Source organism: Cellulosimicrobium sp. ES-005, from assembly GCF_040448685.1.
Classification (GTDB): Bacteria; Actinomycetota; Actinomycetes; order Actinomycetales; family Cellulomonadaceae; genus Cellulosimicrobium; species Cellulosimicrobium cellulans_G.
In genome coordinates this window covers 4,740,232-4,797,902 of record NZ_CP159290.1, presented here as the reverse complement: position 1 = coordinate 4,797,902, position 57,671 = coordinate 4,740,232, and the positions used below count along the sequence as shown (strand labels likewise).

Below are 57,671 nucleotides of genomic sequence, written 5' to 3'. Positions count from 1 at the left end.
GCAGCCCGCCCGGCGAGGTCGTGTCCCACGGGACGTGGCTGTGCCCGAAGACCAGGAGGTCCGCGCCCGGGAACGCGGCGTCGGCGCGCCGCTCGCGCCCCTGCTTCGTCCCCGTCTCGTGCACGACGACGAGCCGCAGCCCGTCGATCGTCGCGCGCGCCACCTCGGGCAGACGCGCGTGCAGCGCGGGGCCGTCGTTGTTGCCGGCGACCCCGACCAGCCGGGACGCCCGCGCCTCCAGCGCGTCCAGCAGGTCGGCGCTCACCCAGTCGCCCGCGTGCACCACGACGTCGGCGTCGTCGACCGCGCGCCACACCTGGTCCGGGAGCGCCCGCGCCCGGACGGGGACGTGGGTGTCGCTCAGCAGGAGCAGGCGGGTCGGCACGGGTCTCACGATAGGTCGCGCGGACGGTCCGCGCCGGGCCACGATGGGGCATGCCGATCCCTCGCTGGGTGACCCGCAGCAACAAGCGCTTCCTCAACCCCGTGATGCTGCGCGTCGCGACCGGCGTCGGGCCGATGGCGGTCGCGCGCCACGTGGGCCGACGCAGCGGCCGCGTCTACCGCACGCCCGTCTTCGCGTTCGCGTACCGCGACGCGCCGGGAGAGCCGGTCCGCGTCGTCCTCGCGCTCACGTACGGGCCGGACGTCGACTGGGTGCGCAACGTCGACGCCGCGGGCGGGTTCGTGCTGGAGCGGCGGGGCGAGGAGTTCCGCGTCGAGGACCTGCGCCGCGTCACGGGCGAGGACGGGCTGCGGCTCCTGCCCGGCTGGACGAGCGCCGTCCTGCGCCGCACAGGGGTGGACGAGTTCCGGACCGGGAGACTGCTGCGGGCGTCGACCGCGACGTCCGCCTAGCACCGCGCCCGTGCCGCGTCCCGCGGTCGACGCTCGTGCACCACGAGACGGCGGACGCCCGGCCGGACGTCCGGCCGGGCGTCCGCGAGCGCCAGCGGATCAGCACGCGCCGAGGTCGGCCCACGGGCCCCAGGTCGCGGCGCCGGGCTTCTCCCCGAGCGTCCACCACTTGGCCTTCCACGTGTGCCCCTCGAAGGACGCCGTCGTCCCGGCCACGTACACCTGCGACGCGCTCCACGGCGCCGCCGTGCAGGTCGGGTCGGTCGGGTCGGTGGGGTCCGTCGGGTCGGTGGGGTCCGTCGGGTCTGTCGGGTCCGTCGCGCCGGAGGTGAACGGCGCGAACTTCTTCGAGAACTCGAACTTCTGCTGCGCCAGCCCGGAGCAGTCGTCCTGCGTCGTCTGCGCGCCGGCACAGCCGCCGGTGTCGCGGTGCAGTGCCCAGAACGACAGGTAGGCGACGCCCTTCTGCCGCGCGAAGGCGAGCACCGAGTCCGCGTTCGCGAGGGAGAACGTCTCCCCCACGCCCCAGTCGGAGACGCCGATCATCTCCGTGATGCCGACCATGTTCCAGAGCTGCGCGTCCGTCTTCGACGGGTAGATCGTCTTGAGGAAGCTCACCAGGCCGGTCGTCGCGGTGACGGTGTCCTGCGCCATGTTCGCGCGGTCGCCCTCCCAGTAGTCGAACGTCATGACGTTGACGACCGAGACCTCGACGCCGTTCGTCACGGCGTTGCGCAGCAGGTTCTTGCCCGACGCGGCCAGGCCCTGCGTCGTGGTCGGCAGCGTGTACTGCACCTCGAACGTCCGGCCGTTGGCCTTGGCCCAGTCCTGGACGATCTTCAGCGCCTTGTTGCGACGGTCCACCCCGGCGCTGCTGTTGATCGAGTCCGCCTCGATGTCGAAGTCGATGCGCTCGACGTCGTAGGTCGTGATCAGCTTCTGGATCTGCGCCGCGATCGCGTTGACGTCCGTGCACGAGTCCGCCAGCTCCGTGAGCTGCCCGTCCTCGGTCGCGTCGTCCGCGGTCCAGCCGCCGAGGGACGGGATCACGTTGCCGCCGCGCGCCTGGATCGCGTCCACCTGGGCGCCGAAGCTCGACGGCGCGATCGGCAGCGACGTGTCGCCGTTCCAGTAGAGCGTGCACGACCCCTGCCGCTCGGTCTGGGCGAACGCCAGCGTGATGTGGTCGGCGCCGGCCTGCTGGGACACCGCGCTGATGTCGTCGCCCAGCCACATCTCGTAGTACGGCGAGAACACGTGGTCGGGGATCGGCGTCGCGGCGGACGCCGGCTGCGCGGCGAGGCCGACGGCCGCGCCGACGGCGAGCGCCGTCGTGGTCGCGAGCGTGAGCAGCTTCCTTCGGAACATGGGAACCTCCGGTCCAGGCCGGCGTCGTCCGTGGCGCCGGGTGCGGGAGACGTCGGCGCAGCGGGCGACCGACGGATCGACGCTACGGCGTCCGCGACCCGCGCCCATCGGTGCGATTGCGTATCTTTCGCGATCTACGCGTCCGTAGCACCCCGTATACGGATGCCCCGGGCGACGACCCTGCGCGGCTCCGCGGGACCCGCGACCGGACGGAGGCGCCGCCGTCCTGCCATGATGGACGGCATGACCGACCAGCTCTGGATCACCGGCGACCCCGACGCGGACGCGCTCCTCAGCGACGACGCCTTCGCCCTCCTCGTCGGCATGCTCCTCGACCAGCAGTACCCCATGGAGCACGCGTTCGCGGGACCGCGCAAGATCCGCGACCGCCTCGGCTCCATCGACCCGCGCGCCGTCGCGGAGGCGGACCCCGACGCGTTCGTCACGCTCGCGACGACGCCCCCGGCCATCCACCGGTACGGGCGCTCCATGGCGGCCCGGGTGCAGGACCTGGCGCGCGTCGTCGTCGACGAGTACGACGGCGACGCGACCCGGATCTGGACCGCGCCCGGCGCCGGCGACGACGGCACGGCGGCGCCGACCGGCGCGGAGGTCCTCGCCCGGCTGCGCGCGCTGCCCGGGTACGGCGACCAGAAGGCCCGGATCTTCCTCGCGCTGCTCGGCAAGCAGCGCGGCGTGCAGCCGGCGGGATGGCGGGAGGCGGCGGGCCACTACGGCGACGAGGGGTCGCGCCGGTCCATCGCCGACGTCACGAGCGCGGAGTCGCTCGCGGAGGTCCGCACGTTCAAGAAGGCGCAGAAGGCCGCGGCGAAGGCCGCGAAGGCCTGACCCGGCGGGCACGTTCGCGGGCCCCACCACCGGCAGCACCGCGACGGACGCCCGCGTGCGCGGCGACGCCCGGCCGCTATCGTCGGCGCGTGACCACGACGACGTCGCGCGCCCCGGCGCTGCCACCCTCCACCCGCACGCTGCTGGCTCTCGCGGCGGGCGTCGTCGTGCTCGCCGGCGTCCACACGGCGCGGGAGGTGCTCGCGCCGCTGCTCCTCGCGGCCGTGATCGTCATCATCTGCCACCCCGTGCGGTTCCCGCTCGAGCGCCGGGGCTGGCCGCGGTGGGCCGCGACGACGGCGGTCGTCGTGGTCGCCTACCTCATCCTCGCCGTGCTCGTCGCGATGCTGGTGTTCGCGGGCTTCCGGTTCGCCGACCTGGTGCGCGAGTACCTGCCGGCGCTCGTGCGCTCGGTCGAGGACGTCGTCGACCAGCTCTCCGCCGTCGGGATCGACACGGACGTCGCGGAGGCGGCGACGTCGTGGCTGGAGCCCGCCCGGGTCCTCAGCCTCGCCGGGAACGTGTCGGGCATGGCGCTCGGCATCGCGACGGCCTTCTTCTTCGTGCTCGCCTACGCGATCTTCATGGCGGCGGACGCAGCGCGGTACTCGACCGCGACCACGGTGTTCGGCACCGAGCGCGCCGCGACGATCGACCGCGCGGCCCGGTTCAGCGGCGGCGTGCGGCGCTACTTCGTCGTCAACGCGTCGTTCGGCGCGGTCGTCGCGATCGTCGACGGCGTCGCGCTCTGGCTGCTCTCCGTCCCCGCGCCGACGGTGTGGGCGATCCTCGCGTTCGTCACGAACTTCATCCCCAACATCGGCTTCGTGCTCGGCCTCGTGCCGCCCGCGATCATGGCGTTCGTCGTCGGGGGGTGGCAGCTCGCGCTCGCCGTCGTCGCGGTCTACTGCGTCGTGAACGTCGTGCTCCAGGTGCTCGTTCAGCCCAAGTTCGTGGCGGACGCCGTGAACCTCAGCCTGACCCTCAGCTTCGTCTCCGTCGTGTTCTGGACGTTCGTCATCGGTCCGCTCGGCGCGATCCTCGCGATCCCGCTCACGCTCCTCGTGCGCGCGCTCGTCCTGGAGCCCGACCCCGGCTCGGGCTGGCTGCGCTGGCTCTCCGGCGACGACGTGTCCCGCGCCCGTGGGACGGACCCGGCGCCCGGCGCGGCGGAAATCGACGGTCCGACCGCGGCGGAGCGTGTCGAGGCGCCCTCGCCCCGGGACGCGGAGACCGAGCGTGACCCTCAGGTCCAGCCTGAGGGTTCGGCGGCGGACGACGCGCCTGCCCCGGAGACGGCGTAGCCGCGCACCCTGTTGCGACCCCGTCCACGGTCCCTAGGCTGGCAGACGGCGGGTGTCCGCCCGTCACCGGCACGGGGAGGAACCATGGCGCACGGAGACATCACGCACATCGACATCCCGGTGAGCGACAGCGGCCGGGCCACGCAGTTCTACGGCGAGCTCTTCGGCTGGCAGATCGCGGAGGTCCCGGGCTTCGAGGGCTACCCCATGTGGCAGGCGCCGAACAAGATCAGCGGCGGCGGTCTCGCCCCGCGGTCCGAGGGGTTCACCACCCCGCGCAGCTACGTCGAGGTCGACTCGATCGAGGACACGCTCGCGAAGGTGCGCGAGCTCGGGGGCCGTGTGGTCCTGGAGAAGTCCGAGATCAGCCCGACGTCGTGGTGGGCGGCGTTCGAGGACGCCGACGGGAACCAGATCGGCCTCTACGAGGGCACGACGGACGCGGGCTGACCACGCCGGGCGTCCCCACCCGGGCGGTCGTCGCGGTCAGAGCGACAGCACGCGACCGTCCGGGTCGCCCGGCCGTCGGGGCCGGAGCGTGGGCGGGGGCGGCCACGGGAGGTCGTAGCGCTCCACGGGGACGTCGATCGCGCCGAAGTCGTCGGTCTGCACGACCACGCCGTCCGGCGTGACCTCCACGAGCCGGACGCGCAGGGGCGGCGCGTCCTCCCGCTCGAGCATCCACACGTCGGCCAGCCACGCGAGGCTGAGCCCGTCCAGCGCCTCCTCCGCCTCGAGCCAGCCCACCGGGCCGGTCAGCTCGCGCCCGAGGAGCGACACCGCGACCCAGGCATCGCCCTCGGGACGGATCCAGCCCACGTGCTCGCGGTCGTCGGGGCGGCGGTGCGGGATCCACTCGGCGGGCAGCATCCCGGCAGGCTAGCCCGCCGGCCGTCCGCGAGCCAGCACATTGCCGCCCTCCGGGTGCCGCCGCTCAGCGGGCGGGGAGGGGCTCGTTCCCCGACCCCTCGCGGAAGCCCTCGCCGAACCCGTCGCGATAGCCGCGGTCGTAGGCCTCGGCGCTCCCCTCCCGGAAGAGGTCGTCGGCGGAGGGCCGGACGAGCGCGCGCGCACCCGGGCCGTCGTCGTCGCCCACGTACCGGCCCAGCCCTCGCACGACGGCGACCGGACGGCCCGCCGTCTTGCCGCGCACCAGCTCGCTCGCGGAGGCCACCTCGTCGGCGACGGCCGTGACCGTCACGGAGAGGGGACGGCCGTGCGCGTCCGTCCCGCCGCGCAGGTCCTCGGCCACGACGATCCCCGCCGCACCGATCGCGACGTCGACCAGCCCGTCGCGCCACGCACGACCCGCGGTGTCGGTGACGACGACGCCCAGACGGTCGAGCCCGAACCGGTCGCGCAGCGCGGCCCGCAGCGCCCGGGCCGAGGCGTCCGGGTCGAGCGGGAGCAGGAGCACCGTCCCGTCGGGGGTGTTGGAGGCGTCGACCCCGGCCGCGGCCATGACCAGGCCCAGGTGGTTCTCGACGATGCGCAGCGGAGGCTGGCCCGGGCGCTCGCGCGTCGCGACCACGCGCACCGTCTCGTCGGTGATCGCCTGCTCGCGGTCGGCGGCGGCGACCACGCGGCCCTCTGCCTTGGACACGACCTTGCTCGTCACCACGACGACGTCGCCCTCGGCGAGCGCGTCGCCCGGCGGCGCCCCGGCGAGCAGGTCGCCGACGAGCGCGGCGAGGTCGTCGCCCGGGCGCACCTCGCCCAGGCCCGAGGGCGCCCACACGGACAGGCGCGCGTCGTCGCCCTCGCGCGCGCCGCCGTCGGGCACGACCGCGCCCGTTCCGCCGGAGGTCATCGCGCCAGCTTCGGAAGGACCTCGCGACCGAAGACCTCGATCCACTCCCGCTGGTTGCGGCCCACGTTGTGGAGGTAGATCCGGTCGAAGCCGAGGTCGACGAACTTCTGGATGTACGCGCGGTGCTCGTCGGGGTCGGCCGAGATGACCATGCGGCCCTCGAAGTCCTCGGGGCGCACGAGCTTGGCCATCTGCTCGAAGTCGTGCGGCGAGCGGATGTCGGCCTTGGGGAACTTCATGCCGCCGTTGGGCCACTCGGTCATCGCGTTCGCGAGCGCCTCCTCGTCGGTCGCCGCCCAGGACAGGTGGAGCTGCAGCACCTTGGGCATCGCCTGCGGGTCCCGGCCGGACTCACGGACGCCGTCGTCGAACTTGCCGAACAGCATGGAGATCTTCTCCAGCGGCGCACCGACCGTGATGAGGCCGTCCGCGTGCCGCCCGGCGCGCTTCGCCGTCACCGGGCCCGCCGTGGCCACGAGGATCTCCGGCGGGACCTCGGGCATGGTCCACAGCCGCGTGGACTCCATCTTGTAGAACTGCCCGGAGTGCTTGACGTCCTTGTTGTCGAGCCCGGACTGGAACAGCTTCTTGATGACGTCGATCGCCTCGAACATGCGGTTGATGCGCTCGGGCGCCTCCGGCCAGTAGCCCGCGACCACGTGCTCGTTGAGCGCCTCGCCCGAGCCCAGGCCGAGCCAGTGCCGCCCGGGGTACATCGCGGCGAGCGTCGCCGACGCCTGGGCCACCATCGCGGGGTGCCAGCGGAACGTCGGCGCCGTGACGCCCGGGCCGAGGTCGCCCCTCGTGCGCTCGCCGAGCGCGGTGAGCACGTTCCAGACGAACGACGACTCGCCCTGCGCGGGGACCCACGGCTGGAAGTGGTCGGCCGCCATGGTGCCGGAGAAGCCGTGCTCCTCCGCGTAGGCCGAGAGCGCGACGGCCTCGGTCGGGTGGAACTGCTCCAGCATCGCGGCATAGCCGATCGTCAGACCCATGAGCCGACCCTAACCCCCCTCGAGCCCGCCCGGGCCGCCGGTCGCGCCGGGCGCGGCCGCCGCCTCACGACGACGTCCGCGCCCGGCGCTCCCACGGCCCTCCGGAGCGCCCGGGTCAGACGTACAGCGGGGTCAGCGCCTCGTACTCCTCGACGGAGCCGTTGCGCAGGCACACCTCGATGATCTGCCGTCCCAGCGGGTCGAGGCCGTCGGTGAGGAACTGCCGGAGCTCGCTCGCGAAGAAGTCGGTGATGATCCGCGCCCCGGTGTCGTAGGCCTCGATCCCCACCTGGGACTGCAGCTCGGGCCGCAGGAACGTCGGCCGCACGAGCTGGCCGTCGATCTTCATCTCGGTGAGCGTGTACCCGAACAGCGGGCAGCGGGCCGGGGTGAGCTCCTCGGGGCGCAGGCGCCCGCCCCCGCGACGGGCGAGGTACTCGCGGGTCAGCCACTCCGCGGCGAAGTCGACCTTGTACGCGCCGATGTGCTGGTTGGGCGTCAGGACGTACCGGGTCCGGTCCGTCTCCACGAGCTGGCGCAGCAGGAGGTTCGCGGCCGCGACCTTGGTCCCGGTCGCGAACGGCCAGTACGACCCGACGCCCTCCGCGACCATGCCGCCGTGGGCCAGCGCCTCCGTCGCCGAGCGCGACTCGCCGATCGACGGGTTCTTGTCCCCGCGCGGCGCGACGAGCCGCCAGATCCACGCGAGGGAGGCGGGGACGACGTGGGTCATGCCCATGATCCCGTAGGTCGGGTGGTCCCGGGTGCAGGCCGGCATGCGGGCGCCGAACGTGCGGACGTCGACCTCGGCCGGCCCGGCGACGCCGGTGAGCAGGTGGCGGGGCACGACGACGCGCGGGTTGGGGCAGCGCCGGCCGTCCGAGTCGAGCGTGTGCTCCCAGGGCAGCACCGTGGCGTCGGGGACGCCGTCGATGTTGAAGAACACGAGCGGGACGTCCGGGTGGATGCACGCACGCTCCAGGTGGGCGTCCTGGCCGTAGCCGGTGAGGTTGTCGACCCGCACGAACCACCCCTCCTCCGCGTCCGTGACGACGAGGCGACCGTCGCCGGTCTGGAGCCCGGCGTGGCACAGGGTCATGTCGTCGGTGACGGGGTCGAGCGCGCTCGTCTCCCCGAGCGTGATGACGTACGGCTCGTCGGTCACGACGTTCGTGCCCAGCAGGATCCGGCCGTCCTCCTGACGCCGGATCTCCTGGCACATCTCGGACTTGCCGCCGCCCGACGCGCCCTCGTGCATGACGACGGTCTCGTTCTCGTACGGCGTGGTGACGCGGACCGACGACGCGTGCGCGGTGACCCAGCCCTCGCGCTCGCCCACGTCGAGCAGCACCGAGAACACGCCCTTCTTCGCGCTCGGACCGGGGTACAGGTTGTAGGCGAACACCTCGTGCAGCGTCTCGGAGCGGTCGTGCACGACGACCTGGCGCCCGCCGAACCGCGTGTGGCGGAACGGCGGGGCGACGTAGAGGATCGAGCGCGGCTCGAACGGCCCGAGCTCGTCGAACGTGGTCCAGCCCTGCAGGTCGACGAGCGCGAGGGCGAAGAACGCCGCGTTGGCCGGGCAGACGGCGAGGGACGGGTAGCCGTGGGTGCGTCCCCCCGCGCGGAACGGCACGACCACCAGCTCCTGGGTCGCGAGCCACGCGAGCGTCTCGTCCTTGACCGGGGCGAACTCCGCACCGAAGACGTCGCGGTAGCGCGGCTTGTCGGTGGGCAGGTCGTCGGCGATGCGCATGCAGTCCGGGTCGCGACGGCGCATGTAGTCCTCGGGGTAGTTCACCGCGACGCCGTTCCGGCAGCGCACCACCTCGGCCTCGGGGACGAGGGTGCCGTCGGCGTCGTACTCCACGACGAACCGCGGACCGCCGTCAGGGCCGAGCGCGAGGCGGTAGAGCTCCTCGCGCGAGGACGGCACGACGAGGTCCGGGCACGCCGCGAGCGCCCCCTCGAGCGCGGGTGGGAGGACGACGCCCGGTGGCAGGGCGCCGGTCGTGCGCGCGCGGTCGGTGGTCGTGAGGGTCATGGTTGCTCCCGGTGGTCGGCGCGAGGGACGAGATCGAGGTGCGCCCACGAGCACCCGTGTCTTTGCGTGCAGGTTACGAGCCGATGACCAATCACCCCCAGGGACCTTGGACCCGTTGTGACGTGCCCCGCCGATCCGGCCGCGGCCCCCCGCGCCGCGCGGACCCCCGATAGCCTCTCGCCGGTGAGCACCTCTCCCCCGCCCCGCGCGACCCTCGACACGCGAGCCCTCGTGGAGCCCGTGGACCGCGCGGCGGTGCGCGCGCACCACCGGGAGGTCCGGCGCCGGGCGCGCGCGGCGCGAGCGCTCACGCGATCCTCGGTGACGTCCCGGGTGCTCGCCAGGGTGCTCGGAACCGCCTTCCTCGCTCTCCTCCTCGCCCTCGCGGTGTTCGTCGTCGGCGCCGTCCTCGCCCTCGTCGTGGTCGGGCTCGTCGCCGCCGGAGTCGCCGCCGGGATCGCCGTCGGGCTCGTGGCGGTCGGCCTCGTCGCCGTCGGGCTCCTCGTCGCCCGGGGCGTGCGGCGCTCGTCCGCCCGGGACCACGAGCGGGCCTACCGCCTGAGCCGGTTCGCCGCGGCGAACGGGTTCGACCTCGAGGCGCGGGTCGACGATCCGGAGCTGCCCAGCGGGGCGTTCCGGCTGGGCATCCTCCGCGTCGCCTGGAACGTCGTCCGCACCCGCGGTCACCACCCCGTCGAGGTCGCGACCTACACCTACAGCGCCGGCTACCGCAACGGCGAGCCGTTCGAGTTCACCTATGCCATGGTCGGCCTCGACCGCGCCCTCCCCCACGTCGTCGTGGAGACGGCACCCGCCCGGGGCCTGCGGGGCGCCCGGGCTCCGCGGGGCGTCGAGCGCGTGTGGGAGCTGCCGGTCGACGGCCCGTTCGGCGACCGCCACCGCGCCTACGGGCCCGTGCGGTCCCCGACGGGCACCGCGCGCGCCGTCTTCACCTCGGAGGTCGTCGAGACGCTCGTCCGCGGACCCCTGCCGCTCGCGGCGGAGGTGTCCGGCGACCGGCTCTTCCTGTACAGCGAACGCCCGCTCGACCTCCTCGACCCGGCGGTCTGGGAACGCCTCCTGGGGACGGCCACGGACCTGGCCGCACGCCTGTCCGGCGCGGACGGGACCGGCGCCCCGGGCGCCGCCTCCCGCACCCGGTGACGACGGCGGCCGGGACGCGAGACGCCGTCGGGAGCGGCCCCGAGATCTGGGAGAATGGGCGACCATGAGCGACTTCCCGACGAACGCGCCGACGGGCGCGGCCGATGCCACGGCAGCAACGACCTCCTCCGCCGGCCACGTAGCCGGCGACGTCGTCCGCGCGGTGGTCGCGGGAGTACCCGACCGGGTGAGCCTCGACGGGCTCGAGGAGACCTACGACGCCCGCTGGGCCGAGCAGGGGACGTACGCGTTCGACCGCTCCAGGACCCGCGAGCAGGTCTTCTCCATCGACACCCCGCCGCCGACGGTCTCCGGCTCCCTGCACGTGGGCCACGTCTTCTCCTACACCCACACCGACGTCGTCGCGCGCTTCCAGCGCATGCGCGGCCTCGAGGTGTTCTACCCGATGGGCTGGGACGACAACGGCCTGCCCACCGAGCGCCGCGTGCAGAACTACTACGGCGTGCGCTGCGACCCGACGCTCCCCTACGTCGAGGGCTTCGAGCCCCCGCACGAGGGCGGCGAGGGCAAGTCGGTCAAGGCCGCCGACCAGGTGCCGGTGAGCCGCCGCAACTTCATCGAGCTGTGCGAGCGACTGACCGCCGAGGACGAGAAGCAGTTCGAGGCGCTGTGGCGCCGGCTCGGGCTCTCGGTCGACTGGGCGCAGCACTACCAGACGATCGACGCGCGGTCCCGCACCGCGGCGCAGCGCGCGTTCCTGCGCAACCTCGCACGCGGCGAGGCGTACCAGGCGGAGGCCCCCGGGCTGTGGGACGTGACGTTCCAGACGGCGGTCGCGCAGGCCGAGCTCGAGGCGCGCGACTACCCCGGGCACTTCCACAAGGTCGCGTTCCACCGCGTCGCGCCCGGCACGCCCGACGACGGCGCTCCGGTCCACATCGAGACGACGCGCCCCGAGCTCCTCGCGGCGTGCGTGGCGCTCGTCGCGCACCCGGACGACGAGCGGTACCAGCACCTGTTCGGCACGACGGTGCGCTCGCCGCTGTTCGACGTCGAGCTGCCCGTCCTCGCCCACCCCGCCGCCGAGCGCGACAAGGGCGCGGGCATCGCGATGTGCTGCACGTTCGGCGACCTCACCGACGTGCAGTGGTGGCGCGAGCTGCAGCTCCCGACGCGGTCGATCATCACGCGCGACGGCCGCATCACGCGCGAGACGCCGGACTGGATCACGTCGCACGCCGGCCAGGGCGTGTTCGCCGAGCTCGCGGGCAAGACGACGTTCTCGGCGCGCCAGGTCGTCGTCGACGCGCTGCGCGACGCGGGCGACCTCGACGGCGAGCCCGTGCCGACCCAGCGCAAGGCGAACTTCTTCGAGAAGGGCGACAAGCCCCTCGAGATCGTCACGTCGCGCCAGTGGTACATCCGCAACGGCGGCCGCGACTGGACGACGGCCGACGGCACGACGCGCGACCTGCGCCAGGAGCTGCTGACCCGCGGCAAGGAGCTGGCGTTCCACCCCGACTTCATGCGCGTGCGCTACGAGAACTGGGTCGGCGGCCTCAACGGCGACTGGCTCATCTCGCGCCAGCGCTTCTTCGGCGTCGCGATCCCGCTGTGGTACCCGGTGCTGGAGTCGGGCGAGGTCGACCACGACCACCCCATCGTCCCGTCCGAGGACGTCCTGCCCGTCGACCCGTCGTCCGACGTGCCCGCCGGGTACACGGAGGACCAGCGTGGCGTGCCGGGCGGGTTCGTCGGCGAGAACGACATCATGGACACCTGGGCGACGTCGTCGCTCACGCCGCAGATCGCCGGTGGCTGGGAGGTCGACCCCGACCTGTTCGAGCGCGTGTTCCCCATGGACCTGCGCCCGCAGGGCCAGGACATCATCCGGACCTGGCTCTTCTCGACCGTCGTGCGCTCGCACCTCGAGTTCGGCTCGCTGCCGTGGAAGAACGCCGCGATCTCGGGCTGGATCCTCGACCCCGACCGCAAGAAGATGTCGAAGTCCAAGGGCAACGTCGTCACGCCCATGGGCCTGCTGGAGGAGCACGGCTCCGACGCGGTGCGGTACTGGGCCGCCTCGGCCCGCCTGGGCACCGACGCGGCGTTCGAGGTCGGGCAGATGAAGATCGGTCGCCGCCTCGCCATCAAGATCCTCAACGCGTCGAAGTTCGCGCTGTCGTTCGGCGTGGACGCCGAGACCGGGACGGGCGAGATCGTCCTCGACCCCGCGCTCGTCACCGAGACGCTCGACCGCGCGATGCTCGCCGGCCTCGCGTCCGTCGTCGAGAAGGCGACCGAGGCGTTCGAGGCGTACGACCACACGCGCGCCCTCGAGACCACGGAGACGTTCTTCTGGACGTTCTGCGACGACTACCTCGAGCTCGTCAAGGACCGCGCGTACGGCGCCGGCGCCGCGGCGTCCGACGTCTCGGCCGAGACCCGGTCCGCGCGCGTCGCGCTCGCGATCGCGCTCGACACGCTCCTGCGTCTCTTCGCGCCGTTCGTGCCGTTCGCGACCGAGGAGGTCTGGTCGTGGTGGCGCGCGTCGGAGGGATCGATCCACCGCGCGCCGTGGCCGACGTCCGACGTCGCGCGCTCGGCGGCCGGCGACGCAGACCCGGCCGTGCTCACGGCCGCGGGCCACGCGCTCGCCGCGCTGCGCAAGGTCAAGTCCGAGGCGAAGGTCTCGATGCGCACGCCGATCCTCGCGGCGCAGGTCGCCGTCCCGGCCGCGTCGCTCGCCGGCGTCGAGGCGTCGGTCGTCGACGTCCGCAACGGCGGGCGCGTCACCGGCAGGCTCGACCTCGTCGCGGCCACGGCGGGCCAGGGCGACCCGGCCGTCCAGGGCGGGATCGTCGTCGTCTCCTCCGAGCTCGGCGAGCCCGAGGCCCGCAAGAAGTCCTGACTCCCCCACCTGTCGTGGGCATGGAACGGGCCCGGTTCTGCGGTCAGAACCGGGCCCGTTCCATGCCTTCAGCGGCCGGCGGGTCAGATGATCTCGCCGCGCAGCCTGGCGTCGTCGCCGGACATCGTCGCCGCGACCTCGCGCGGCGTGCCCTCGTCGGCCCACCGCAGGGTCGCGCCGACGCCCTCGATGAGCTCGACGCTGCCCTCGGGCGCGAACGTCAGGCCGGCGTCCTGGCCCACCGCGGCACGGACGAGCGCGACCGTCGCGGGGAGCTTCTCGAGGCCCTCGGTGACGCCCAGGTCCTGGATCTCCTCCTTGGACGCGGCGATGTGCATCGGGCTCGGCCCGATCCAGAGCGAACGGCCGTCGAGCGCCGCGTCCTGGCCGTACTCGTCGGCCAGGACGAGCTCCTTGACCTGCCCGCGCGCGAGGACCGCCACGACGTCCTCGACGGACGTCACGGCACCCGACTCGCGCCCCTGCTCCTGACGGAACTCCGCGAGGACCTTCTCGCGCCGTCGTTCGCGGAAGCTGTCGAGCGCGTCGGCGACGTTCGCCTCGAACGCGGCCTCGTTGATGCCCGGGCCTCGACCGCCGCCCGGGACCTCGACGACGAGCTCGGCCGTCGCACGGCCGAGCGCCCCGCGCACGAGAGGGACGGCGCGCACGTCCCCGGTGAGGAGCACGAGCTCGGGGCGGTACTCCGCCGCCTGGCGCTCCAGCTCGGCGGCCACCGCCTCGGCGTTGCGCTCCCACGAGTCCTCCGCGCGCGACTCGATGCGCTTGTGGGACAGGCCGCCGGTCCGGACCTTGTTGATGACGTCGTGGCCGCCCTCGACCGACTCCGGCTCCGCGTACGGCAGGTGTCCCCCCGCGACGGACCACGTGAGGTCCGCGCCCTGGCGGTCGACGACGACCCGCACGTAGTCGACCGACTCGTCCGCGGCGCGCGCCGCCTGGAGCAGCGCGGGGACGGGGCCCCACGACCCCTTCGTGAGCGCCGGCGGGTCCTTGACGACGCGGTCGACCAGCACGCCCGTGTCGTCCGCGATCAGCACGCGCCCGTGGGTGCCCCCGACCCGCGTCGGCCGCAGCACCACCTCCTCGAGGTCGTCGAGGACGGCGTCGGGCGCGCCCTCCTGGCGCAGCGTGCGCCGCACGCCCTTCCAGCGGTTCTCGACCTCGCGGTCCCCGGCCTCGTTGGCCCGCGTCGCGTCGATGTACACCGTCGCGAAGGGGCCCGGGTGGCCGAGGAGGGGCTTGAGCCAATCGATCTTCATGCGAACACCTCTAGCGTCCGTCGGCGTGGCGGGCAGGCCGCCCGGCGCGCAGGTCGTGCCGACGCCGGGGCCCACCCTGGGACCCCTCCAGGGTCGGTCAGATCGACCCGCGTCGCCACCGCGCGTCGGGCAGGACCCGGCGGACGCCGACGGTCAGGACGCCGTCAGGAGTAGGTGTCGAGGACGGGCGTGCCCTCGCCCGACGCGGCGTGCTCCGCGGCGATCCGCTCGTGGTGGCGGATGACCTCGCGGACGATGAACTCGCGGAACTGCTCCGCGAACTGGGGGTCGAGGCCCGCGGCGTCGGCGATCCCGGTGAGGCGCGCGATCTGCTGCCGGTCCCGGTCGGGGTCGGCCGGCGGCAACCCTCCCTGCGCCTTGAGCTCCCCGACCCGGCGCGTGAACTTGAACCGCTCCGCGAGCAGGTGCATGAGCGCGGCGTCGATGTTGTCGATGCTGTCGCGCAGCATGAGGATCTCGGCGGGGACGGCAGCGGGGCCGGGCGGGTTCGTCACCCACTGATCCTAGGCGCGCCCGGCGACCCGAGGAACGCGATACTCGGAGTACGGAGTAAAGTGTCACGCCGTCCCTACCTGCCGTCCCACTCAGCGGAGAGTCCCATGACGGAACACGCGTCGCCGAGCCTCGTCGAGGTCTCCCCCACGGCGACCATCAGCACCCTCCTCACCGACCGTGTCGCCCGTGGACCCCACGCGACGCTCGTCGAGCGCCGGACCACCGCGGACGGCCCGTGGGAGCCCGTCACCGCGCAGGAGTTCGAGGCGGACGTCGTCGCCGTCGCGCGCGGCCTCGTGGCCCGCGGCATCGAGCCGGGAGACCACGTCGCGATCATGTCGCGCACGCGCTACGAGTGGACCCTCCTCGACTTCGCGGCGTGGGCCGTGGGCGCCGTCCCCGTGCCCGTCTACGAGACGTCGTCGGCCGAGCAGGTGCACTGGATCCTGTCGGACGCCGCCGTGCGGCTCGCCGTCGTGGAGACCGCCTCCCACGCCGCCGAGGTCGCGTCCGTGCGGGACCGCCTGCCCGCCCTGGAGGACGTGCTCGTCGTCGAGGACGGCGCCGTGGACGCCCTGCGCGCCGCAGGCGCTGACGTCCCCGCCGAGGAGGTCGACCGCCGTCGTGCCGCCCAGCGGGTCGACGACCTCGCGACGGTCATCTACACCTCCGGCTCGACCGGGCGCCCCAAGGGCGTCGAGCTCACGCACCGGAACTTCGTCCACCTCGCGCTGAACGGCCGTGCCGGCCTCGCCGAGATCCTCGACTCCGACGGCGCGCGCACCCTCCTGTTCCTGCCGCTCGCCCACGTCTTCGCGCGCTTCATCCAGGTCGTCGTCGTCGCGTCGAACGCCGTGCTCGCGCACTCGTGGGACACCAAGAACCTCGTCGCCGACCTCGGGACGTTCCGCCCCACGTTCCTGCTCGCCGTGCCGCGCGTCTTCGAGAAGGTCTACAACACGGCCGAGCAGAAGACCGGGACGGGCGCCAAGCGCAAGGTCTTCCACTGGGCCGCGAAGGTCGCGATCACGTGGTCGCGCGCGCTCGACACCGCGGGCGGACCGTCGTTCGGGCTGCGCGCGCAGCACGCCGTCGCCGACCGGCTCGTCTACTCGACGCTCCGGGCCGCGATGGGCGGGCAGCTCACGTACTCGATCTCCGGCGGCGCGCCCCTCGGCGAGCGGCTCGGGCACTTCTACCGCGGCGTCGGGCTGCGCATCCTCGAGGGCTACGGCCTCACCGAGACGACGGCCCCCACCGCCGTGAACCTGCCCGGCCTCACCAAGATCGGCACCGTCGGGCCCGCGTTTCCCGGCACCTCGCTGCGGATCGACGACGACGGCGAGCTGCTCGTCAAGGGCGACCACGTCTTCCGCGGCTACCGCAACCAGCCCGAGCTCACCGCCGAGGCGCTCCAGGACGGCTGGTTCCGCACCGGCGACCTCGGCGCGTTCGACGACGACGGCTACCTGCGGATCACCGGCCGCAAGAAGGAGATCATCGTCACCGCCGGCGGCAAGAACGTCGCCCCGGCGGTGCTGGAGGACCGCCTGCGCGCCCACCCGCTCGTGAGCCAGGTCGTCGTCGTGGGCGACCAGCGCCCCTTCATCGGCGCCCTCGTCACGCTCGACGCCGAGATGCTCCCGGGCTGGCTCGCGACCCACGGCCTGCCGCCCATGGACGTCGACGCCGCCGCCACGAACCCCGACGTCCTCGCCGCGCTCGACCGCGCCGTCGCGCACGCGAACGAGGCCGTCTCCCGCGCCGAGTCGATCCGGAAGATCACCGTGCTGACCTCGGACTTCACCGAGCAGAACGGCTACCTCACCCCGTCCCTCAAGGTGAAGCGCGGCCTCGTCATCAAGGACTTCGCCGACACGATCGACACCCTCTACGGCGCCAAGGTGGGCGCCGACGCCTGACCGAGCCCCCGGCCCCGGTCCCCCCGAGGTAGAGCCGTGGTTGCGCGAGGTAGAGCCGTGGTCTTTGTGCCCGACGGCGCGTGGTCGGCCTGGGTGGTCGGGGTGGGTGGTGGTGCCGCGTCTACCATCCGCCGCTCGTTCCTCGCGGCTCCCGCCAGGCCCGACCACGACGCGGCACCACCACCCACCCCGCCCGACGTCGTCTCACCCTGGTCGTTGCTCACCTTGGGCGACCCCCCGCGGAGTGGGCCTCGGCCCGCGCCGCGCGGCCGGCCAGGCCGCGCGACCGGCCGGATCGCCGCACCGCCGCGCCGGGACAGTCGCCGGTCGCGGGACCGTCACGTCGGGCAGGTGGTTCGGGCGCGTCTGGCGCGCGGGACCCGTCCTTGTCGCCTGCTCGAGCCACCAGGACGGCCTGGTCGGGCACATGCCGAGCCGGCACGGGCGCACCCGCCCCGCCCCGGCGGGGCACCCGATGGTCGCGAGCGGCGACCGACGTCCCGGGCGAGACGATCGCCGAGCGGTGGGGGTGGGCTCGGATGCGAAGGGGCGTCAAAGCGGCGCTCCTCGAACCCACGGCCGAGGAACCGGGGTGACGGCGCCGCAGCCCCGAGCACCGAGGCCACCCGCGCCGCGGACCCGACCACGCGGGCCTGAGACGCGACCAAGCGTCGACCTCGGCCGAGCAGGGTTCTCTCTCCGCGGGTTGCCGGTCAGGCGGACTTCTCCCGCGGGGTGCGGCTGCGCGCGGTGGAGGTGCGCGGCACGATCGTGGGGTTCACGTTGTCCAGCACGACCTCCCGCGTGATCACGACCCGCTCCACGTCATCACGCGACGGCACGTCGAACATCACCTGCTGCAACACCTCCTCCATGATCGCCCGCAACCCCCGCGCCCCCGTCCCCCGCAACAACGCCTGCTCCGCGACCGCCTCCACCGCACCCTCGGTGAACTCCAGCTCCACCCCGTCGATCGCGAACATCCGCTGATACTGCTTCACCAACGCATTGCGCGGCTGCGTCAGAATCCGCACCAACGCCTCGGAGTCCAACGCCGACACCGACGCGATCACCGGAAGACGCCCGATGAACTCCGGGATCAACCCGAACCGATGCAGATCCTCCGGGCGCACCTGCGCGAACAGATCCTCCCCCGCACCCGTCTCGATCGACGCACCAAACCCCACCCCCCGCTTGCGCGCCCGCGCCGCCACGATGTCGTCCAACCCCGCAAACGCCCCCGCCACGATGAACAACACGTTCGACGTGTCCACCTGGATGAACTCCTGATGCGGATGCTTACGACCACCCTGCGGCGGCACCGACGCGCTCGTACCCTCGATGATCTTCAACAACGCCTGCTGCACACCCTCACCCGACACATCACGCGTGATCGACGGGTTCTCCGCCTTGCGAGCCACCTTGTCGATCTCATCGATATAGATGATCCCCGTCTCAGCCTTCTTCACGTCGAAGTCCGCCGCCTGCACCAGCTTCAACAGAATGTTCTCCACGTCCTCACCGACATACCCCGCCTCGGTGAGCGCCGTCGCATCCGCGATCGCGAACGGCACGTTCAACATCCGCGCCAACGTCTGCGCCAGATACGTCTTACCCGTCCCCGTCGGACCGATCAACAGAATGTTCGACTTCGCCAGCTCCACGTAGTCCGGGTCCTCCGGGCTCGACGGCTTGGACTGCTCGCCCGCCTGGACGCGCTTGTAGTGGTTGTAGACGGCGACGGCCAGGGCCCGCTTCGCGGCGTCCTGGCCGATGACGTACTGCTCGAGGAACTCGAAGATCTCCTTGGGCTTGGGCAGCTCCGTGAGGCCGAGCTCCGTCGCCTCGGCGAGCTCCTCCTCGATGATCTCGTTGCACAGGTCGATGCACTCGTCGCAGATGTACACACCGGGGCCCGCGATGAGCTTCTTGACCTGCTTCTGCGACTTGCCGCAGAACGAGCACTTCAGCAGGTCGGCGCCGTCTGAGATACGAGCCACTACGCGTCTCCTTGTCCGGGTGCCCGGGGCCTCCCGCCGTCGGGATCGACGGCGCGGGGCCCGAGCACGGCCGAGCGAGTCCTGCTCCCCATTCCACACCACGGGGCCCCCGTTGTCAGGTGGGCTCCCCGGACGGGGTGCAACGTGTCGCGCCGCCGCCCCGGGCGGGGGACGGCGGCGCGGCGTGAGGGTCGAGCGGTCCGGGCGGTCAGGTCAGGGCTTGTTGACCGCGACGGCCTTGCGGCTCTCGAGGACCTGGTCCACGAGGCCGTACTCCTTCGCCTGCTCGGCGGTGAGGATCTTGTCGCGCTCGATGTCCTGACGGACCTGCTCGACCGACTTGCCCGAGTGCAGGGCCAGCGTGTCCTCGAGCCACTCGCGCATGCGGATGAGCTCGTTCGCGTGGATCTCGATGTCGGACGCCTGCGCGTAGCCGCCGCCCTCCATCGCGGGCTGGTGGATGAGCACGCGCGCGTTCGGCAGCGCGAGGCGCTTGCCCGGCTGGCCGGCGGCGAGCAGGACCGCTGCGGCCGACGCCGCCTGGCCCAGGCAGACCGTCTGGATCTGCGGCTTGATGTACTGCATCGTGTCGTAGAGCGCGGTCATCGCGGTGAACGACCCGCCCGGCGAGTTGATGTAGAGGATGATGTCGCGGTCGGGGTCCTGGCTCTCGAGCACGAGGAGCTGGGCCATGACGTCGTCGGCGGACGCGTCATCGACCTGGACGCCCAGGAAGATGATGCGGTCCTCGAACAGCTTGGTGTAGGGGTCCTGCCGCTTGAAGCCGTACGCGGTGCGCTCCTCGAACTGCGGGAGGACGTACCGCGCCGACGGCGCGCCGCCCGGCAGGGCGATGCCGCCGGGGCGCGCGCCCGCGCCGGCGAGGCGCTGCGCGGTGGACAGGTACTGGGACTCGGCGCTGAAGCTCACGGGTTCTCCTCGGTGAAGTCTGGTGTCCGGTGCGGGGTCAGGAACCCGTGGTGCCGCCGCCGCCGGTCACGGACGACGCGTTGGTGACGACGTGGTCGATGAAGCCGTACTCCAGCGCCTCCTCGGCCGTGAACCAGCTGTCGCGGTCGTTGTCCTTGAGGATCTGCTCGAGCGGCTTGCCCGTCTGCTCGGCCGTCAGCTCGGAGAGCACCTGCTTCATGTGCATGATGAGCTGCGCGTTGATGCGCACGTCGGTCGCGGTGCCGCCGATGCCGCCCGAGGGCTGGTGCATCATGACGCGCGCGTGCGGCGTCGCGTACCGCTTGCCCTTGGTGCCGGACGAGAGCAGGAACTGGCCCATCGAGGCCGCCATGCCCATCGCGATCGTCGCGACGTCGGGCTGGATGTACTGCATGGTGTCGTAGATCGCCATGCCGGCCGTGATCGACCCGCCGGGCGAGTTGATGTAGAGCCAGATGTCCTTCTCCGGGTCCTCCGCGGCGAGCAGCATCATCTGGGCGCAGATGGCGTTCGCGTTCTCGTCGCGCACCTCCGAGCCGAGCCAGATGATGCGCTCCTTGAGGAGCCGGTTGTAGATGGAGTCGTTGAGTCCGAAGCCCGGACCCTCGGCGCGGTTGACCGGGGCCGTCGCGTCGGACGGCAGGTACAGCTCGTTCACTTCCATCTCCTTCGTCGCTCCCGCGGGTCGCCCCCGCCTGCGCTGCCCTGGCCGGCGCCGGGAGCGTGTCCCGGTCCGGCCGTGCTGCAGTGACCCTAACGCGGTCGGTGCCCGGCGTTCGTCCCGACAGCGCGCGTTTTCGCTGACGGCGCACCAGGTGGCCGACGCGCGCCGGCACGGCACGGGCACGACGACGGCCCGCCCCTCGCGCGGAGGGTGCGGGCCGTCGTGGGACCTGCTCCGGCCGACCGGCCGGCGACGTGTCAGGCCTTCGTCGCGTCCTTCTCGTCGTCCGCGACCGGCGCCTCGGCGGCGGCGTCGGCGGAGTCGTCGACGAGCGCCTCCTCGACGGGCTCGGCGGCGACGTCCTCGACCGACTCGTCCGCGGCGGCGTCCTCGTCGTCCGAGCCGATGAACTCGGTGAGGTCGACGACGGCGCCGGCCGAGTCCTTGACCTCGATCTGGCGCAGCGCGACGGCGAGCGACTTGGAGCGCGCGACCTCGCCGACCATCGCGGGGATCTGCCCGCCCTGGTCGAGCGACTGGATGAACTGGTTCGGGTCCATCCCGTACTGGCGCGACGCGCTCACGAGGTACTCGAGGAGCTCGTTCTGCGCGACCTTGATCTCGAGCTGCTCGGCGAGGGTGTCGAGCAGGATCTGGTTGCGGATGGCGTCGGTCGCCTCGACGGTGACCTCGGCGCGGTGCGTCTCGTCCTCCAGCCGGCCCTCGGACTCGAGGTGGCGGTGCACCTCGGCCTCGACGACGCCCGACGGCACGGGGATCTCGACGGCGTCGTTGAGCGCCTTGAGGAGCTCGTCACGGGCGGCGACGGCCTGGTTCGAGGTCTTGATGCTCGCGACCTGCTCGCGCAGGTCCGCGGTGAGCTCCTCGAGCGTGTCGAACTCGGACGCGAGCTGGGCGAAGTCGTCGTCCGCCTCGGGCAGGTCGCGCTGCTTGACCGAGGTGGCCGTGACGGTGACCGACGCCTCCTTGCCCTCGTGCTCGCCACCGGCCAGGGGCGCGGTGAACGTGGTCGTCTCGTCGGCCGAGAGGCCGGTGAGCGCCTCGTCCAGACCCTCGAGCATGTTGCCCGAGCCGATCTGGTAGCTGACGCCGGAGACGGAGTCGACCTCCTCGCCGTCGATCTCGGCCTTGAGGTCGAGCACGACGAAGTCGCCCTCGGCCGCGGGGCGGTCGACGCCGACGAGGGTGCCGAAGCGCTCGCGGAGCGCGTCGAGGCGCTCGGTGACGTCCTCGTCCGTGACCTCGGCGGGCTCCACCGTGATGGCGAGCGAGTCGAGGGCGGGCAGCGTGATCTCGGGGCGCACCTCGACCTCGGCGGTGAAGACCAGCTGGCCCTCGCCGGCCTTCGCCGGGATCTCGGTGACCTCGACCTCGGGCTGGCCGAGCGGGCGCAGGCTCTCCTCGCTGGCGGCCTGGCGGTAGAAGCCCGAGAGGCCGTCGTTGACGGCGTGCTCGATGACGGCGCCCCAGCCGACGCGCTGGTCGATCACGCGCGGCGGGACCTTGCCCTTGCGGAAGCCGGGGATGTTCACCTGCTCCGCGATGTGCTTGTAGGCGTGCTCGATGCTCGGCTTGAGCTCGTCGTACTCCACCTCGACGGTCAGCTTGACCTTGGTGGGGTCCAGGGTCTCGACGGCGCTCTTCACTTCGATGGTCTCCAACTGATCGGGGCGGGCCGGCGTGCGGCCGGGGACGGCTCCGCACGCGGACGTACGGGCAACCGTCCTATCGTACGCGAGCGGTCAAGCGTCGTGGTCAGGCCGATGAGCGAGCGCCCGGGCGACGCTGGACCACCAGCAGGACCGCGAGCCCGACGACGGCGGTCGCGACGACGGTCTGCCACCGCAGCCCGACGACGCCGAGCACGTCGAGCAGCACGGCCATGACCATCTGGCCGCCGACGACCGTCAGCGTGAGGACGAACGTGCCGAGGTGGCGCACCGCGTACGCGGCCGCCACGGTGACGAGCGTCCCCAACGGGCCGCCGAGGTAGAGCCACCACCGCCCGGGGAGCGCGACGCCGTCGAGCCCGCCGAGGACGGCGGCCAGCGCGCAGACGACGGAGATGCCCACGAGCCCGCCCGTGACCGAGGTGAGCGTCGCGACGACCGGGTCGCCGGTGAGCTGCGCGACCCGGCCGTTCCCGGCCTGCTGCCCGCACAGGACCGCGCCGCCGACGAAGAGCGCGACCCCAGCGAGGACGGCGCCCCACCCCGCGTCGGTCGTCGCGCCGCCGAGCACCGCGACACCCAGACCCACGAGCGCCGCGACGCCGGCGGCGGCCCGGCGCGGCGTGAGCCGCAGCGGCGCGGGGAGGCCGACGCCGCGCGCGTCGAGCGCGAGACCGGCGACCGTCTGGCCCGCGACCGAGCACACCGACGCGACGGCGACGCCGACGAGCGGGACCCCGGCGGCCATGGCGACGACGATCGGGACGCTGCACAGCCCGACCGCGAACCACCACCAGGACGCGGAGGCGCGCAGGACGTCGAGCGTGGACCGGGCGCGCCGGCGGACGAGCACGACGAGCACGGTCGCGAGGAGGGTCCCGACGTAGGAGAGCCAGGCGGCGACGACGGGGCCGGTCCCCGCCGCGGCGAGGTCGCCGTTGAGGCGCCCCTGGAGCGACAGCACGGCGCCGCTGCCCGCGGCGACCAGCGCCGCGAGGGTGACGCGGGTCGCGGGTCCGGCCGCGGGCGTGGACAAGGTCACGGGCACCTCTCGAGGACGAGGCCGTCGACGCGGCCCGGACGTCGTCGACGCCCCACGACGCCCCCGGAGGGGCGCCGCGCGAAGGTCGGGGTGACAGGATTTGAACCTGCGACCTTCCGCTCCCAAAGCGGACGCGCTACCAACCTGCGCCACACCCCGTCGCCCGCTGCGGCGGCGGGCCAGGGCAAGTGTACTGGCGGGAGCGGGTCGTCCTCGTCGGCGCGCGACCGCTTCCGCAGGTGGGCGGCACGTCCGCGCCACCGACGTTTGCTAAGGTTGCGGCCGCAGGTCGGCGCCGCGCCGGCCCTCGCTCCTCCTGCCGAGGAGCCCGGGCCGCGGTTCCACGGCCCGCGCGGGCGTAGCTCAATGGTAGAGCCCCAGTCTTCCAAACTGGCTACGCGGGTTCGATTCCCGTCGCCCGCTCCGGACTGCTCGGGCTCCGTCCCGACCGTCGCTCCCGCACGTCACGACGGGCGTCCCGCCAGGCCGGCGGGGCGCCCGTCGTCGTCTCGCCCGCACACGACCGTCCACGGGCCGGACGACCGTCTCGTGGACGGCGTTGCAGGGTCCCGACGCGGACCGATAGCCTCGGGGCACACGCGCTGCCCGCACGCCCGGACCGTCGGGCACCCGCGGCGCGACCGACCAGGAGGAGCGAGGAATGACCGCGACGATCGCGCGTCCCGCACCGCTGCACCGCGCCGTGTCGCGCGTCTCCTGTTGTCGCTGTCTCGGCTGTCGCTGACGACCCGCCGCCGACCCCGCGCAGCTCCGCGCCGCATCAGGCCGCCCCGTCCGCACGAGCCCACCCCCGCCGTCGCGCCCGTGCGCCCGCAGCGTCCCCGCGAGACGCTGGGCATCCTGGTCACGGACCGCGTCGGCCCACGTCCCCTGATCGGTACCCCCACCCCGGCTCACCCCGAGCCGTCGACAGAAGAGGAAGACATGGCACGCATCTACGACGACGCCACGAAGCTCATCGGCAACACGCCCCTCGTGCGCCTGAACCGGCTCACCGAGGGCCTCGAGGCCACGGTCGTCGCGAAGCTCGAGTTCTACAACCCGGCGAACTCGGTCAAGGACCGCATCGGCGTCTCGATCATCGATGCCGCCGAGGCGTCGGGCGAGCTCCAGCCGGGTGGGACGATCGTCGAGGGCACGTCGGGCAACACCGGCATCGCGCTGGCGTGGGTCGGCGCGGCCCGCGGCTACAACGTCGTGCTCGCCATGCCGGAGACCATGTCGAAGGAGCGCCGCGCGCTCCTGCGCGCCTACGGCGCCGAGCTCGTCCTCACCCCGGGCTCGGAGGGCATGAAGGGGGCCGTCGCGGCCGCCGAGCGGATCGCCGCGGAGCGCCCGGGCGCCATCCTGGCGCGCCAGTTCGCCAACCCGGCGAACGTGGACGTCCACCGCCGCACGACCGCCGAGGAGATCTGGGCCGACACGGACGGCGAGGTCGACATCGTCGTGTCCGGCATCGGCACCGGCGGCACGATCTCCGGCGTCGGGCAGGTGCTCAAGGAGCGCAAGCCCGAGGTGAGGATCGTCGCGGTCGAGCCGGCCGAGTCCCCCATCCTCAACGGCGGCCAGCCCGGGCCGCACAAGATCCAGGGTCTCGGTGCGAACTTCGTGCCCGACATCCTGGACCGCGAGGTCTACGACGAGGTCATCGACATCGACGCCGAGACCGCGGTCGCGACCGCGCGCGCCGCGGCCAAGGAGGAGGGCCTCCTCGTGGGCATCTCGTCGGGTGCGGCCATCGAGGCCGCGATCCAGCTCGCCAAGCGCCCCGAGAACAAGGGCAAGCTCATCGTCACTGTCGTGCCGGACTTCGGCGAGCGCTACCTCTCGACGATCCTGTACTCCGACCTGCTGGACTGACGTGACCGACCCTCGACCCCACCACCGCGCGGTCGGCTACCGGCTGCGCCGGTTCGCGCGCGTGCTCGGCGAGGACCTCGAGGCGGCCCGACGGCGGGACCCCGCCGCCCGCAGCCGCCTCGAGGTCGCGCTGGCGTACCCGGGCGTGCACGCCGTGTGGGCCTACCGGCTCGCGCACCGCATGTGGCGCGAGCCCCTGCTGCGCCTGCCGGCGCGTCTCGTGTCGCAGGTGGCGCGCGCGCTGACCGGTGTGGAGATCCATCCCGGCGCGCGCATCGGCCGACGCCTGTTCATCGACCACGGCATGGGGGTCGTCGTGGGCGAGACGGCCGTCGTCGGCGACGACGTCGTGCTCTTCCACACGTCGACGCTCGGCGGGCGGTCGATGAAGCGCGGCAAGCGGCACCCGACGCTCGGGGACCGCGTCGTCGTCGGGGCGGGGGCGAAGATCCTCGGGCCGGTGTGGGTCGGCGACGACGTGCAGGTGGGGGCCAACGCCGTCGTCGTCAAGGACGTGCCGGCCGGCGCGGTCGCGGTCGGGGTCCCGGCGACGGTCCGGATGCCCGCGGGCGCGCCCGCGGCGCGGGACGCCGTCGAGGACCCGTCGCTCCTCATCGAGTACGTCATCTGAGCGCACGGGCACGGGGCCGCCGTCGGGCACGACGGCGGCCCTCTCGTCGGACCATATTGTTCTAGTTTCGCTAGAACAACTAGACTGGGCTCGTGATGTTCCGCATCGACCCGCAGGCCGACGAGCCGCTGTTCGCGCAGCTCGTCGCCCAGGTGCGCCTCGGCGTCGTCCAGGGGCGGCTCGCCCCGGGCGAGCGGCTCCCCGCGGCCCGCGAGCTCGCGGAGGCGCTGGACGTCAACGTGCACACCGTGCTGCGCGCCTACCAGGAGCTGCGCGACGAGGGCCTCGTCGACCTCCGCCGCGGGCGCGGCGCCGTCGTCAACGCGCCGCCCGCCGTCGACCTCGCGTCGCTGCGGTCGGCGGTGGACCGCGTCGCGGCCGAGGCCCGCGCGCTCGCCCTGCCGCCCGAGACCGTCCTGACCCTCGTGAAGGAGGCCCTCCGATGACCCGAGCCGCCCCGCGCCGCTCCCCCGGACGACCGACCGAGGACGGTCGCCCGCGCCCGGACGACCACCGTGCCCTCGCGCTCCTCGTCGGCGCCGCGGGGGCGGTCGTCACCGTGGTCGCGGCGATCGTCGCGTTGAGCTGGTCGGCGGACCTCCCGGACCCCGTGGCGATCCACTGGGGCACGAGCGGCGCCGACGGCTTCGCGTCGCTCGGTGCGGCCGTCGCGGGGAGCGCGGCCCTGGGACTCGTCGCCTCCGCGGGGTTCGCCGCGATGACGGCGTTCCTCGGGCGGTCGGCCGCGAACCGGCGGGTCGCCGCGGGAGTCACCGTCGGGCTGCCGGTCATGCTCGCGGCCCTCAGCCTCGGGTCGCTCTGGATCCAGCGCGGCCTCGCCGACGCGCGCGACGTCGGCGGCCTGGGCCCCGTCACGGCGATCGCGCTGGGCGTCGGGCTCCTCGTGGGCGTCGCGGTCGGGGCGCTGGTGCCGGGCGACCGCCCGGCCCCGACCGACGCCGGGGTCCCCGCCGACGCGCCCCGGGTCGCGCTCCGACCGGGCGAGCGGGCCGCGTGGGTCGGGCGCGTGAGCGGTGGGCCGACGGTGCTCGTCGCGATGGGCGCGATCGTCCTCACCACGGTCCTGGCGCTCGTCCTGCGCGAGTGGGCGCTCCTCCTCGTGCCGGTCGTCCTGGGGCTGCTGCTCGCCGCGATGATGTCGTGGGTCGTGCGCGTGGACGAGGGCGGGCTGTCGGTCCGGTCGACCCTGGGGTTCCCTCGCACGCGCGTCCCCGCGGACGAGGTCGTGCGGGCCGACGTCGTCGACGTCTCTCCGCTGCGCGACTTCGGCGGCTGGGGCTGGCGCGCCGGCCGGGGCGGCGCGGTCGGCGTCGTCGTCCGGGCCGGCGAGTCGCTGCGCGTCGAGCGCACGGGAGGCCGCGCGCTCGTCGTCACGGTCGACGACGCCGGGACCGCGGCGGCACTCCTCAACACCCTCGCCGACCGAGCGCGCCGCTGACCCTCGGCCCCGACGTGCCGCGCTGTCGTGCCGCGGCCCGGCCGACCGGTGCGGCCGCGACCGGGGCGCACCCGCGCCCGGCGGCGGATCGGCTACTCTGGAGCCGGGCGGTACCCGAGACTCCGCGTACCGGATACCCCTGCCCGGCACGCGACCGGGTACCGCCCGCGTCCCGTCCCCGCGCTCGACGCCCCGGCACGCCGCCGGTGCCCGGTACGCGGGCGCACCCGTACGACGACCCTCGACGAGGAGGAGCCCGCATGCGTCTCGGCATCCACACCGGCTACTGGTCGGCCGGTCCCCCGGACGGCATCCAGGACGCGATCGTCGCGGCGGACCGCCTGGGGGTCGACTCGGTGTGGACGGCGGAGGCCTACGGCTCCGACGCCTTCACGCCGCTCGCGTGGTGGGGCTCGCGCACCTCCCGGATCCGGCTGGGGACCGCCGTCGCGCAGCTCTCCGCCCGCACCCCGACGGCCACCGCGATGGCCGCCCTGACGATGGACCACCTCTCCGGTGGCCGGTTCGTCCTCGGGCTCGGCGTCTCGGGCCCGCAGGTCGTGGAGGGCTGGTACGGGCAGCCGTACGCCCGCCCGCTCGCCCGCACGCGCGAGTACGTGCAGGTCGTGCGCGACGTGCTGCGCCGCGAGGCACCCGTGACGTCGTCCGGACCGCACTACCCGCTCCCCCTGCCCGAGGGCGCGGGCACGGGACTCGGCAAGCCCTTGCGCTCGACCGTGCACCCGCTGCGCGCGGACCTCCCGATCCACCTCGCCGCGGAGGGCCCCAAGAACGTCGCGCTCGCGGCCGAGATCGCCGACGGGTGGCTCCCGCTCTTCTACTCGCCCCGCATGGACGCGACGTTCCGCGAGCTCCTCGCCGACGGCTTCGCGCGCCGCGCCCCCGAGCGCTCCCCCGAGGCCGCGTTCGAGGTGAGCGCGACGGTGCCCGTCGTCGTGCGCGAGCACGTCGAGCAGGCCGCGGACCAGGTGCGCCCGTTCCTCGCGCTCTACGTGGGCGGCATGGGCGCCAAGGGCGCGAACTTCCACCGCGACGCGCTCGACCGCCTCGGGTACGCCGAGGCGTGCGACGAGATCCAGGCGCACTACCTCGCCGGGCGCAAGGACCTCGCGGCTGCCGCCGTCCCGACGGCGATGGTCGAGGACGTCGCGCTCGTCGGCCCGCCGGAGAAGATCGCCCGGGACCTCGCCGCGTGGCGCGAGACCGCGGTCACGACGCTCCTCGTCCAGGGTGACGCGACGGCCGTGCAGACGCTCGCCCCGCTCCTCGCGGCCCCACCCCGGCGATGAGTGCGGGGCATCTGTCGTCCCTCGGAGCCTCGACGACAGATACCCAGCGCTCAACGGCCGGGGGTGTCGTCCTCGGGGAACCAGACCGCGCGGCGCAGGTCGACGCGGCGACCGTCGCGCGACAGCGGGCACCCCTCGGCGCGCAGCTCCGTGAGCGCCGCGTCGAGGTGGTGCGCCGGCGGGGAGCCGGCCGCGTTGACGACGCGCCACCACGGGACCGGTGCGCCGTCGTCGTCCACGCCGGACGATCCCGCGAGGACCTGCCCGACCTGGCGCGGGCCACCGCGGTGCAGCGCCTCGGCGACGATCTCCGCGACGAGCCCGTACGTCATGGCACGCGCCGGCGGGATGCGCCGGACGAGCGCGAGCACGGCGCCCGCGTACTCGGCCGCGAGCGCCGTGCGGTCGGTCTCCGTGCCCGCGCCGGCGGTGCGCCCCGTCGTCCGGCCGTGCGTGCGTCCCGCCTCGAGCCCTGCCATGGTCCCCGACCCTAGCCGCCGCATTTGTCCTGGCGCGACGCGTGCCGAGACAGGAGGATCGAGGCCATGAGCGACCACCGCCCCGCACGCCTCCCCGACGGCTACGAGCTCGTCCCTCTCTCCGCGTCCGACCTGCGCGACGTGCTGGAGCTGGACACGACGACGTTCCCGTCCCCGGTCGAGGTCGACGAGCTCGTCGACCTCCCGTTCCCGCTCACGTGGGAGCGCACGCTCGGCGTGACGGTCGAGCACGAGGTCGACGACGCGCCGCCCGTCGACGGCGCGCGCCCCGTGCGCCGCGACCTCGTCGCGATGCACGCGTCGTACCCGTTCGCGCGGTTCCCGGTGCCGGGGGCGACCGCACCGGTCGCGGGACTGACGTGGGTGGGGGTCCACCCCGCGCACCGCCGCCGCGGGATCCTCAGCGCGATGATCGACACGCACCTCGCGCGGTGCCGCGAGCGCGGCGAGCCCCTCTCGGCGCTCTTCGCCGCGGAGGCGGCGATCTACGGGCGCTTCGGCTACGGAAAGGCCGCGGACGACGTCCGGCTCACCGTCCCGCGCGGGGTCGCGCTGCGCGACGTCCCCGGCGCCGACCGCCACACCGTGCGCATCGAGCGCGCCGACCGGTCGCGGCACGAGGAGCTCGTCGCGACGCTCCACGAGCTCGCCGGCACGGACCCGACGGGCCAGGGCGCGGGGATCAACCGCCCGGGCTGGGCGACGCGCGAGACGCCCGAGCTCCAGGCCACGTTCTGGGACGACGCGAAGGTGTGGCGCAAGGACCGCGAGCCGACGCGGATCGCGATCGTCGAGCTCGACGGCGAGCCGCGCGGGTACGCGCGGTTCCACCGCAAGCTGTCCTGGGAGGTCACGGGCCCGCGCGGTCCGGTGAGCACGGGCGAGGTCGTCGCGCTGGACGCCGCGGCGGCGCGCGCGCTGTGGGGCGTGCTCACGGACCTCGACCTCACGCACGAGGTGACGCCCTTCATGCTGCCCGTGGACGACGTCGTGACGAGCCTCCTCGTGGACCCGCGCTCGGCGTCGCCGCGCCTCGCGGACAACCTCTGGGTGCGGGTGGTGGACGTGCCGGCCGCGCTCGCCGCGCGCCGCTACGCCGCGGACGTGGACCTGGTCGTGCACGTGACGGACGACCGCCTGCCGGACAACGCGGGCCGCTGGCGGCTGCGCGCGCCGGCGTTCGGCGACGCGGTGGCCGAGCGGACGGAGGACGCCGCGGACCTCTCGCTCGACGTGCGCGAGCTCGGCGCCGCCTACCTCGGCGGGACCTCGCTCGCGGCCCTCGCGGCGGCGGGGCTCGTCACCGAGCACTCCCCCGGCGCGCTCGCCCGCGCGAGCGCGGCGTTCGGCTGGCCGGTCGCCCCGGTGTGCAGCTGGGTCTTCTGAACGTCAGGCCTGGCAGGCGCCGCACCAGTAGAGGTTGCGGCCGGCGAGCTCCTTGAGCAGCACGGGCGTGCCGCACACGCGGCACGGCAGCCCGTCCCGGTGGTAGACGTAGAACGCGTCCTCCGCCGGGACGGCGTCGGGCGCCTCGTCGGTGTTCTGCCGGACGCGGCGGCGCCCGGGCGAGCCGTCGGCGCCGTCCGGCGGCTCGACGCCGGGGCCGTCGCGGTCCTCCGGCCGGGTCGTGACGATGGCGCCCGTCCGGGTGCCGTCGCGCAGGAGCACGACGAGGTCGTCCCACAGCGCGCGCAGGTCCTCGGCGGGCACGTCACGACCCGGCCGCATCGGGTCGAGCCGTGCGCGGAACAGCGACTCCGCACGGTAGATGTTGCCCACGCCGGCGACGACGTCCTGGTTCATGAGCAGCAGCCCGACGGCGCTGCGCGAGCGCCGCACCGCGGCCACGAACTCCTCGCGCGGGTCGCCCTCGGCGGGCGCGGCGTCGCGGATCGGGTCCGGACCGAGCCGGTCCTCGACGGCCCGCTTCTCCTCGCCCGTGATCACCTCGCACGCCGTCGGCCCGGTGAGGTCCGCGACGGCGTGCACGCCGACGAGCCGGACCCGCACGGCCCCGCGCGGCGGCGGGGGCGACCACAAGTCGTCGGGCCCGGCCGCGACGGCCGCACCCGGGCCTGCCGGGACGGTCTCGCGCTCGCCGATGCGGCGCCGCGGCGCCCCGATCGCGTGCACGACGGCCAAGCTGCCGTCGCCCGCGAACGTCCACGCCCCGTAGAGGCCGAGGTGGACGCGGAGCCAGCGCACGTCGTCGGGCCGGCCGGCGGTCCCGACCGCGGCGCGCGCCGGGTCGGCGAAGCCGAGGAAGAGCTGCTTGCCCCACGCCTCGCTCGCGACGAGCGCGTGCCCGTCGAGCACGGCCGCGCCCGCGGCGAACCGGCCCTGGGGGCTGCTCACGGCGAGCGTCTCGCCCGTGAAGAGCTCCCCGAACGCGCGCGCGAGCCGGTGGACGGTATGACCCTCCGGCACGTCAGGCGGAGGCGCCGCGCGTCGTCTCGTACGCCGCGAGCTGGTCGATCCGGCGCTGGTGGCGCGGGTCCCCGCTGAACGGCTCCGCGAGGAACGCGTCGACGAGCTCGACGGCCTCGTCGACCGAGTGCTGGCGAGCGCCCACCGCGACGACGTTCGCGTCGTTGTGCTGGCGGCCGAGGCGCGCGGTCTCGAGGTTCCACGCGAGCGCGGCGCGCACCCCGACGACCTTGTTCGCGGCGATCTGCTCGCCGTTGCCCGACCCGCCGATGACGACGCCGAGCGAGCCCGGCTCCGCGGCGACGGCCTCGCCCGCGGCGAAGCAGAAGGACGGGTAGTCGTCCTGCGCGTCGTACGTGTGGGCCCCGTGGTCGACGACGTCGTGCCCCGCGGCCTCGAGGTGCTCGACGAGATGGGTCTTGAGCTCGTAGCCCGCGTGGTCCGCGGCGATGTGAACGCGCATGGCCCCATCATGCCCCAGCGGGACCCCTGGACGTCGGGGGGAGGCCGTAGCCTGAGACGCATGACACAGACCTCCCCGACGTCCACGACCGCGTCCGCCTCCGGCACGTCCGCTGCGGCGCGCTCCGGCATCGACCTGGGCGCGCTGGACCCCGCCGTCCGACCGCAGGACGACCTGTACCGCCACGTCAACGGGCGCTGGCTCGCGACGCACGAGATCCCCGCCGACCGCGCCATGGACGGCGCGTTCCGCGCGCTGCACGACCAGGCCGAGGTCCACGTGCGCGAGATCATCACCGACCTCGGGGCGCAGGTGGCCTCGGGCGCGGCGGACGTCGGCGCGGACGCCGCGAAGGTCGGCGCGCTGTACGCGAGCTTCATGGACACCGACCGGATCGAGGCGCTCGGCACGACCCCGCTGCAGTCGGACCTCGCGCTCGTGGCGTCCGCGACGACGCAGGCGGAGCTCACCGGCGTGCTCGGCGCGCTCCAGCGCACCGGGGGCGCGGGCGCCGTCGGCTTCTGGGTGGACAACGACGCCAAGGACCCCGAGCGCTACGTCGCCTACCTCTACCAGTCCGGGCTCGGGCTGCCCGACGAGGCGTACTACCGGGAGGACCAGTACGCGCCGGTGCGCGAGAAGTACGTGCCGCACGTCGCACGCATGCTCGCCCTCGCGGGCGTCACCGCCGAGACCTGGGGCGCGACGCCCGAGGACGCCGCCGAGCGGGTCCTGGCGCTCGAGACGAGGCTGGCCGCGAAGCACTGGGACGTCGTCCGCGACCGCGACGCCGACCTCACCTACAACCCGCGGACGCTCGCGGCGCTCGTCGACGAGGCCCCCGGCTTCGACTGGCGTGCCTGGGTCCTCGCCCTCGGGGCGCCGGAGGGGTCGCTCGACGAGGTCGTCGTGCGCGAGCCGGACTTCGCGACCGGGTTCGCCGAGCTCTGGGCGAGCGAGCCGCTCGAGGACTGGAAGCTGTGGATGGTGTACCACCTGGTCACCGCCCGCGCGCCGTACCTCACCGACGAGCTCGTCGAGGCCAACTTCGACTTCTACGGCCGCACGCTCTCGGGGGCGCAGGAGGTGCGCGAGCGCTGGAAGCGCGGCGTCTCCGTCGTCGAGGGCGCGCTCGGCGAGGCCGTGGGCGCGCAGTACGTCGCCCGGCACTTCCCGCCCGCCCACAAGGCGCGCATGGAGGAGCTCGTCGCCTACCTCGTCGCCGCGTACCGCGAGTCCATCGCCACGCTCGACTGGATGACGGAGGAGACCAAGGAGAAGGCGCTCGCCAAGCTCGAGGCGTTCACGCCGAAGATCGGCTACCCCGTGAGGTGGCGCGACTACTCCGCGCTCGTCGTCGAGGCCGACGACCTCGTCGGCAACGTGCGTCGCGCCCACGCGTTCGAGCAGGACCGCGAGCTCGGCAAGATCGGCAGACCGCTGGACCGCGACGAGTGGTTCATGACCCCGCAGACCGTCAACGCGTACTACAACCCCGGCATGAACGAGATCGTCTTCCCCGCGGCGATCCTCCAGCCCCCGTTCTTCGACCCGGAGGCCGAGGACGCGGTGAACTACGGCGGGATCGGCGCGGTCATCGGCCACGAGATCGGCCACGGCTTCGACGACCAGGGCTCCAAGTACGACGGCGCCGGCCGCCTCGAGGACTGGTGGACGACGACGGACCGCGAGGAGTTCGAGAAGCGCACCAAGGCGCTCATCGCCCAGTACGACGCGTTCCGCCCCGCCCAGCTCGGCGAGGACGGGCCGCACGTCAACGGCGCGCTGACCATCGGCGAGAACATCGGCGACCTCGGAGGTCTGTCGATCGCGCTCAAGGCCTACCGGATCGCGCTCGGCCGGCCGCTCGAGGAGGCGCCCGTCGTCGACGGGCTCACGGGCATCGAGCGCGTGTTCCTCGGCTGGGCGCAGGTGTGGCAGTCCAAGGGCCGCGACGAGGAGGTCGTGCGGCGGATCGCGACCGACCCGCACTCCCCCAACGAGTTCCGCTGCAACGGCGTCGTCCGCAACGTCGACGAGTTCTACGCGGCCTACGACGTGCAGCCCGGTGACGCGCTGTACCTCGCTCCCGAGGAGCGCGTGCGCATCTGGTGACGCGACGACGCGAGGGGCCCGCGGCGGTCCGCCCGCCGCGGGCCCCTCGTGCGTGCCCGGGCCGCCCCGGCGCAGCGGCCGGGCCCCGCGGGGCTGCTCAGCGACCCGCTCAGAGGGTCCGGATGCCGGCGCGGGCGATCGTGAAGCCCTTGCCCGTCGCGTCGTCACGGCACGTCATGCCCGTCTCGGCGCTGTCGCACGTGAACGGGCCGACCGTCTTGGACGTGCCGTAGTCGAGGACCGCGGTGTCGCCCGGCGCGGGCTGCGGCTGCTCGGCCGTCGGCACGCAGGGCTGCTCGACGCTGCCGTCGGCGCCGAGGACCACCTTGTACCCGACCGTGCCGTCGCAGCCCGCCACGGGGGCCGGCTGGGTGCCGAGCTGGGCGATCACGCACGTCGCGCTGACGTCGGTCACCTCGCACGTGATGTTGCGCGACTCCGACGCGAACGTCTCGGACACGGTGGGCTCGGCGGCGGGCGTCTCCGCGGTCCCCTCCGTCGCGGTCGCGGACGGAGGCGGCGTCGCGTCGCCCGCCGGATCGTCGCCCGCGCCCCCGAGCAGGGAGATCGCGAAGACGATCGCCCCGATGACGAGCAGGGCGTCGACCACGATGAACGCGATCCACCCGGGGCTCAGGCGGTCCGGCCGGCGGCCGCCGCCACCGTTGCCCCCGCCGCGCCCGGCGGGCGGTCGCGGCGTCGCGCCCGACCCGCCCGCGCCCGCACGGGGCGCGGCCGCGGTCGGCGCGACCGACGTCGGCGGGTGGTAGGCCGGCTGGGGCGGCTGGGGTGCGGCCGAGGCGTAGCCCGCCTGCGCCGCGGGCTCGTACGCCGGGGCGCCGGACGCCGCGTACGCGCCCGTCGGCGCATAGCCGGCCGGCGCGGCGTCCGCCGGCGCGTACGCCGGTCGGCTCGCGGCGGTCCCGACGGGTGCGGCGACGCCGAACCCGTTCTGCTCGGTCGCGTAGCGCACCCGCTGCGGGGGCACCGGCGACGGCGCGGGGACCGCGGGCTGGGCCGCCGTCGGGAGCTGCGTGATCGGCGTGACGTGCTGGACGCTCGTCGGCTGGAACGACGACGCGACGACGGTCGGCTGCCCGTCCGCGGGCGTCGCGCGGGGCGCCTGGGCCGTCGGCCCGCTCGTCGGCGCGAAGGACGGCGGCGCCGCCGTGGCGCCCGGCAGCGGGCCGGAGAACGCCTGGGTCGGCTGCGCGTCGTCCCGACCGCCCGCGGGCCCCGGCACGCCGCCAGGGGGCGGCGGCGGCGGTGGCACGGGTGCGTTCGGGGACATGCGGCTCCTCGCGGGCTCCTCGTCGGTCTCGCCCGGCACGACCGGGCGGCGGGCGCTCCTGACACCGCCCGCAACCTGACGAAGCATGGCACGACGCACCCGTGCGGGTCGAACCCCGCCGGCGGCCCGACCGTCCCGCCGTCGAGGTCCCGGGGCCGACGAGGTCAGTCGAAGACGGGACCCTGGGTCCGGGTGCGCTTCAGCTCGAAGAAGCCGGGCGTGCTCGCGACGAGCACGCACCCGTCCCACAGCCGACCTGCGGCTTCGCCCTTCGGGGCAGGCGTCACGACCGGGCCGAAGAACGCGGTGTCGCCGAACGCGACGACCGGCGTCCCGACGTCCTCCCCGACGCGCCCGATCCCCTCGGCGTGCGACGCCCGGAGCTGCGCGTCGTACGCGTCGGAGCCCGCGGCGTCGACCAGCGACGCGGGCAGCCCGACCTCGGCCAGCGCCTCCGCCAGCACCGCGTCGTAGTCGTCGCGGCCGCCCGGGTGCAGGCGGGTCCCGATCGCGTCGTACAGGGGCTTCACGACCTCCTCGCCGTGCTCGACGCGCGCGGCGGTGACCACGCGCACCGGACCCCATGCCTTCTCCATGAGCTCGCGGTACTCCTCCGGCAGGTCTCGGCCCTCGTTGAGGACGGCGAGGCTCATGACGTGCCAGCGGACCGTGACGTCGCGCACCTGCTCGACCTCACCCATCCAGCGGCTCGTCATCCACGCCCACGGGCACACGGGGTCGAACCAGAAGTCGGCGACGCGCACGGCGTCCTCGGTCGCGGTGGTGTCGGTCGTCGCGGTGAGGGTCACGGGACGGGTCTCCTTCGTCGTGGGCGGCGCCCGGTGGACCCGGGTCGCCGGAGTGGCAGGGCGGCGCGCGCGGACGGCCGACGCCGTCGCCCACCCAGTCTCGACACCGGGCGGGCGCAGCGTATTCCCGGACGGTATTCCCGGGGGCGGGCGCGGGCACCCGTGGGATGATCTCCGTGGCCCACAGGCCGCCGTCGAGGCCGCCCGGCCCGACCCGAGACCGAGGAGATGCAGTGCCCGGAGAGAACCTCACCCGCGCCGAGGCGAGCGAGCGCGCGGCGATCGTCGACGTCCAGTCCTACGAGGTCGACCTCGACCTCACGACGGGTGCGACGACGTTCGCGTCGACGACCGTGGTGCGGTTCACCGCGACCGAGGGGGCGAGCACCTTCGTCGACCTCGTCGCCCCGACCGTGCGCGAGGTCGTGCTCAACGGCCGCTCGCTCGACCCGGCGCAGGTGTTCGCCGACTCGCGCATCGTCCTCGACGGGCTCGCGGCCGACAACGAGCTGCGCGTCGTCGCCGACTGCGCGTACACGAACACCGGCGAGGGCCTGCACCGGTTCGTCGACCCGGTCGACGGCGAGGTCTACCTCTACACGCAGTTCGAGGTCCCGGACTCGCGGCGCGTGTTCGCCGTCTTCGAGCAGCCCGACCTCAAGGCGACGTTCGCGTTCACCGTCACGGCCCCCGCGGCGTGGCAGGTCGTGAGCAACCAGCCGACGCCCGCGCCCGAGGCGCTCGGCACGAAGGCCGACCCGACCGGCACCGGCGCCGGCGACGTCGAGGTCGCACGCTGGGCGTTCGAGCCGACGCCGCGCATCTCGTCGTACATCACCGCGCTCGTCGCGGGGCCGTACGTCGTGGAGCGCAGCGAGCTCACGTCGTCCGACGGCCGCACGATCCCGCTCGGGGTCTTCTGCCGCGCGTCGCTGGCCGACCACATGGACGCCGACTACGTGTTCGACAAGACCCGTGAGGGCTTCGCGTTCTTCGAGTCGGCGTTCGAGCACCCGTACCCGTTCGACAAGTACGACCAGCTCTTCGTGCCCGAGTACAACATGGGCGCGATGGAGAACGCCGGGTGCGTGACGTTCACCGAGACGTACGTCTTCCGGTCCAAGGTCACCGACGCCGTCAAGGAGCGGCGCGTCGTGACGATCCTCCACGAGCTCGCGCACATGTGGTTCGGCGACCTCGTGACCATGAAGTGGTGGAACGACCTGTGGCTCAACGAGTCGTTCGCCGAGTACGCCTCCACGCTCGCGACCGCCGAGGCGACCGAGTGGCACGAGGCCTGGACGACCTTCGCCGCGATGGAGAAGTCGTGGGCGTACCGCCAGGACCAGCTCCCCTCGACCCACCCGATCGTCGCGACGATCAACGACCTCGAGGACGTGTTCGTCAACTTCGACGGCATCACCTACGCCAAGGGCGCGTCGGTGCTCAAGCAGCTCGTCGCGTGGGTCGGCAAGGAGCAGTTCCTCGCCGGCGTCGCCGCCTACTTCCGCAAGCACGCGTGGGGCAACACCGAGCTGCGCGACCTGCTCGTCGAGCTCGAGACCACGAGCGGCCGCGACCTCACGCAGTGGTCCGCCCTCTGGCTCGAGACGGCGGGCGTCAACACGCTGCGCCCCGAGTTCGAGCTCGACGCCCACGGCCGCTTCACGACCTTCTCCGTGCTGCAGACCGCCGCCCCCGACCACCCGACGCTGCGCCCGCACCGTCTGGGCATCGGCCTCTACGACCTCGTCGACGGCGTCCTCACGCGGGTCCACCGGGTCGAGGTGGACGTGGACGGCGCACGCACCGAGATCCCCGAGCTCCTCGGTCTCGACCGTCCCCAGCTCGTGCTGCTCAACGACGACGACCTCGCCTACGCCAAGATCCGCCTCGACGCCGCGTCGCTCCAGGTCGCGACCGAGCACCTCGCCGACCTGGCCGACCCGCTGGCGCGCTCCCTCGTCTGGGGCTCGGTGTGGGACGCGACGCGCGACGGCGAGACCCCCGCGGGCGACTACGTGCGCCTCGTGCTCGGCAACATCGCTCACGAGACCGAGTCGACGACGATCCGCACGACCCTGAACCAGCTCGCGCTCGCGGCGAAGACGTACGTCGCGCCCGAACGCCGCGCCGAGACCCTCGCGCACGTCGGCGACGTCCTCTGGTCGCTCGCGCAGGACGCCGCCCCGGGCTCCGACCTGCAGTTCCAGCTCGTCAAGTTCTTCGCGCACCTCGCCTCGACGCCGGCGCACGGTGAGGCGCTTCGCTCGCTGCTCGACGGCTCGGCCGCCCTCGCCGGGCTCGAGATCGACACCGACCTGCGCTGGGAGATCCTCGAGGGCCTGGTCCTGCTCGACCTCGCGGACGACGCCGAGATCGAGGCGACCCTCGCCGCCGACTCGACCGCGACCGGCCAGCAGTCCGCTGCCCGAGCCCGCGCGACCGTGCCCACGGCCGAGGCGAAGCGCGCGGCGTTCGACCGCCTCGTCGGCTCGGACGACGCGCCCAACGCGATCGTCCGCGCCACGACGCTCGGGTTCCAGCACGTCAACGACCCCGAGTCGCTCGCCCCCCTCGTGGGCGCGTACTTCGACGCGCTCCTGCCGCTGTGGGACCAGCGGTCGTACCACATCGCCGAGGCTCTGGTCACGGGGCTCTACCCCGCGCCGCTCGCGAGCACCGTGCTCCGCGACGCGACGCAGGAGTGGCTCGACGCGAACGCCGACGCCGCCCCCGCGCTGCGTCGCCTCGTCGTCGAGAACCTCGCCGGCGTCGAGCGCGCCCTCACCGCCCAGGCCGCCGACGCCTGACCAGCCCAGACGCGCCGGGTCGCTCCCCCGTCGGAGCGGCCCGGCGCGTCGGACGAACGTCACCGCGCGGGCAGTCCTCAGGGGTGAGCACAGACCCGGGTGAGGCCCCGCCACCCCAGGCGACGGACCGCCGTCGGACAAACCGACCACACCTCTTCCTGGACGAACCACGCCTCTACCTCGGCGGACCACGGCTCTACCTCGGCCGACCAGGGTTCTCCCTCGGCGGGTCAGAGGGCGTCGTTCATGGCCTTTGCGAGGGAGCGCAGGCGGGCGGAGTCGAACAGGTCCTCCAGCAGGACGACGTTGCCCGACGCGTCGCCGAGCGGGACCTTCCAGTTGGGGTACTCCTGGTCCGTGCCGGGCTGGTTCTGCGAGCGGCGCTCCCCCACCGCGTCGGCGAGCGAGACGCCGAGCAGGACGGCGGGCGTGCGCCGGATCAGGCGGTGCAGGGCCTCGACGAGCTCGCGCTCGGACGGGTCGTCGTCGACGAGCCCGCGCTCGCGCAGGAACGCGACCATGGCGTCGCGCTCCGCACGGGCGGCGCGGCGCACGTCGGCGACGTCCTCGGTGAGGACGCCGAGCCGGTCCCGCAGCTCGACGTGCTCGCCCGCGAGGTACCCGGCGGACGGCGGCAGGTCGTGGGTCGTGACGGTGGCGAGCGCGAGGCGGCGGTAGTCCTCCGGGGGCAGCGGCGCGCCGTCCCCCGTCTTCTCGAACCAGAGGACGGACGTGCCGAGCACGCCGCGGTCGGCGAGGTAGTCGCGGACCCACGGCTCGAAGACCCCGAGGTCCTCGCCGATGACGATCGCCCCGGCGCGCTGCGCCTCGAGGCACAGGATGCCGATGAGGGCCTCGTGGTCGTAGCGGACGTAGGCACCGGCGTCGGCCCGGGCCCCGCCGGGGATCCACCACAGGCGGAAGAGCCCGATGACGTGGTCGATGCGGATCGCGCCCGCGTGCCGCAGGACGGTCCGCAGCATGTCCCGGTAGGGCGCGTACCCGGCACGCGCGAGGGCGCGCGGGTGCCACGGCGGCTGGGACCAGTTCTGCCCCTGCTGGTTGTACATGTCCGGTGGTGCCCCGACGGAGACCCCGGTGGCGAGCACGCCACGGTGCGCCCACACGTCGGCGCCCTCGGGGTGCACCCCGACGGCGAGGTCGTGCATGATCCCGACGGACATGCCCGCCTCGCGCGCGGTGCGCTGAGCGGCCCGGAGCTGCTCGTCGGCGACCCACTGGAGCCAGCAGTAGAACTCGACCCGGTCGGCGAGCTGCTCCCGCAGGGCCGCGACGGTCGGCCCGTTCGGGTCGTACGCGCCGGGCGGCCAGTCGCGGTCGCCGTAGTGGTCGGCGAGCGCGCACCAGGTCGCGAAGTCCTCGAGGCCCCGGCCCTGCTCGGCGCGGAACGCGTCGAGCGACGCCTGGCGTGCGGTCGAGCGCGGCGCGGCGAACACGACCTCGAGCGCGGCCTTCTTGGCGTCCCACGCGGCGTCGCGGTCGATCGGCCCGGGGTCGGTGTCGAGGTCGCGCACCGGGTCGAACGCCCACTCGACGAGCGAGCGGTCCGCGGCCGACAGGTAGCCCGTCTCGCGGATGTCCTCGACCCGCACGTAGATCGGGTTGACGAAGCGCCGGCTCGTCGGCAGGTAGGGCGACGGCGTCATCGGCGTACGCGGCTCGGCGGCGTGCAGCGGGTTGACGAGCACGAAGTCCGCCCCGGCCTCGCGCGCGGACAGCCACGCGAGGTCGGCGAGGTCGGAGAGGTCGCCGACGCCCCACGAGGCGCGCGAGCGCACCGAGTAGAGCTGGGCCATGAAGCCCCAGGCGCGGCGCTCCACGAGCGCGGCGGGGAGCTCGAGGCGCTGCGGCGTCACGACGAGCGTCGCGCGCGCCTGCGTCCCGTCGCTCTCGGCGTGCAGGTCGTGCCATCCGAGGGGCAGGTCGGCGGGCAGCTCGAACGTCGCGCGCCCCACGCGCCGGCCGTCGACCGTGCGCGGCTCGACGAACACGTCGAGCTGGCCGAGGTCGCGGCGCTCGCGCGCGGCCCGGGCCGCGTGCTGCCCGACGGGCTGACCACCGTGGCGAGTCGGCTCCGCCTCGAGCTCGACCCACACCCTGACGGCGGACCCGTCGGCGACGTGCACGGGCAGCGGGACGGCGTCGCCCTGCCGCACGACGACGGTCGGCGGCAGCATCTGGCGCCACGCGTCGTCGCGCGAGTGCTCGAGGCTGACCGCCACCTTCTCGGGCGACGAGGCCGGGACGCCGAGGGCCTCGAGCACGGCGACGAGCGTCGAGGCGCGGACCTGGCGGCGCGACCCGTCGAAGTCCCAGAAGTCGGACGCGACGCCGTGGGCGTCGGCCAGCTGCACCAACGGCTCGGGCAGGTCCGTCTGCGGGGGTTCGCTCACGCCTGCATCCTGCCAGAACGCGGGCCCGCGAGCAGCGCGTTCGCCCGGCGCGCCCAGGGACCACCCACCGGGCCCGGGTACCCTGCGCTCATGTCCCACCCCCTTCTCGCCCCCGTCCTGCGCGTGCCCGCGGAGGTCCCGGAAGAGGTCCGGAACGGCTTCGACCCGAGCAACCCCGACGACTGGTTCGAGTGGTTCGTCGGGGTCCCGCTGCGCGTGCTCCTCATCATCGGCATCGGCGCGATCGCCCTCGCGCTCGTGCGCCGCGTCATCCGCAGGATCACCGAGCACATCGCCGAGGGGACGCCCGCCCTGCGCAGCAAGCGTCTGCGGGGCGTCGCCGACTCCGGGGTCGGGAGCGTCCTGCTGCGGGCGAACCCGCTCGCGTCCGCGCGACGGGCCCAGCGCGCGCGGACCGTGGGCTCGGTGCTGCGGTCCGTCGCCAACATCCTCATCGGGGCGACGATCGTGCTCCTGGTGCTCACCGAGCTGGGCGTGAACATCGCACCGTTCCTCGCCTCGGCGGGCATCGCGGGCGTCGCCCTCGGCTTCGGCGCGCAGAGCCTCGTCAAGGACTTCCTCTCGGGGACGTTCATGCTGCTCGAGGACCAGTACGGCGTGGGCGACACCGTGGACTTCGGCGAGGTGACGGGCACCGTCGAGGAGGTCGCGCTGCGCGTCACCAAGGTGCGCGACGGCAACGGGACCCTGTGGTTCGTGCGCAACGGGGAGATCCTGCGCACGGGCAACAAGACGCAGGAGTGGGGCCGCGCCGTGGTCGACGTGCGCGTGGCGTACTGGGCGGACGTCGACGCGGTGCGCGCGACGCTGCTCGCGGCGGCCGAGGACGTCGGGGCGGACCCCGTGCTCGGGACGTACTTCCTGGAGCCCCCGGAGGTCACGGGCATCGAGTCGATGACGGCCGAGGCCCTCCAGCTCAAGGTGCAGGTCAAGACGCAGGCGGCGATGCAGTGGGAGGTGGCGCGCGCGCTGCGCGCCCGCGTCCGGCAGGGGCTTTCCGACGCGCGGATCCCCCTCGCGGGGGCGCAGCAGGTGGTCGTCCTCGACCACTCGCCGTCGGTGCCCGACGACCGGCCGGACGACCGGACCGAGGACGGCCCGAGCGCCGCGTCCCCGGACGAGCGGGCGGCGCACGACCGGCGCGGTGCCGCGGCGGCCGCCGCGGTGCAGGACCGGACCGGAGGCCCGGCGGGCCCCTCCGCCTGAGCCGGGTGGCGCCGTCGCGCACCCCCGCCCCGGGGGCGCCGGCCCTCCGCACGGGAGGGCCGGACGGGGTCAGCGCAGGCCGTCGAGCTCCGCGGCGAGGTTGTCGGCCTCCGGGCCGACGATGACCTGCACGACGCGGCCCGAGCGCACGACGCCGAACGCGCCGGTCGCCTTGAGGCGCGCCTCGTCGACGAGCTGGGGGTCGGTCACCTCGACGCGCAGGCGCGTGATGCACGGCTCCAGGTCGACGACGTTGCCCTGGCCCCCGAGGGCTTCGAGGATCTGCTGTGCCTTCTGGTCCGAGGGGGTGCTCATCGAAAGTGTCTCCTGAGGCGAGTCGCGGGTGGGATCCGCGCGGGGGATCCGGGGTGTCGGGGTGCCGTGCACCTGGCAACAGCCTAGTCTCCTGGCGAGGTTGTCACCGGATCGACGCAGGAGCGCAACGGCACCGCAACGACGATGTGCCGCAGGCGGCTCCCCTCGTCGGACGGCGACGGGCACGCGTGCGCACCGGCCCGGGCACCCGGGTCGCACGCCCGAGGCGGACAGGAGCGAGGTCGTGACGGGCGGAACCCAGGACGAGGCACGGCAGGTCATCACGGGCATCGGCGTGTGCCCCGGGACGGTGGTCGGACCGGTGGTGCTCATGCCGGAGCCGATCGCGGAGCCCGCACCCGGGCTGCGGATGGGCCCGCGCGAGGACCACGAGGCGCAGGCCCGGCGCGTCGACGCCGCGGCCGCCCAGGTCGCCGCCGACCTCCAGCGCGCCGCGGACGCCGCCGACGGCGAGACGCGCGACGTGCTCGAGGCGACCGCCGCGATGGCGGGCGACCCCACCCTGGCGGCCGACGCGCGGCGCCGCGTCCTCGACGAGCACCTGGTGCCGGAGCGCGCCGTGTGGGAGGCCGCGGAGGAGGTCGTGCGGCAGTTCACGGAGCTCGGCGGGTACTTCGCCGAGCGTGCCCGCGACGTCGCCGACGTGCGCGACCGGCTCGTCGCGGCGCTCACGGACCGCCCCGCGCCCGGCGTGCCGGAGCACGCCGAGCCGTTCGTGCTCGTCGCGCCCGACCTCGCGCCGTCGGCCACCGCCGCGCTCGACCCGGCGCGCGTGCTCGCGATCGTCACCGACGGCGCGGGCCCGACGTCGCACACCGCCATCGTCGCCAACGCCAAGGGCATCCCCGCGGTCGTCGCGGCGACCGGGGCGAGCGCCGCCCTCGCGCCCGAGGACGTCGTGCTCGTCGACGGCGCCGCCGGGACCGTCGTCGTGCACCCGTCCGAGGAACAGGTCGCCGCGGCGCGGGCACGGTCGCTGCGGGTGCGCACGTTCGACGGCACCGGCCGCACGCGCGACGGGCACCGCGTCCAGCTCCTCGCGAACGTCGGCGACCCCGCCGGGGCCGCACCCGCCGCCGCGGCGGGCGCCGAGGGCGTCGGGCTGTTCCGCTCCGAGTTCTGCTTCCTCGACCGCGAGCAGCCGCCGACCGTCGAGGAGCAGGTCGCCGCCTACCGGACCGTCTTCCACGAGTTCGGCGGGCGCAAGGTCGTCATCCGCACGCTCGACTCCGGCGCGGACAAGCCGCTGCACTTCCTCACGGTCGACGACGAGGAGAACCCCGCGCTCGGCGTGCGCGGCCTGCGGACCGCCGCGCGGTGGCCCGAGCTGCTCGAGCAGCAGCTCGACGCGATCGCGCAGGCCGCCGCGGCCGAGGAGGCCGAGGTCTGGGTCATGGCGCCCATGGTCTCGACCGTCGGCGAGACGGAGTGGTTCGTCGAGCGCTGCCGTGCCCACGGGCTCGACGTCGCCGGCGTCATGGTCGAGGTCCCGAGCGCCGCGCTGCTCGCCGGGCCGATCCTCGCGCGCGCGTCCTTCGCGTCGATCGGCACGAACGACCTCACCCAGTACACGATGGCGGCCGACCGCCTCCTCGGGTCGCTCGCCGAGCTGAGCGACCCGTGGCAGCCCGCGGTGCTGCGGCTCGTCGAGGCGACGTGCGCCGGTGGTGCGCAGCAGGGCCGGCCCGTGGGCGTGTGCGGCGAGGCGGCCTCGCAGCCGGTGCTCGCCGTCGTGCTCGTGGGCCTCGGGGTGTCGTCGCTGTCCATGACGGCTCGGGCGATCCCCGACGTCGCCGCCCTGCTGCGCGAGGTGGACCTCGATGAGTGCCGACGGCTCGCGCGGCTCGCGGTCGAGGCCGAGAGCGCCGCCGAGGCCCGCGCCGTCGTCCGCGAGAACCTCCCGGTGCTCGCCGAGCTCGGCCTCTGACGCGGGAGGCGCGGCGCTCGTCACGGCGGGCGCGCGGGACGTCCGTGTGACGTGCGCCCCGGTCCCCGAGCTCGGGCCGGACACGGCCGCGCCCGGTGCGATGATGGGCCGGTGACGACCGAGCCCAGCCCCCGCACGTCGCTGCCCGTCGCCGGCCTGTCGAACGGCGCGACCGGACCTGCGACCGGCCCGGCGGCCGACGCCGCGCCGGTGCGCCCGAGCCGCACGTTCTACGACGAGGTCGGCGGCCACGAGACGTTCGTGCGCCTGGTCGACGCGTTCTACGAAGGGGTCGCCGACGACCCCGTCATGCGCCCGATGTACCCCGAGGAGGACCTGGGACCGGCGCGCTGGCGCCTCACCGCCTTCCTCGAGCAGTACTGGGGCGGACCGACGACCTACAGCGAGCAGCGCGGGCACCCGCGGCTGCGGATGCGGCACGCGCCGTTCAAGGTCAACCCCGAGGCGCGGGACCGCTGGCTCGCGCACATGCGCGCCGCCGTCGACACCCTCGACCTCGCGCCGGTCCACGAGGCGACGCTGTGGGACTATCTGGAGCGCGCGGCGCACTCGCTCCTCAACACCTTCGAGGACTGACCGACCCGCCGCCCGAGCGAAGGAGCCCCACCCGTGACCCCCGAGCCCACGCCGCCGTCGACCTCCCCGACCTCCCCCGGCCCGACGTCGGACGCCGCCCCGCGCGAGCAGGTCCCCAACCCGCTGAACCACCTCCTCGACGTCCTGCGCCTCGAGCGCGTCGGCGACGGCGACGGGTCGGCCGCCGACCCCGAGCACTTCCGCGGCGAGAGCGTGCACCAGCCGACGGGCCGGGTCTACGGCGGCCAGGTGCTCGCGCAGGCCGTCCTCGCCGCAGGGCGCACGGTGCCGGACGGGCGCCTCCCCCACTCGCTGCACGGCTACTTCCTGCGGCCCGGCGGCCTCGACGTGCCGATCGACTTCGCGGTCGAGCGGCTGCGCGACGGACGGTCGTTCAGCGCGCGCCGGACGCACGCGATCCAGCACGGCAAGCCGATCCTCTCGATGATCGCGTCGTTCCAGGAGGACCAGGGCGGCATCGAGCACTCGTCGCCGATGCCCGACGCCCCCGCCCCGGAGGACGTGCCGTCCGCGCTCGACGTGCTCGGCGGCATCGACCATCCGATCGCGCGCTTCTGGTCGCACCACTCGGCGTTCGAGCTGCGGCACGTGGGCGGTTCGCTCTACCTCGGCCCCGACCACGAGCCCAAGGACCACCAGATGGTCTGGATGCGGGCGCGCGGCGACGTCGGGGACGACCAGCTGCTGCACCGCGCGCTCATGGCGTACGCGTGCGACCAGGTGATGCTCGAGCCGATCCTGCGGCAGTCGGGCACGAGCTGGGTCACGCCCGACCTGTCGATCGCGAGCCTCGACCACGCCATGTGGTGGCACCGCGACGCACGGGTCGACGAGTGGCTGCTCTACGTGCAGTCGGCGTCGAGCGCCCAGGGCGGCCGCGGGCTCGGCGCGGCGCGCGTGTTCGCGCAGGACGGGACGCTCGTCGCGTCCATCGCGCAGGAGGGCATGGTCCGCCTCCCGGCGCTGTGAGCACCGGGAGGCGGACCGCCCTCACCGCGGTTGTCAGCCGGCTGTCAGCCGCACGCGACCGTCGGTGACGACGGCGGCGCGCCCGTGCCGATGAACCCGAACGACGTGGTGCCGCCGGCGGCGAGCGTGCCGTTCCAGCCGACGTTCGTCGCGGTCAGGACGCTCCCGCTCACGCTCGTCGTCGCGTTCCAGGCCTGCGACAGACCACCGGGCGCGAGGTCGAGCGACACCGTCCAGCCCGAGACGCCGGACGGCCCGGCCGTGACCGTGACCTCGCCCTGGTACCCGCCCTGCCACGACCCGCGCGTCGTATAGGTCGCGGTGCAGGCGCCGGGCTCGGGCCCGCCGTCGTCGGCGAGCGTCGTCGCCTCGGCGGCGACCGACACCGGCGAGATGTTCCCGGCCGCGTCGCGTGCCCGCACCGTGTACCGGTACGTGGTCTCGGGCGCGAGGTCCTCGTCCGTGAAGGTCGTGCGCGCCGTGGAGCCGACGACCTCCCCGTCGCGCAGCACGTCGTACGCGACCACGCGGACGTCGTCCGTCGACGCCGTCCACGCCAGCGACGCGGTCGTGGCCGTCGTCCCCGTCACGGCGAGGTCGGTCGGCGTCGTGGGCGACTCGGTGTCCGGCTCGGTGGGGACGTCCTCGCCGAACAGGCGGTCGTAGTCGGCGAGCGCCGTCGCCACGGCGGTCTGGGCCCAGAACCGGTGGTACGTGAACTCCGGCGCGGGCCCGCCGTCGAGGTACGCCTGGACCTTCGACCAGTCCGGGTCGTCGAGGTAGAACGACCGCAGGTCGAGGAACGACGCACCGGGCTCGATGACGTCGCCGTTCGGCATGGTCCCCGTCCACCCGGCCGGCACGTAGGTCCCGTCGCCCGTGGTCGACGTCAGGACGTCGTCGAAGCGCGCGTAGTCGGCGCGCGTCTCGGTCGTCGCGACGCCGACCGGGTCGCTGTTCTGCTCCCAGATCGCGTCGAGCAGGTCCCGCGCGACCTGCTGCGCCGCGTCGTGCTGCGGCCCGTCGCCGCCGGCCGCGTAGTACATGAGCGAGCGGGCGAGCGCGCCGGCGACGCCGACGTCCTGGCCGTAGCCCGTCACCTCGACGCTCAGGCCCGCGTTGTCCCCCGGGTTCTGGGGGTCCCAGTCGTCGGGCTGGCCCGACCACGCGAGGTTGGACGGGATCTGCCAGGAGTCGTCCGTGACGGTGACGTGGTCGATCACCCACGGCACCCACTTGTCGAGGATCGCCTCGGCGCGCTCGTCGCCGGTCTCCTCGTAGAGCTGCGCGATGCGCTCGACGCCCCAGCCCTGCATGCCCATCCACGAGTTGGACGGCGGGTCGTGGTAGACGGGCGCCTCGGTGTACGCCATGCCGTAGAACGTCGCGACGTCGTCGGGGCGGTCGGCGTAGTGGCCGTCCCACGAGTTCGTGCTGCCGCCCGCGATCCCGCCCTCGGGCGACTGGAGCCACTGGAAGAGCTCGATCTGGCGGTCGAGGCTCGTGCCCCAGTCGTCCCTCGCCGTGGGCGAGGCCGGCTGGAGCGCGGGGTCGTTCGCGAGCGCCCAGGCCGCCATCGGGTTCTGGTACCCGAAGTGGGCGTGGCTCGACCCGATCCGCCAGGCCCACGGGCCGGACGTGTCGAGCGCGCCGCCCCACGCGTAGTACCAGGACAGCAGGTAGTGCGCGCTGCTCCGGCCCGACCCCGCGGCGCACGACGTGGACTCGCAGCCCGGCGTCTTGAAGTACTTGTCGAACAGCGCGTAGCGCAGGTAGTCGCCCATCTTCGAGGCCTTGCCGACCGTGTCGGCGACGGCCTCGGGCTGGCCCTGCTCGGTCGCGAACTTGTTGGCCCAGTAGGCCGCCTCGACCGCGCGCGCGTCGGCGTCGGGCGCGTTGGTGTACTTCCACTGCTTCGCGTACGACGCGTCGCCCGTGAAGAGGTCGAGGTAGCCGTTCTCGCCGCCGTAGGAGAAGTCGTCGATCGACGGCTGGGGCACCGTCTCCCAGACGGACTCCTGCGGGCCGCGCTGGAACGTGTTGATGTACGACGTGCCCTCGTGGTCCGGCCCGAGCAGCGTCGACGAGCCGGGTGCGGCGCCGAACCCGTAGACGTTGTCGACGTCGGCGAGCCAGTGCATGCCGTAGACCTCGGGCGTGCCGTAGGTCGAGCGCAGCTCGGCACCGATCGGGTCGGAGCCGACGGACACCGAGGAGTCGAGCTGCGACGGGTACTGGCTCGGGTGGTTGAACTCCGGCGCGTACGTCGCGGGCTTGGCCGGGTCGTACGCGCCGTTGGTGGGCTGGTTCTCCGTGGTGGGGATCATGTACGCCTCGAGCGTGTCCCACGCGTGGTTGAACGGCTCCCAGTCGCCGGTCACCTGGCCGTACGACGTCTCGAGCCACAGCCAGAAGGAGTACGCCTCCGACGTCGTCTCGTGGCCGTAGTCCGGCGCCTCGACCATGAGCGTCTCGACCGCGTGGTACGGGATGCCCTGGGGCGAGAAGTACCCGTTCGCCGGGTCGTGGATCTTCGCGTACAGCTCGAGGAACCGCTGGGTGTACTCGCCGTCGCCGGGCGCCGCGACCGCGTCGGCCGACGTGGACGGGGCCGGGTCCGCGCTCGCCGGCGGGACCGCGGCGAGGGCCGCGAGCGTGACGGCCGCTGCGATCGCCGCCGCCGTCGCGCGGCGCCGTGCGGCCCGAGCGTGCGGGGCAGTGGGTGGTGGCGCTGCGCGCCGGGACGTGCGTGGCATCGTGCTCCCTCTCGTCGTCGAGCCCCGCGGCGGCGTCACGGGAGCGCCGTCGTCGGCGCCCCACCTCCGCGGGTCGATCGACTCTCGGCGGGAGCGCCGGGCTCTCACAACGCACGAAACGTTTCGGCCTGTGCCGACCACGGGACGACCGCGCCGTGCGCGCGCGCCCGCCGACGCGCGAGCGCCACCCCGGCGCGCCGCAGCACCTCGAGCGCGTCCGGCGCCCCCGTGACGTCCCCCAGGTGCTCGACGACGGCCGACCCGCACGCCCCGGCCGCGCGCACCGCCGCGTGGCGCGCGGCGTCGTCGGACACGCCATCGAGGAGCACGACGAGGTCCGTCGGCGCCAGCGCGCACAGCGAGCCCGCCGCGCCCAGCACGCCGCCGAGCCGGTGCAGCGCGGGGACCGTCGGCGGCGTGTCGAGCCCGACGGCGAGCACGTGCGCGCCGTACCCCGGGACCCGCGCGCCGCGTGCGATCGCCTGCTCGAGCCGGTCGACGAAGAGGGTGCGGTGCAGCACGCCCGAGTCGGGGTCGACGAGCGCCCGCTCGCGCAGCTCGCTGCGGTAGCGCTCGACGTCGGACAGCACGGCGAGCGCGCCGACCATGCGAGCCGGGCGCCCGCCGGCGTCGTGCACGGTCACCGCACGGCACCGGACCCGCACGTGCTCGCCGTCGGCGCACCGCAGCCGGTGCTCGACGTCGAGGGGCTCGGTCGTGCCCGCGAGCTGCGCGGCGACGGCGGCGTGCACCGCCTGACGGTCGTCCGGGTGCACGCGGCCGAGCCACTCCTCGGGGTCGTCCCTGAGGTCGGCCACGTCGCAGCCGACGATGCGCGCCCACGCCGGCGACCAGCGCACGGTGCCCGTCTCGACGTCCCAGTCCCACGTGCCGTCGTGGGACGCGATGGACACGAGCGCGGCGCGCTCGGCGCCCGCCTCGACCTCGAGCGCCAGCTCGCGCACGCGCTCGGCCGAGTCCGCGAGCGCGTGCCGCTGCTCCTGCAGCGACGTGACCAGGGCCTCGCGGTCCAGCGCGACGGCGAGCATGGCCGCCCAGTGGTTGTACCGCTCACGGGTGCTCGTCGTGCGCGTGTCCACGAGGCCGCCCACCACGAGGAACCCCCAGTCGGAGCGACCGAACGCGACCGGCGCGACGACCGTGAGCGAGCGCGGGTCGAGGAGCTCGCGGGGAGGGAACTGCGCGGTCGGGAGGACCGACCCCACGAGCCGCTCCACGGCCGTCCCCCCGCCGCGCGCACCCACGACCCGCAGCACGCGGCGCCCCGGGTCGCCGTCGAGGTCCTCCCACAGCGCGAGCGCCGCCGTGCCGCCCACCCCGCGCGGCAGCCAGTCGAGGCGCCGCAGGCCCTCGCCGTCGCCCCGCAGCAGGCCCAGGTCGACCTCGTAGAGGTCCACCAGGTCCTGCTCGAGCCGCCCCGTGCGCGCCACGGCCCCGTGCGCGCACCCGCGGGCGACGGCGACCACCACCTCGGCCGCGGTCGCCCGGACGGCGTCGGCCCGCGCGACCGCGGAGCCCGCCGGGAGGTCTCGGTGGGCCCCGCGCGACAGCACCGTGCGACCGAGCTGGGACGCGCGCGACCCCGGGCGACGCCGTCGCACGTCCCGCACGAGCGCGGCGACCTCGGCCTCCAGCGCGGGCACGATCTGCTCGAGCGCCTCCTGCGACGGGCGCAGCGCCGCGGTGCGGTCCGCGAGCGAGCGCAGGGCCGCCGCCGGCGGGACCACGCCCGTGTCGGCGGCCCCCCGGAGCAGGTGCCGCAGCACCAGGAGCCAGGCGTCGACCGGGGCCGGGCGCTGGCCGCCGTCCGACCCGCGCCGCCGCAGGACCCCGCGCACCTCGGACCGCTCCAGGACGGACGCGAAGACCACCCGGGCCACCTCGTCGAGGGGCCGGGCCGGGTCCGCGGGCGCCGCCAGGGCGGCCCGCGCGGCCGGAGCGCCGATGAGCTCGCCCTGCGTGCCCTCCAGGCACCCGCACGACTCGCGCCGGATCAGGGCCGCCCGACCCAGCCGGTGCTCCCGGCCGACGTTCTCCCCGCGCGCCCGCGCGACGAGCAGCTCGGCGACCCGCTCGCCGACCTGGTCGTGCAGCGGGTCGACGGTCGACAGCCGGGGCCGCGACCGCGCTCCCGAGTCGGCGTGGTCGAACCCCACCACGGCCTGCTCCGCGGGCAGCTCGAACCCGCTGGCCTGCAGGCCCCGCATGAAGCCGATCGCGTTGCGGTCGGTCGCGGCGAGCGTCGCCGTCGTCGGCAGGCCCCGGGAGGCGAGCCGCCGCGCGGCGGCCTCGGCGCTCGCCTCCTGGTTGTCGCGCGTGCGGTAGACCCACGAGGGCGAGAAGGCCAGGTCGTGCGCGGCCAGCGCCGCGCGGTACGCGTCGTAGCGCTCGAGCGTGTCGCGCTGCTCGGTGTTGCCGACGAAGCCGATGCGGGTGTGGCCGTGCTCCACGAGGTGGTCGACGGCGGCGCGCACGCCTCCGGCGTTGTCGGGCGACACCGCCGGCGCGCGCAGCCCGTCCGCGCGCACCCCCAGGAGCACCAGCGGGACGCCCGACGCGTCGAGCTCGCGCAGCTCGGCGTCCGCGAGCGCCGTGGTCATCACGACGAACCCGTCGAACGACGAGCGCCCGAGCAGGGGCCTGCGGCCCGGTGGGCCCGGGAACTCGTCGCGGTCGAGGTCCGCCGGGTAGGTCTGGAGAGCGACCACCCGGTGCCCGTGCGCCCGCAGGACCCGGGCGATCCCCGCCAGGGACCTCCCGAAGTAGAACCCTCCGACCACGGGGCACAGCACACCGAACGTCAGGTGCTCCCCCGCCTGTCTCGGGCGCCTCGTCGCGTCCGTCGACATCCTCGTCACCGTCCTCGTCACGTCATCGTCACCGAGTCCTGGTAGGCATCATGCACCCAAACCGGGCACAGTGTGGGAGCGTGACCACCAACTCGTCCGCACACCCGGCCTCGCACCGTGGCGCAGACCCGGGTGCACGGCGCACCACGATCACCGATGTCGCGCGCGCGGCAGGGGTGTCGATCGCCGTCGTCTCCTACGCCCTCAACGCCCGCCCCGGAGTGTCCGAGCGCACCCGCCGGCACGTCCTGCGCACCGCTGCCGACCTCGGTTGGCGGCCGAGCGTGGCCGCCCGCTCGCTGCGCACGAGCGCGCGCAGCGTGGCGCTCCAGGTCGTGCACGCGACCGAGGGAGCCGCCGGACCGACCCGCGCCCTCGCGCTCGCCGCGGGCATGCGCACCGTCCTCGCGGAGCACGCCCTCGCCCTCGGCATCGAGGTCACGGGCGACCGCGACGAGGGTGCCCGGGAGCTCGAGACGGGCTGGTCCGAGCGGCGGCACGCGGCGTACGTCGTGGTCGACGCCCACGCGCGCGACCCGCGGGTCCGGGTGGCCCGTGAGGCCTCGATCCCGCTCGTCCAGGTCGCTCCTGGCCCGGCCGACGCCGACGCGCCGGGCGCGCGGACCTGGTTCGCGGGCGACGCGGACGCGCGCGCGGCCCGCTACCTCGTCGAGCTCGGCCACCGCCGGATCGCGGTCCTCGTCTCGGACGCGCAGGACGAGCAGGCCCGCGCCGTGGTCGCGGCGGCGCGCGACGCGGGTGGCCCGGAGACCCGGGTCGACGTCGTCGAGTGCCGCACGTGGGAGGAGACCCGCACGCGTGCGGCGCGGCTGGTGGCGCACGACGCGCGCCCCACCGCCGTGCTCACCGACACGGACGTCACCGCGCTCGCCGTGCTCGAGGCGGGCCGGAGCCAGGGGCTCGAGGTGCCGTGGGACCTGTCGGTGCTGTCCGGCGAGGACTCCGCGACGTGCCGGCTCGTCGCCCCCGCGCTCACCGCCGTGCACCGGCCGTTCGAGCGGCTCGGTGCGCACGTCGCCGACGTCGTCGTCGCGCGCCTGGGCCTCGGACGCCCGGTCGCACGCCCCGATGTCGACCCGGCCGCGCCCCGTCCGGCCGTCGACCGCGAGCGCCCCGCCGCCCGCCTCCTCCTGCGGGGCACGACGGCGCCACCCCGGAGCGCCTAAACGTTTCAGGCGGTAGCCGACGACGGCCCTCGTTCGTCACGTTGTCCCCGCCGGGCAGAGCCGCCCGGTGCGCGGACCCGTCCGCGCTCCCGGACCCTTGGAGGACCACGTGCCATCCCGATCCAGCCGACCGCGCAGGGGCGCGGCCGTCGCCGCGTCGCTCGCGCTGCTCGCCGCCCCGCTGGTCGCGACCGCCGCGCCGGCGAACGCCGCCGAGCCACGCGTGAGCAACCCGTTCGCCGGTGCCACGCAGTACGTCAACGACTTCTGGTCCGCCAACGTCGAGGCCGCCGCCGACCGCGCCGGCGGCGACCTCGGGTCCCGCATGCGGGCGATCGCCGACGAGCCCACCGCGGTCTGGATGGACCGCATCAGCGCGATCGAGGGCAACGCCGACGGCCCGGGCCTGCGGCACCACCTCGACGCCGCGATCGAGCAGAAGCAGCCCGGCGTGCCGATGGTCTTCAACCTCGTGATCTACGACCTGCCCGGTCGCGACTGCTACGCGCTCGCGTCCAACGGCGAGCTCAAGCCGAACGCCACGGACATGGCGCGGTACAAGACCGAGTACATCGACGTCATCGCCGACATCCTCGACGACCCGGCCTACGAGGACCTGCGCGTCGTCGCGACGATCGAGCCGGACTCGCTGCCGAACCTCGTCACCAACATCAGCACGCCCGACTGCCAGGCGTCCGCGCCGTACTACCGCGAGGGCGTGGCGTACGCGCTGGACGCTCTCCACGCCGTCGGCAACGTCTACTCCTACATCGACGCGGCGCACGCCGGCTGGCTCGGCTGGCCGAGCAACGGAGGCCCGGCGGCGAAGCTCTTCAAGGAGGTCGTGCTGTCGACGGAGGCGGGCTACGCGTCGGTCGCGGGCTTCGTCACGAACACGGCCAACTCCACGCCGCTGCACGAGCCGTTCCTCGAGGACGTCCAGCTCGGCAGCACGCCCGTGCGCTCGGCGAGCTTCTACGAGTGGAACGCCGACTTCGACGAGGCCGACTGGACCGCGCACCTCTACGACCTGCTCGTGGCGGAGGGCTTCCCGACGTCGATCGGCATGCTCATCGACACCTCGCGCAACGGCTGGGGCGGCGCCGACCGCCCGACGGCGGTGAGCACGTCGACGAACCTCAACACCTACGTGGACGAGTCGCGCGTCGACCGGCGGATCCACCGTGGCGCCTGGTGCAACCCGGCCGGCGCCGGGATCGGCGAGCGCCCGCAGGCCTCGCCCGCGGGCTTCCCCGAGTCGCACCTGCACGCGTACGTGTGGGTCAAGCCTCCGGGCGAGTCCGACGGCGCGTCGTCCGACATCCCGAACGACCAGGGCAAGCGGTTCGACCGCATGTGCGACCCGACGTTCGTCTCGCCCAAGCTCTCCAACCAGCTCACCGGCGCCCTGCCCGACGCCCCGCTCGCGGGCCAGTGGTTCGAGTCCCAGTTCCGGATGCTCGTCGAGAACGCCTACCCGGCCATCGAGGGCGACGGGACCGGCGGCCCCGCGGACACCACCGCGCCGTCGGTGCCGACGGGCCTCACGGCGGGCGCGACCACGACCACGTCGGCGAGCGTGAGCTGGACCGCGTCCACCGACGACCGTGGCGTCACGGGATACACCGTGCTCGTCGACGGCGCGGCCGTGGGCACGACCTCCACGACCTCGTTCACCGTCACCGGTCTCGAGGCGGGCACGTCCTACGCCGTGACGGTCCGGGCGCGCGACGCCGCGGGCAACGTCTCCGCCGCGTCCGCGCCGCTCACCGTGACCACGGACGAGGACGACGGCTCGGGCGGTGACGACCAGCCGCCGTCCGCCCCGACCGGGCTGCGGGTCACCGGCACCACGACGTCCACGGTCGCGCTCGCGTGGAACGCGTCCACCGACGACACCGGCGTGACCGGCTACCGCGTGTTCCGCGACGGGACCCAGGTCGCCGAGGTCGCCGCGACGTCGTTCACCGACACCGGCCTCACCGCGGGCACCGCGCACGTCTACGCGGTGCGCGCGGTCGACGCGGCGGGCAACCTCTCGGCCACGTCCGGCACCGTGACCGGCGAGACGGACGAGGACGGCGGCCAGCCCGCCGGGGCCTGCACCGTCGTCTACTCGGCGAGCTCCTGGAACACGGGCTTCACCGGCTCGATCCGGCTCACGAACGACTCGGCCCAGGCGCTGCAGAGCTGGACCCTGACCTTCGACTTCCCGGACGGTCAGAGCATCACCCAGGGCTGGTCCGCGCAGTACGCGCAGACCGGCTCGACGGTGACCGTGACCCCGGCGGCGTGGAACACCACGCTGGGCGCGGGCGCGAGCGTCGAGATCGGCTTCAACGGCTCCCACTCGGGGACCAACGACGAGCCGACGGCCTTCACGCTGAACGGCGCGTCCTGCACCGTCGGCTGACCTGAGACGACCGGCGGTCGGGGCCCCACGCCTCGACCGCCGGTCCTGTGCGACGTTCGATATCGATATCGACCCGAAGGGTGCACCCATGACCAGGACCATCTGGAGACGACCTCTCGCGACGACGCTCGCGACCACGGCGCTCGTCGCCGCGACCGTCCTCCCGGTCGCCACGACCGCGACCGCCGCCACCGAGCCGCTCGGCGACGCCGCCGCGAGGCACGGCAAGACCGTCGGCTTCGCGCTCGACCCCGGCCGCCTCTCGGAGAGCGGCTACCGGGCGGTCGCCGACCGCGAGTTCTCGCTCGTCGTCGGGGAGAACGCGATGAAGTGGGACGCGACCGAACCCGCCCGGGGCTCGTTCTCCTGGGGGGCAGCCGACCAGGTCGCGAGCTACGCGGCCGCGCAGGGCGCGGACCTCTACGGCCACACGCTCGTGTGGCACCAACAGCTCCCCGGCTGGGTCCAGGGCCTGACGGGCACGGAGCTGCGCACCGCCATGACGGACCACGTCAGCGCCGTCGCCGGGCACTTCGCCGGCGACGTCGAGGCGTGGGACGTCGTCAACGAGGCGTTCGAGGACGACGGCTCCCGCCGGCAGAGCGTCTTCCAGCAGCGCCTCGGAGACGGCTACATCGAGGACGCCTTCCGCGCCGCACGGGCGGCCGACCCGGACGCGGACCTGTGCCTCAACGACTACAGCACCGACGGGATCAACGCGAAGAGCACGGCGATCTACGACCTCGTCGCCGACTTCAAGGCCCGCGGTGTGCCGATCGACTGCGTCGGGTTCCAGGCGCACCTGATCGTGGGCCAGGTCCCGTCGACCCTGACCCAGAACCTCCGGCGGTTCGCCGACCTCGGCGTGGACGTGCGCATCACCGAGCTCGACATCCGCATGAACACTCCCGCCGACGCGCAGAAGCTGGCGCAGCAGGCGTCGGACTACGCGAAGGTCTTCCAGGCCTGCCTCGACGTCGACCGCTGCACGGGCGTCACGCTGTGGGGCATCACCGACAGGTACTCGTGGATCCCGGGCGTGTTCCCGGGGCAGGGCGCCGCGCTCGTCTGGGACGACGCGTACGCGCCCAAGCCCGCGTACGCGGCGATCGCCGAGGTCCTCGGCGCACGGGACGACGGACCGGGCGGCGACGAGCAGGCGCCGTCGGCCCCGACCGGCCTGCGGGTCACCGGCACCACGACCTCCTCGATCTCGCTCGCGTGGAACGCCTCCACCGACGACGTCGGCGTCGCGGGGTACCGCGTGTTCCGCGACGGGACCCAGGTCGCCGAGGTCGCCGCGACGTCGTTCACCGACACCGGCCTCGCCGCGGGCACCGCGCACGTCTACGCGGTGCGCGCGGTCGACGCGGCGGGCAACCTCTCGGCCACGTCCGGCACCGTGACCGGCGAGACCGAGGAGGGTGGCGGCGAACCCACCGGGACCTGCACCGTCGCCTACACGGCGAGCTCCTGGAACACGGGCTTCACCGGCTCGATCCGGATCACCAACGACTCGACGACCGCGCTGCACGGCTGGACCCTGAGGTTCGCGTTCCCGGACGGGCAGACCGTCCAGCAGGGCTGGTCGGCGCAGTACGCGCAGCAGGGCTCGACCGTCACCGTCACCCCGGCGCCGTGGAACACCACGCTCGGCGCGGGCGCGAGCGTGGACATCGGCTTCAACGGCGCCCACTCCGGGATCAACACCGAGCCGACCTCCTTCACGCTCGACGGCGCCGCCTGCGAGGTCGCCTGAGCGAGCGCGGGCGCCGTCCGGGGCGTGCAGGGGCCGCCCCGGGCGGCGCTCGCGCGGGATCAGTCCTCGAGGACGGGGACGGGGGTGCCGTCCGCGGTACGCCCCACCACGACCACCGGGGGCACGTCGGTGGGTGCCACCCGCTCGAGGTCGGCGCCCTCGC

Annotated in this window: 45 protein-coding genes and 2 tRNA genes (2 of these 47 only partly in view); 23 read left to right on the top strand and 24 right to left on the bottom strand. The window is 74.2% G+C overall.

Features of this window, described 5'->3' with window-relative positions:
* A protein-coding gene (locus tag ABRQ22_RS21385) for a metallophosphoesterase (RefSeq protein WP_353708102.1) crosses the window boundary here: on the bottom strand, positions 1–385 show its 5' portion. The gene continues 119 nt to the left of window position 1, outside the view; only the first 385 of its 504 coding nucleotides appear in the window; its start codon is at positions 383–385; its stop codon lies off the left edge, out of view.
* Between the two features lie 50 nt (positions 386–435).
* Between ABRQ22_RS21385 and ABRQ22_RS21380 the strand changes: the two genes are divergently transcribed.
* Entirely contained in the window at positions 436–858 is a 423-nt protein-coding gene (locus tag ABRQ22_RS21380; protein ID WP_353708101.1) for a nitroreductase family deazaflavin-dependent oxidoreductase, read from the top strand.
* A gap of 99 nt (positions 859–957) precedes the next feature.
* Here ABRQ22_RS21380 and ABRQ22_RS21375 read toward each other — a convergent pair whose 3' ends face one another.
* Positions 958–2,226, bottom strand: coding sequence for a chitinase (locus tag ABRQ22_RS21375; RefSeq protein WP_253051242.1), 1,269 nt, complete (start codon positions 2,224–2,226; stop codon positions 958–960).
* 243 nt (positions 2,227–2,469) lie between these two features.
* Here ABRQ22_RS21375 and ABRQ22_RS21370 point away from each other — a divergent pair, with 243 nt between their 5' ends.
* From ABRQ22_RS21370 to ABRQ22_RS21360, 3 genes are all read left to right on the top strand, one after another.
* Positions 2,470–3,075, top strand: a complete 606-nt coding sequence (locus ABRQ22_RS21370) for an HhH-GPD-type base excision DNA repair protein (protein WP_253051241.1) — start codon at positions 2,470–2,472, stop codon at positions 3,073–3,075.
* 89 nt (positions 3,076–3,164) lie between these two features.
* Positions 3,165–4,379 (top strand): AI-2E family transporter, encoded by a 1,215-nt coding sequence (locus tag ABRQ22_RS21365; protein WP_353708100.1) that lies wholly within the window; start codon positions 3,165–3,167, stop codon positions 4,377–4,379.
* An 84-nt stretch (positions 4,380–4,463) separates the two neighbouring features.
* Positions 4,464–4,829 carry a VOC family protein gene (locus tag ABRQ22_RS21360; protein ID WP_047232624.1) on the top strand — a complete coding sequence of 122 codons (366 nt, stop codon included), beginning with the start codon at positions 4,464–4,466 and terminating at the stop codon, positions 4,827–4,829.
* 36 nt (positions 4,830–4,865) lie between these two features.
* On the opposite strand, the gene ABRQ22_RS21355 is transcribed toward ABRQ22_RS21360, so the two are convergent.
* The 4 genes from ABRQ22_RS21355 to ABRQ22_RS21340 form a co-directional block, all read right to left on the bottom strand.
* On the bottom strand, positions 4,866–5,249 hold the full coding sequence (locus ABRQ22_RS21355) for a hypothetical protein (RefSeq protein ID WP_253051239.1): 384 nt from the start codon (positions 5,247–5,249) through the stop codon (positions 4,866–4,868).
* A gap of 64 nt (positions 5,250–5,313) precedes the next feature.
* Complete coding sequence (gene cofE, locus ABRQ22_RS21350) at positions 5,314–6,189, bottom strand: coenzyme F420-0:L-glutamate ligase (RefSeq protein WP_253051238.1); 876 nt, start codon at positions 6,187–6,189, stop codon at positions 5,314–5,316.
* Positions 6,186–7,184, bottom strand: coding sequence for a TIGR03557 family F420-dependent LLM class oxidoreductase (locus tag ABRQ22_RS21345; protein ID WP_253051237.1), 999 nt, complete (start codon positions 7,182–7,184; stop codon positions 6,186–6,188). The genes cofE and ABRQ22_RS21345 overlap by 4 nt, the downstream gene beginning before the upstream one ends.
* A 115-nt stretch (positions 7,185–7,299) precedes the next feature.
* Positions 7,300–9,228 carry a DUF4914 family protein gene (locus ABRQ22_RS21340; protein WP_353708099.1) on the bottom strand — a complete coding sequence of 643 codons (1,929 nt, stop codon included), beginning with the start codon at positions 9,226–9,228 and terminating at the stop codon, positions 7,300–7,302.
* Between the two features lie 183 nt (positions 9,229–9,411).
* Between ABRQ22_RS21340 and ABRQ22_RS21335 the strand changes: the two genes are divergently transcribed.
* Both ABRQ22_RS21335 and valS read left to right on the top strand, forming a co-directional pair.
* The gene (locus tag ABRQ22_RS21335) at positions 9,412–10,392 is read left to right on the top strand and encodes a hypothetical protein (protein ID WP_253051235.1); all 981 of its coding nucleotides are present in this window, start codon (positions 9,412–9,414) and stop codon (positions 10,390–10,392) included.
* Between the two features lie 64 nt (positions 10,393–10,456).
* Positions 10,457–13,264 (top strand): valine--tRNA ligase, encoded by a 2,808-nt coding sequence (gene valS, locus ABRQ22_RS21330; RefSeq protein WP_353708098.1) that lies wholly within the window; start codon positions 10,457–10,459, stop codon positions 13,262–13,264.
* Between the two features lie 83 nt (positions 13,265–13,347).
* Here valS and ABRQ22_RS21325 read toward each other — a convergent pair whose 3' ends face one another.
* Together ABRQ22_RS21325 and ABRQ22_RS21320 are read right to left on the bottom strand one after the other, a co-directional pair.
* Positions 13,348–14,547 (bottom strand): Vms1/Ankzf1 family peptidyl-tRNA hydrolase, encoded by a 1,200-nt coding sequence (locus tag ABRQ22_RS21325; RefSeq protein ID WP_253051233.1) that lies wholly within the window; start codon positions 14,545–14,547, stop codon positions 13,348–13,350.
* Positions 14,548–14,711: 164 nt separating this feature from the next.
* Positions 14,712–15,062, bottom strand: coding sequence for a chorismate mutase (locus ABRQ22_RS21320; protein ID WP_308202274.1), 351 nt, complete (start codon positions 15,060–15,062; stop codon positions 14,712–14,714).
* 105 nt (positions 15,063–15,167) lie between these two features.
* Here ABRQ22_RS21320 and ABRQ22_RS21315 point away from each other — a divergent pair, with 105 nt between their 5' ends.
* Positions 15,168–16,985 (top strand): AMP-dependent synthetase/ligase, encoded by a 1,818-nt coding sequence (locus ABRQ22_RS21315; protein ID WP_353708097.1) that lies wholly within the window; start codon positions 15,168–15,170, stop codon positions 16,983–16,985.
* Positions 16,986–17,698: 713 nt separating this feature from the next.
* Here ABRQ22_RS21315 and clpX read toward each other — a convergent pair.
* From clpX to ABRQ22_RS21285, 6 genes are all read right to left on the bottom strand, one after another.
* Positions 17,699–18,985, bottom strand: a complete 1,287-nt coding sequence (clpX, locus tag ABRQ22_RS21310; protein WP_353708096.1) for an ATP-dependent Clp protease ATP-binding subunit ClpX — start codon at positions 18,983–18,985, stop codon at positions 17,699–17,701.
* A gap of 213 nt (positions 18,986–19,198) precedes the next feature.
* A complete protein-coding gene (locus ABRQ22_RS21305) occupies positions 19,199–19,915 on the bottom strand; it encodes an ATP-dependent Clp protease proteolytic subunit (RefSeq protein WP_353708095.1) in 717 nt (238 codons plus the stop codon).
* Between the two features lie 37 nt (positions 19,916–19,952).
* Positions 19,953–20,600, bottom strand: coding sequence for an ATP-dependent Clp protease proteolytic subunit (locus ABRQ22_RS21300; RefSeq protein WP_087471688.1), 648 nt, complete (start codon positions 20,598–20,600; stop codon positions 19,953–19,955).
* Between the two features lie 257 nt (positions 20,601–20,857).
* Positions 20,858–22,267: a trigger factor gene (gene tig / locus ABRQ22_RS21295; RefSeq protein ID WP_353708094.1), complete on the bottom strand. Its 1,410-nt coding sequence runs from the start codon at positions 22,265–22,267 to the stop codon at positions 20,858–20,860.
* 109 nt (positions 22,268–22,376) lie between these two features.
* Complete coding sequence (locus ABRQ22_RS21290; RefSeq protein ID WP_353708093.1) at positions 22,377–23,333, bottom strand: DMT family transporter; 957 nt, start codon at positions 23,331–23,333, stop codon at positions 22,377–22,379.
* 85 nt (positions 23,334–23,418) lie between these two features.
* Positions 23,419–23,492 (bottom strand) — tRNA-Pro (locus ABRQ22_RS21285).
* A 193-nt stretch (positions 23,493–23,685) separates the two neighbouring features.
* Between ABRQ22_RS21285 and ABRQ22_RS21280 the strand changes: the two genes are divergently transcribed.
* From ABRQ22_RS21280 to ABRQ22_RS21255, 6 genes are all read left to right on the top strand, one after another.
* A tRNA-Gly gene (locus tag ABRQ22_RS21280) sits at positions 23,686–23,756 on the top strand.
* A gap of 522 nt (positions 23,757–24,278) precedes the next feature.
* Positions 24,279–25,214, top strand: a complete 936-nt coding sequence (cysK, locus tag ABRQ22_RS21275) for a cysteine synthase A (protein ID WP_087471685.1) — start codon at positions 24,279–24,281, stop codon at positions 25,212–25,214.
* A 1-nt stretch (position 25,215) separates the two neighbouring features.
* Entirely contained in the window at positions 25,216–25,845 is a 630-nt protein-coding gene (gene epsC, locus ABRQ22_RS21270; protein WP_253051227.1) for a serine O-acetyltransferase EpsC, read from the top strand.
* Positions 25,846–25,937: 92 nt separating this feature from the next.
* Positions 25,938–26,291 (top strand): GntR family transcriptional regulator, encoded by a 354-nt coding sequence (locus tag ABRQ22_RS21265; RefSeq protein WP_253051226.1) that lies wholly within the window; start codon positions 25,938–25,940, stop codon positions 26,289–26,291.
* Positions 26,288–27,304: a DUF1648 domain-containing protein gene (locus ABRQ22_RS21260; protein ID WP_353708092.1), complete on the top strand. Its 1,017-nt coding sequence runs from the start codon at positions 26,288–26,290 to the stop codon at positions 27,302–27,304. The genes ABRQ22_RS21265 and ABRQ22_RS21260 overlap by 4 nt, the downstream gene beginning before the upstream one ends.
* Before the next feature lie 260 nt (positions 27,305–27,564).
* Complete coding sequence (locus ABRQ22_RS21255; RefSeq protein WP_253051224.1) at positions 27,565–28,614, top strand: LLM class F420-dependent oxidoreductase; 1,050 nt, start codon at positions 27,565–27,567, stop codon at positions 28,612–28,614.
* A gap of 50 nt (positions 28,615–28,664) precedes the next feature.
* On the opposite strand, the gene ABRQ22_RS21250 is transcribed toward ABRQ22_RS21255, so the two are convergent.
* A complete protein-coding gene (locus ABRQ22_RS21250) occupies positions 28,665–29,093 on the bottom strand; it encodes an MGMT family protein (protein ID WP_290444928.1) in 429 nt (142 codons plus the stop codon).
* 66 nt (positions 29,094–29,159) lie between these two features.
* Here ABRQ22_RS21250 and ABRQ22_RS21245 point away from each other — a divergent pair, with 66 nt between their 5' ends.
* The gene (locus ABRQ22_RS21245) at positions 29,160–30,500 is read left to right on the top strand and encodes a GNAT family N-acetyltransferase (protein WP_253051223.1); all 1,341 of its coding nucleotides are present in this window, start codon (positions 29,160–29,162) and stop codon (positions 30,498–30,500) included.
* 3 nt (positions 30,501–30,503) lie between these two features.
* Here ABRQ22_RS21245 and ABRQ22_RS21240 read toward each other — a convergent pair whose 3' ends face one another.
* Positions 30,504–31,541, bottom strand: a complete 1,038-nt coding sequence (locus ABRQ22_RS21240; protein ID WP_353708091.1) for a zinc finger domain-containing protein — start codon at positions 31,539–31,541, stop codon at positions 30,504–30,506.
* A 1-nt stretch (position 31,542) separates the two neighbouring features.
* Positions 31,543–32,004, bottom strand: a complete 462-nt coding sequence (locus tag ABRQ22_RS21235) for a ribose-5-phosphate isomerase (RefSeq protein ID WP_087471678.1) — start codon at positions 32,002–32,004, stop codon at positions 31,543–31,545.
* 60 nt (positions 32,005–32,064) lie between these two features.
* On the opposite strand from ABRQ22_RS21235, the gene ABRQ22_RS21230 reads away from it, so the two are divergent.
* Positions 32,065–34,119 carry a M13 family metallopeptidase gene (locus tag ABRQ22_RS21230; RefSeq protein WP_353708090.1) on the top strand — a complete coding sequence of 685 codons (2,055 nt, stop codon included), beginning with the start codon at positions 32,065–32,067 and terminating at the stop codon, positions 34,117–34,119.
* 109 nt (positions 34,120–34,228) lie between these two features.
* Here ABRQ22_RS21230 and ABRQ22_RS21225 read toward each other — a convergent pair whose 3' ends face one another.
* Positions 34,229–35,410 carry a hypothetical protein gene (locus ABRQ22_RS21225; RefSeq protein WP_353708089.1) on the bottom strand — a complete coding sequence of 394 codons (1,182 nt, stop codon included), beginning with the start codon at positions 35,408–35,410 and terminating at the stop codon, positions 34,229–34,231.
* A gap of 164 nt (positions 35,411–35,574) precedes the next feature.
* The gene (locus ABRQ22_RS21220) at positions 35,575–36,174 is read right to left on the bottom strand and encodes a DsbA family protein (protein ID WP_308202283.1); all 600 of its coding nucleotides are present in this window, start codon (positions 36,172–36,174) and stop codon (positions 35,575–35,577) included.
* Positions 36,175–36,452: 278 nt separating this feature from the next.
* Here ABRQ22_RS21220 and pepN point away from each other — a divergent pair, with 278 nt between their 5' ends.
* Positions 36,453–39,032, top strand: a complete 2,580-nt coding sequence (pepN, locus tag ABRQ22_RS21215) for an aminopeptidase N (protein WP_353708088.1) — start codon at positions 36,453–36,455, stop codon at positions 39,030–39,032.
* Between the two features lie 230 nt (positions 39,033–39,262).
* Here the strand turns inward: pepN and malQ are convergent, their stop codons facing one another.
* The gene (gene malQ / locus ABRQ22_RS21210; protein WP_353708087.1) at positions 39,263–41,446 is read right to left on the bottom strand and encodes a 4-alpha-glucanotransferase; all 2,184 of its coding nucleotides are present in this window, start codon (positions 41,444–41,446) and stop codon (positions 39,263–39,265) included.
* A 90-nt stretch (positions 41,447–41,536) separates the two neighbouring features.
* Between malQ and ABRQ22_RS21205 the strand changes: the two genes are divergently transcribed.
* Positions 41,537–42,673, top strand: a complete 1,137-nt coding sequence (locus ABRQ22_RS21205) for a mechanosensitive ion channel family protein (RefSeq protein ID WP_353708086.1) — start codon at positions 41,537–41,539, stop codon at positions 42,671–42,673.
* Between the two features lie 69 nt (positions 42,674–42,742).
* Here ABRQ22_RS21205 and ABRQ22_RS21200 read toward each other — a convergent pair whose 3' ends face one another.
* A complete protein-coding gene (locus tag ABRQ22_RS21200; protein ID WP_290444926.1) occupies positions 42,743–43,270 on the bottom strand; it encodes a PTS glucose/sucrose transporter subunit IIB in 528 nt (175 codons plus the stop codon).
* Here ABRQ22_RS21200 and ptsP point away from each other — a divergent pair.
* The 3 genes from ptsP to ABRQ22_RS21185 all read left to right on the top strand — a co-directional run bounded on the left by ptsP (position 43,233) and on the right by ABRQ22_RS21185 (position 46,523).
* The gene (ptsP, locus tag ABRQ22_RS21195; RefSeq protein ID WP_308202273.1) at positions 43,233–44,936 is read left to right on the top strand and encodes a phosphoenolpyruvate--protein phosphotransferase; all 1,704 of its coding nucleotides are present in this window, start codon (positions 43,233–43,235) and stop codon (positions 44,934–44,936) included. The genes ABRQ22_RS21200 and ptsP overlap by 38 nt on opposite strands.
* 210 nt (positions 44,937–45,146) lie before the next feature.
* Entirely contained in the window at positions 45,147–45,533 is a 387-nt protein-coding gene (locus tag ABRQ22_RS21190) for a globin (protein ID WP_353709601.1), read from the top strand.
* A gap of 144 nt (positions 45,534–45,677) precedes the next feature.
* Entirely contained in the window at positions 45,678–46,523 is an 846-nt protein-coding gene (locus ABRQ22_RS21185; protein WP_353709600.1) for an acyl-CoA thioesterase II, read from the top strand.
* 44 nt (positions 46,524–46,567) lie between these two features.
* Here the strand turns inward: ABRQ22_RS21185 and ABRQ22_RS21180 are convergent, their stop codons facing one another.
* Both ABRQ22_RS21180 and ABRQ22_RS21175 read right to left on the bottom strand, forming a co-directional pair.
* Positions 46,568–49,279 (bottom strand): glycoside hydrolase family 48 protein, encoded by a 2,712-nt coding sequence (locus ABRQ22_RS21180; RefSeq protein WP_353708085.1) that lies wholly within the window; start codon positions 49,277–49,279, stop codon positions 46,568–46,570.
* Between the two features lie 104 nt (positions 49,280–49,383).
* Positions 49,384–52,080, bottom strand: coding sequence for a substrate-binding domain-containing protein (locus ABRQ22_RS21175; RefSeq protein WP_253051215.1), 2,697 nt, complete (start codon positions 52,078–52,080; stop codon positions 49,384–49,386).
* Between the two features lie 149 nt (positions 52,081–52,229).
* On the opposite strand from ABRQ22_RS21175, the gene ABRQ22_RS21170 reads away from it, so the two are divergent.
* The 3 genes from ABRQ22_RS21170 (at position 52,230) to ABRQ22_RS21160 (ending at position 57,508) form a co-directional block, all read left to right on the top strand.
* Complete coding sequence (locus tag ABRQ22_RS21170; protein ID WP_353708084.1) at positions 52,230–53,336, top strand: LacI family DNA-binding transcriptional regulator; 1,107 nt, start codon at positions 52,230–52,232, stop codon at positions 53,334–53,336.
* A gap of 109 nt (positions 53,337–53,445) precedes the next feature.
* Positions 53,446–55,749 (top strand): glycoside hydrolase family 6 protein, encoded by a 2,304-nt coding sequence (locus tag ABRQ22_RS21165; RefSeq protein WP_353708083.1) that lies wholly within the window; start codon positions 53,446–53,448, stop codon positions 55,747–55,749.
* Between the two features lie 88 nt (positions 55,750–55,837).
* Entirely contained in the window at positions 55,838–57,508 is a 1,671-nt protein-coding gene (locus ABRQ22_RS21160) for an endo-1,4-beta-xylanase (protein WP_353708082.1), read from the top strand.
* Positions 57,509–57,567: 59 nt separating this feature from the next.
* Here ABRQ22_RS21160 and ABRQ22_RS21155 read toward each other — a convergent pair whose 3' ends face one another.
* A protein-coding gene (locus ABRQ22_RS21155) for a hypothetical protein (RefSeq protein WP_353708081.1) crosses the window boundary here: on the bottom strand, positions 57,568–57,671 show its 3' portion. 1,267 nt of this gene lie beyond the right edge of the window; 104 of the gene's 1,371 nt are visible here — the last part of the coding sequence; its start codon lies off the right edge, out of view — the gene reads right to left on this strand; the stop codon is at positions 57,568–57,570.

Excerpts from the sequence above, each read along its gene's own strand:
- ABRQ22_RS21380 (WP_353708101.1), top strand. The coding sequence starts at position 436 with ATGCCGATCCCTCGCTGGGTGACCCGCAGCAACAAGCGCTTCCTCAAC.
- ABRQ22_RS21375 (WP_253051242.1), bottom strand. The coding sequence starts at position 2,226 with ATGTTCCGAAGGAAGCTGCTCACGCTCGCGACCACGACGGCGCTCGCC.
- ABRQ22_RS21370 (WP_253051241.1), top strand. The coding sequence starts at position 2,470 with ATGACCGACCAGCTCTGGATCACCGGCGACCCCGACGCGGACGCGCTC.
- ABRQ22_RS21360 (WP_047232624.1), top strand. The coding sequence starts at position 4,464 with ATGGCGCACGGAGACATCACGCACATCGACATCCCGGTGAGCGACAGC.
- ABRQ22_RS21355 (WP_253051239.1), bottom strand. The coding sequence starts at position 5,249 with ATGCTGCCCGCCGAGTGGATCCCGCACCGCCGCCCCGACGACCGCGAG.
- cofE (WP_253051238.1), bottom strand. The coding sequence starts at position 6,189 with ATGACCTCCGGCGGAACGGGCGCGGTCGTGCCCGACGGCGGCGCGCGC.
- ABRQ22_RS21345 (WP_253051237.1), bottom strand. The coding sequence starts at position 7,184 with ATGGGTCTGACGATCGGCTATGCCGCGATGCTGGAGCAGTTCCACCCG.
- ABRQ22_RS21340 (WP_353708099.1), bottom strand. The coding sequence starts at position 9,228 with ATGACCCTCACGACCACCGACCGCGCGCGCACGACCGGCGCCCTGCCA.
- valS (WP_353708098.1), top strand. The coding sequence starts at position 10,457 with ATGAGCGACTTCCCGACGAACGCGCCGACGGGCGCGGCCGATGCCACG.
- ABRQ22_RS21325 (WP_253051233.1), bottom strand. The coding sequence starts at position 14,547 with ATGAAGATCGATTGGCTCAAGCCCCTCCTCGGCCACCCGGGCCCCTTC.
- ABRQ22_RS21315 (WP_353708097.1), top strand. The coding sequence starts at position 15,168 with ATGACGGAACACGCGTCGCCGAGCCTCGTCGAGGTCTCCCCCACGGCG.
- ABRQ22_RS21300 (WP_087471688.1), bottom strand. The coding sequence starts at position 20,600 with ATGGAAGTGAACGAGCTGTACCTGCCGTCCGACGCGACGGCCCCGGTC.
- cysK (WP_087471685.1), top strand. The coding sequence starts at position 24,279 with ATGGCACGCATCTACGACGACGCCACGAAGCTCATCGGCAACACGCCC.
- ABRQ22_RS21260 (WP_353708092.1), top strand. The coding sequence starts at position 26,288 with ATGACCCGAGCCGCCCCGCGCCGCTCCCCCGGACGACCGACCGAGGAC.
- ABRQ22_RS21255 (WP_253051224.1), top strand. The coding sequence starts at position 27,565 with ATGCGTCTCGGCATCCACACCGGCTACTGGTCGGCCGGTCCCCCGGAC.
- ABRQ22_RS21250 (WP_290444928.1), bottom strand. The coding sequence starts at position 29,093 with ATGGCAGGGCTCGAGGCGGGACGCACGCACGGCCGGACGACGGGGCGC.
- ABRQ22_RS21245 (WP_253051223.1), top strand. The coding sequence starts at position 29,160 with ATGAGCGACCACCGCCCCGCACGCCTCCCCGACGGCTACGAGCTCGTC.
- ABRQ22_RS21235 (WP_087471678.1), bottom strand. The coding sequence starts at position 32,004 with ATGCGCGTTCACATCGCCGCGGACCACGCGGGCTACGAGCTCAAGACC.
- ABRQ22_RS21230 (WP_353708090.1), top strand. The coding sequence starts at position 32,065 with ATGACACAGACCTCCCCGACGTCCACGACCGCGTCCGCCTCCGGCACG.
- ABRQ22_RS21225 (WP_353708089.1), bottom strand. The coding sequence starts at position 35,410 with ATGTCCCCGAACGCACCCGTGCCACCGCCGCCGCCGCCCCCTGGCGGC.
- ABRQ22_RS21205 (WP_353708086.1), top strand. The coding sequence starts at position 41,537 with ATGTCCCACCCCCTTCTCGCCCCCGTCCTGCGCGTGCCCGCGGAGGTC.
- ABRQ22_RS21200 (WP_290444926.1), bottom strand. The coding sequence starts at position 43,270 with ATGACCTGCCGTGCCTCGTCCTGGGTTCCGCCCGTCACGACCTCGCTC.
- ABRQ22_RS21180 (WP_353708085.1), bottom strand. The coding sequence starts at position 49,279 with ATGCCACGCACGTCCCGGCGCGCAGCGCCACCACCCACTGCCCCGCAC.
- ABRQ22_RS21160 (WP_353708082.1), top strand. The coding sequence starts at position 55,838 with ATGACCAGGACCATCTGGAGACGACCTCTCGCGACGACGCTCGCGACC.